The sequence below is a fragment of the Delftia sp. JD2 genome (assembly GCF_001682645.1).
Taxonomy (GTDB): domain Bacteria; phylum Pseudomonadota; class Gammaproteobacteria; order Burkholderiales; family Burkholderiaceae_C; genus Comamonas; species Comamonas acidovorans.
On record NZ_LFJT01000006.1, the window covers coordinates 1 to 56,431 of the forward strand.

The following is a 56,431-nucleotide window of genomic DNA, read 5'->3' on the forward strand; positions in this document are numbered from 1 at the left end:
AGGCCGGCGCCGCAGCCAAGCAGTGCTGCAGGGGCCGCGGACCGGCCGCGCAGACCCGCCATGGCATCGGCCTTCGCCGCAGCACTGTTCGCCGTGGTCGCCGCCGGGTACGGCTGGCACCGCTGGGACAACACCGCCAGCTATGCGGTCGATATCGCCACCGCTCCCGGCGAACTTCGCCGCATCGACCTGCCCGATGGATCGCAGGTGGCGCTCAATGCCAACAGCCGACTTCAGGTGCGCTACTACCCCCGCCGGCGCGAAACCGTACTCGACCAGGGCGAGGCCTTCTTCCAGGTCGCGGCGGATGCCGGCAAGCCCTTCACCGTGGACAGCAGCGGCAGCCAGGTGCGCGTCGTCGGCACCGCATTCAATGTGCGGGCAGGCCCGCCGGAATTCGTGGTGCAGGTGCAGGAAGGGCGCGTCGAGGTGCGCTCAAAGACCCATCCCGAAGCCCCCGTGCTCGCCATGGGCCCGGGTGCGGGTGTGGCCATCGATCCCGCCAGCGGGCGCCGCCGCAGCCTTTCATTGGCAACGCAAGACGTTGCGCAATGGCGGACCGGGCAGATCTACTTCAAGCGCGCCACGCTTCGGCATGTGGCGGATGAACTGTCGCGCTACCTCGGCCAGCCGGTGGAGATAGAGAGCCCTGCGCTCCAGGCCGTGACTGTTTCGGGCCTGCTTGCGCTGGAGGAGCCGGAACGCTTCCTCCTGGCCCTGCCCAGCGTAGCCAGCGTGCGCGTGCAGCGGCGCGCCGAGGGTGGCTGGCTGATCGGTTCTCGTTGAGATACAAATTGTTTCATTCTGTCGGGTTCTCTGGTTTTGCCTTTTCCTGCTTCTTCATGGGTAGGGGCGAGGAATTTCTGCGCCCCGGGGCTGCCAGCCACGGAAATGAGCAATCACCGCTTTCTGATTGATTCCCAGCCAACGGCCGCAAGCAAGCGGCATCCCCGCGCAGTTGGCTGTCCTCTACGCCCCCGCCTGATCTGGCAAGCGGGCGTACCCGCCTTCCTGCCCTGGGCCTGCCGTCGTCGTACGCACAAGGAATCCAGGAGCTACAGGTCATGTACCAAGGTCAGTCGAGGGAACGTTTCGAGAACAACAATGGGAAGCTGGCCGCGCACCGTGCGCGGTCTGTCCGCACACAGGAGTGCGGCCCTGTGCTGCGGCCCAGCCTGGTGGCGGTGCTCGTGTCGGCAGCGGTAGCCGTGATGGCCGTCAGCCCCGGCGAGGCGCTGGCCCAGCCCGCCGCCTCCATGGAAACCCGCCAGCCCTTTCACATCGCGGCCCAGCCCCTGCTCGAAGCCCTCAAGGCATTTGGCCGCCAGACGCAAGCGCAGGTGCTCTTTGATGACGGGCTGGTCGAGGGGCGCCAAGGCGCAGCAGTCAGCGGCAATCTCAGTGCCCGCGAAGCCTTGGCAAGACTGCTGGCTGGAACGGGCTTGGCCGCCGTCAGCACGCAGCCCGGCACCTTCACCATCCAGACAGCAGCGGCTGCTGCTTCCAAGGTGACTTTGGCGGAAGTGAGGGTGACGGCGCAAGCCGATGCCAATGGAGCGACCGAAGGCACCGGCTCCTACACCGCGGACCGGGTGCGCACTGCCACCAAACTGGACCTGTCCATCCGCGAGACGCCGCAATCGGTCAGCGTGGTGACGCAGCAGCAGATGCGCGATGCCAACATGCAGTCGCTCGACGACGTGACCGATGCCCTTGTGGGTGTCACCTACAGCCAGCTGGGCACCGAGCGCTCGTACTTCTATTCCAGAGGCTTCCAGGTCACGGACCTGCAGATCGATGGCCTGTCCACCAGCATGGCCGAGAGCTTTTCGGCCGACGCCATGTCGCTCAACAACATGGCGATCTACGACCGGGTGGAGGTGGTGCGCGGCGCCAACGGCCTGCTCCAGGGCTCGGGCAACCCGTCGGCCGTCATCAACCTGGTGCGCAAGCGGCCGACGCGCGAGTTCCAGATGAGTGCCGAGGTCGGCGCCGGCTCCTGGGCGGACTACCGGGCGCAGTTCGACGTATCCGGCCCGCTCAATGCCCAAGGCACCGTGCGCGGCCGCGCCGTGCTGCTCAACAACCAGTCCAACAGCTTCAGGCAGGGCGCCGAGGCCGACAACCGGATGCTCTACGCCATCGTGGAGACCGACCTGGGCGCCGCCACGACGGCCAGCCTCGGCTTCAGCGCGCAGCGCGACAACCACCAGGGCTACGACTGGGGCGGCTTCAACACGCGGGAAGATGGCTCGTTCTACCCCCTGGACCGCTCGGCCTCGCAAGCAGGTCCCGACGCGCATCTGAACCGGGACAACTACACCGTCTTCGGCGACGTGAAGCACCGCCTGGGCAATGGCTGGAACCTGGCTGCCGCCTTCAACGCGGTGCGTTCCAAGGCCAGCTTCGTTGCCAATTACCCCGCACGGATCTCGGGCGACAGCCATGCCCTGACCTGGGTGGACGCGGAGTACACCGACAAGCAGTTCGCCTTCGACCTGCATGCCACAGGCCCCTACACCCTGTTCGGCCGCCAGCACCAGCTCATGCTGGGCCTGAGCACGCGCAGGGACAACTTCGACTACGACATCTACGCGCCCCGGGGCTCGCAGACGATAGACGTCACCGGCTTCGACTTCTCCTCGATCCGGGCGCCGGGCTTCAGCAGCACGCCCTCCGTCTATGCGCTGGAGCGCAACGAGAAGGGCGCTTCCATCGCCACCCGTCTGCGCGCCACAGAGGCGCTGAGCTTCATCGTCGGCAGCCGGTTGAGCTGGTCGGACTATTCCTCCCGCAGCCCGTACACCACCGCATCGTTCGACTCCGGCCGGCAGTTCATTCCGTATGCGGGCGTGGTCCATGACCTGAGTCCTGCGCATGCGCTCTACGCCAGCTACACCGACATCTATTCGATCCAGCAGTACTACAGCCCGAGCGGCCTGCTCGACCCGGTGAAGGGCAAGAACTACGAAGCCGGAGTGAAGAGCCAGTTCTTCGACGGCCGCCTGCAGACTGCGCTGGCCGTGTTCCAGACCGACCAGCTGAACCTGCCGGTGGCCCTGAGCATGGCCTCGACCTGCGGGCTCAGTGGCGGCGCCCGCTGCTACACAGAGGGCGCCAAGGTACGCAACCGTGGCATCGACCTGGAGGTCACGGGCTCGCCCGCACCAGGCTGGAACGTTGCCGCCGGCTTCACCTTCAGCGACCCGAAGTACGTGGCCGGCCCCAATGCGGGCAAGCACTACAACACCACCTTGCCGCGCAAGGTCTTCAAGCTGTCCACCGACTACCGCCTGCCCGGTGGACGGTGGCGTGTGGGCGGCAGCGTGCAGGCACAGAGCGCCATGTCGCACGACGGTGCCGGGTTTCGCATCCAGCAGGGCGGCTACACGCTGCTGAACCTGCATGCGGGTTACCAGTTCACCAGCCGCCTGCGGCTGCAGGTGAACGTTCGCAACGCACTGGACAAGCACTACTACCAGACCATCCCGACCAACAACAACTACGGTGGCGTCTTCGCCGGCACGCCACGCAGCTTCGCGGTGACCCTGCGCTATGACTACTGACCGGCGGGACGGAAAGCACGACGACATGCGCCGTAACGCCACATCGAGTTGCGAGGCTGCCCGGTGATGCCGCCGCACTCCACGCAGCGCCGGTGGCGGCACGGCGCGGGCAGGCTCGCCCTGGCGATCCTGATTCCGGTGGCCGCTGCCGCGGGTTGGCTCCTGCTGCGGCCGGATTCATCGCCGCGATGGCAGACGGCCACGGTCGGCCGCGGCGACATCGAATCGAGCGTCGCGGCCATCGGCACCTTGCAACCCGTGCGTTCGGTGGACGTGGGCGCCCAGGTATCAGGCCAGATCACCCATATCCACGTGCAGCCGGGCGATACGGTCCGCAAGGGCCAGTTGCTGGCCGAGATCGACGCCAGCGTGCTGGCGGCCACCGTGGAGGCCGGACAGGCCCGGATTGCCAGCCTGCGTGCCCAGCTGGACGATGCACAGGCCCAGGCGGAGCTGGCCGGCCAGCAGTACAGCCGCCAGCAGCAGATGGCGCGTGATGGAGCCACCCGGCTGGAGGACGTGCAGACGGCCGCCGCCATGCGGCGCTCGGCGCGGGCCAAGGTGGCGCAGTACGAGGCCACGATTCGCCAGACGGCTGCCAGTCTGCGCGCCGACGAGGCGCGGCTGGGCTACACGCGCATCTACGCACCCATTGAAGGCGTGGTGACAGGCATCGACGTCAAGGAAGGCCAGACGCTGAACGCCACCTACCAGACGCCCGCGGTGCTGCGCATTGCCGACCTTTCGCGGATGACGGTGTGGACCGAGGTGTCCGAGGCCGATATCCGCCATGTCAAGGTGGGCCAGGCTGCCTACTTCACCACGCTCGGAGGGGACAGGCGCCGATGGAGCGGCAAGGTGCGGCAGGTGCTGCCGGCCCCGCCCGTGCAATCCGGTGCCGGTGCCGCCGGTGGCAGCGGCGCTGCTGCGGCGCCCGCCATGAAGGCCGTGCAGTACACCGTGCTGTTCGACGTGGACAATCCCGACGGCGCCCTGATGCCGCAGATGACGGCCCAAGCTACCGTGGTGGCTGCGGCGGCCCAGGGGGTGCTTGTCGCTCCGCTGGCCGCCTTCAAGACCGCCAGCGACCTGCACACCGACAAGACGCACGAGGTCCGCCTGCTTGCCGAGCGGTCACCCGACCAGGTCGTGGAAGTCCGCCGTGTGCGTCTGGGCGTGAGGGACCGCCTTCAGGCGGAGGTGCTGGAGGGGCTGGCCGAAGGCGACCGGATCATCACCGGTGAGACGGCCCCGGCCGCAGGCCCCAGGAGATTGCGGTGGTGACCCCGCTGATCGAACTGCGGGGCATCCGCAAGCGCTATGGCGGCGCCACCACGGGGCGCCCCGTGGTGGAGGTGCTGCACGGCATCGACCTGGCCATCCATGCCGGGGAATTCGTCGCCATCGTCGGCCAGTCCGGCTCGGGCAAGTCCACGCTGATGAACCTGCTGGGCTGCCTGGACCGGCCGAGTCAAGGCACGTACCGCTTCAACGGCCGTGACGTGGCCGACCTGGTCGCCGACGAGCTGGCCTGGCTTAGACGCGAGGCCTTCGGCTTCGTGTTCCAGGGCTACCACCTGATCGCCACCGACTCCGCGCAGGAGAACGTGGAGATGCCGGCGATCTACGCCGGCAAGACCGGGGCCGAGCGCGCAGAACGTGCAGGCGTGCTGCTGGGACGCCTGGGGCTTGCCGGCAAGCTGCACCTGCGACCCAACCAGCTGTCCGGAGGACAGCAGCAGCGCGTCTCCATCGCCCGGGCGCTGATGAATGGCGGGCGCATCATCCTGGCCGACGAGCCCACGGGCGCGCTGGACAGCCAAAGCGGCGCCGAGGTCATGGCGCTGCTGCACGAGCTGGCGGATGCCGGCCACACCATCATCCTGATCACCCACGACCGCGAGGTGGCGGCACAGGCCCGGCGCGTCGTGGAGATCCGCGACGGGCGCATCGTCGGCGACGTCCGGGAGAGCCGCGCTGCGTCAGGCCAGGCCGCGTCAGGCCGAGCCGCGTCAGACCTCGCGCTCGCGGCCATCCCCGCGCCCGGCGGGGCACGGGCGCGGCTGGAGCCGGGCACGCCGCTGCTGCCGGACCTGCGCGAGGCGCTGCGATCGGCCTGGCGCTCCATGCGCATCCACCGCTCGCGCACCGCACTGACCTTGCTGGGCATCGTCATCGGCGTGGCCTCGGTCATCGTGATGCTGGCCGTGGGCATGGGAGCGCGCGAGGACGTGGTCGCGCGATTGGGCGCGATGGGCTCGACCGTCATGTACATCAACAACCGCCCGCCACCGCAGGGTGGTCCGCAGGGCGTGACGACCCTGGCCGACCTCGAAGAGATAAAGAAGCTGCCGGAAGTGGCGCACGCCATGCCCGTGGCGCGCGACCCGGCCATGCTGCGACATGGCAACTTGGCCTGGCAGGCGGACACCATCGCGGCCACCCATGCATGGCCGTCCATCCATCACTGGCCGGTGGCAGAAGGCCGGTTCTTTACCGAGGCGGAAGACGAACAGCTGGCGCCGGTGGTCGTGATCGGGCAGAAGGTGCGCGAGCGGTTCTTCGAAGATGAATCGCCGCTGGGCAGGCAACTTCTCATCGGCAATACGCCGTTCCAGGTGGTCGGCGTCATGGCGGCCAAGGGCGCTGGCGATGGCGGCAGTTCGCAAGACGACCTGGTGGTGGTGCCCTACCGCTCGGGCATCCTGCGCGTTTTTCCGAACGGTCGCAGCTTCGATCCGCACTACACGGTGGTCCAGGCGCGGGATTCGCCGAGCGTGCTGCCGGCGCAGGCGGCCATCGAGGCGTTGCTGCGCTTGCGCCACGGACGCGAGGATTTTTTCGTCGCCAACGCAGCCGCGCGTTTGCAGGCGCAGGCCCAGGCACAGGATTCGATGACGACGATGCTCAGCCTGATCGCCGCCGTGTCCCTGCTGGTGGGCGGCATCGGCGTGATGAACGTCATGCTCATGGCGGTGAAGGAGCGCACGCGCGAGATTGGCATCCGCATGGCGACCGGGGCGCGCCAAAGGGACATCCAGCGACAGTTCCTCACCGAGGCCGTGCTGGTGACCATGGTCGGCGCAACCGCCGGCGTCGTGGCGGGGGTGGCCATCGGGGCGGGTCTCATCGTCTGGGGCAGCGAACTGGTCTTCTCGGCGAGAGCCATGCTGCTGGCCTTCGGCTGTGCGGTGGCGACGGGCCTGGTGTTCGGCTTCATGCCGGCCCGGCAGGCGGCAAGGCTCGATCCTGTCGTTGCGCTGGCAGGGGAGTAACGAGGCCCGGTGCGGAACTTGCGCAACGGATGCCTGAGCCTCCTCAAGACCCGGGGTGGCTCACAACCCCCGCTGCCGCTGCCTTGAAGTTCTCCATGACTTCATCGATCGGCTGACCCATTTGCGCATGGACGATGGCGCCGTCCGCCACCAGGGTGAGCGCAGCGCCCACGGACACGGGATGGCCACCGAACAGGCGATCCAGCACGGACGACATTTCCTGCTTGTGCCGCCGGACCGTCGCCAGGATCTCAGGGTCGGATGAGCCCAGTTCGGCAGCGGCATTGAGAAAGGCGCAGCCCCGAAAGTCGGGCTGGCCGAACCAGCTCCTGAGGGTGGTGGACAGGGCATCCAACGCGGACGAGCCCCCGGCGGTCGCCTGCGCCAGGCTGGCCTGGAACCAGGAAATCCACCGTTCATGGCGGTAGTCGAGGTACGCCCGGATCAGGTCGTCCTTGCTGGCGTACTGGCGGTAGAAGGTGACTTTGCTGACCGACGACCGCTCGATGATCCGGTCCACGCCCGTGGCCCGGATGCCCTCTGCGTAGAAGAGGCCATGGGCTGCCACCAGGATGCGCTCACGGGGGGGCAATGACTCGAAGGATGGCTCGGGAGTTTTCATGAAGACATTGTAGACAGATCGTTCCACCTCCGTTAGAGTGATGCATGTAGACAGATCGTTCTACATCTCTTCAAAAGGTCACATCATGGAAACTCGCCCACCCCTGCCCCCGTTCTCGCTCGCAAGCGCCGTCCAAAAGGTCCGTCTGGCCGAGGATGGATGGAACACACGCGATGCGGCCAAGGTCGCGATGGCCTATACCCTCGACACGAAATGGCGCAACCGGGCGGAGTTCGCCAACAGCCGTGCCGAGGCCCAGGCCCTTCTTGAGAGGAAGTGGAAGAAGGAGCTTGACTACCGGCTGATCAAGGAGCTTTGGCTGTACGCGGAAAACCGGATCGCGGTCCGCTACGCCTATGAGTGGCACGACGATGCCGGGAACTGGTTCCGGTCGTACGGCAACGAGAACTGGGAGTTCGAGGCCGACGGTCTCATGCGCCGGCGCTTCGCATGCATCAACGACATGCCCATCCAGGAGTCGGAGCGCAAGTTCCACTGGCCGCTGGGCCGTCGCCCCGATGACCACCCCGGTCTGTCCGATCTGGGCCTGTAGGCAGCAAGGCCTCGGGCCACGCCCCAGGTGTCGAATCCCTGCACTGATCCACGGCAAATGCGCCAGGGGCCCGGGCCGATTGGCCACAATGGGGCATCCCGTTCCAGGCTCAGGAGGCCATGCATGTCCGATATCCGCTGCGGCGATTCCATCCACCCACGCGCATCCCTGGGCCACCGCTGCGCGCGCGTAGCCGCTCCCCTGCTGGCGGCGCTGCTGCTGTCGCCGCTGGCCCAGGCCGCGCTTAAGGTGGGCGACAGCGCGCCGCGCTTCACCACGCCGGCAGCGGTGGCGGGCAAGGCCTTCGATTTCGACATGGCCGCCACGCTCAAGAAGGGGCCGGTGGTGCTGTATTTCTTCCCCAAGGCCTTCACCCAGGGCTGCACCATGGAAGCCCACGCCTTTGCCGAGGCCACGCCGCGTTTCGCGGCCATGGGCGCCACGGTGGTGGGCATGTCGCATGACGACATCGATACGCTCAAGCGCTTTTCCACCGAGGCCTGCCGCGACCAGTTCGCCGTGGCATCGGACCCGCAGGCGCAGACCATCCGCGCCTACGACGCCTCGGCCGCCGCCGACCCCCAGCGCGCCGACCGCATCTCCTACGTGATCGGGCAGGACGGCAAGGTCCGCTTCGTGCACATGGGCTCGGACCCGGACGAGCATGTGCGCCAGACCGAGGCCGCGGTCAAGCGGCTGACCGGAAAGTAGCCCGCCGCGCGGCCCCTGTCAGGGGCCGTTGCCCTCGCTGGCCAGGATCTCGTCGTATTCCTCGTCCGTGAACAGCCTGGAGCGTGTGTGGAAGGCCTTGCCCGTGCTGCCCTCCAGCGAGAAGGTGCCGCCCTGGCCCTCGATCACATCGAGGATGAGCTGGGTGTGCTTCCAGTATTCGTACTGCGACTTGCCGATGTAGAAGGGCGCGCCGCCCACCTGGCCCAGCAGCACGTCCTGGGCGCCTATCGTCAGCTCGCCGGGCAGGTAGCAGTTGGCGGCGCTGTTGTCGCAGCAGCCGCCGGACTGGTGGAAGAACACCGGCCCGTGCTGCGCCTGCAGGTCGGCGATCAGCGCCAGCGCGGCGTCGGTGGCAATCACTTTGTCAACCATGGGTTGGTCCTTTCCTGGGCGGCCGGCCGCGCTGTGCGCCGCCGGCCGCATTCACCTGGGAAGAACTTCAGAAGAAGCCCAGCTTGTTCTCGCTGTAGCTGACCAGCAGGTTCTTGGTCTGCTGGTAGTGGTCCAGCATCATTTTGTGGGTCTCGCGGCCGATGCCCGATTCCTTGTAGCCGCCGAAGGCCGCATGCGCCGGGTAGGCGTGGTAGCAGTTGGTCCACACGCGCCCGGCCTTGATGGCGCGGCCCATGCGGTAGGCCACGTTGCCGTTGCGGCTCCACACGCCGGCGCCCAGGCCGTAGAGCGTGTCGTTGGCAATGGCCAGGGCCTCGGCCTCGTCCTTGAAGGTGGTCACGGCCAGCACGGGGCCGAAGATTTCCTCCTGGAAGATGCGCATCTTGTTGTGGCCCTTGAACAGCGTGGGCTGCACGTAGTAGCCGCCTTCCAGGTCGCCGCCCAGGTGGGCCTGGCCGCCGCCGGCCAGCACCTCGGCGCCCTCCTGCTTGCCCAGGTCCAGGTACGACAGGATCTTGGTGAGCTGCTCCTTGGACGCCTGCGCGCCCATCATGCTGTCGGTGTCCAGCGGGTTGGCATGCCGGATGGCGGCCACGCGTTGGAGCACGCGCTCCATGAAGCGGTCGTAGATGCTTTCGTGGATCAGCGCGCGGCTGGGGCAGGTGCAGACCTCGCCCTGGTTGAAGGCGAACAGCACCAGCCCTTCGACGGCCTTGTCGAGGAAGGCATCGTCCTTGTCCATCACATCGGCGAAGAAGATGTTGGGCGACTTGCCGCCCAGCTCCAGCGTGGCCGGGATCAGGTTGTTGGCCGCGGCCTGGGCGATCACGCGGCCCGTGGAGGTGGAGCCCGTGAAGGCGATCTTGGCGATGCGCTTGCTGGTGGCCAGCGGCATGCCGGCCTCGCGGCCGAAGCCGTTGACGATGTTCAGCACGCCGGGCGGCAGCAGGTCGGCAATGAGCTCGGCCAGGATCAGGATGCTGATGGGCGTGGACTCGGCCGGCTTGAGCACCACGCAGTTGCCCGCGCCCAGCGCGGGCGCCAGCTTCCAGGCCGCCATGAGGATGGGGAAGTTCCAGGGAATGATCTGGCCCACCACGCCCAGCGGCTCCTGGATGTGATAGGCCACCGTGGTCTCGTCGATATGGCTGAGCGCGCCTTCCTGGGCGCGCACGCAGCCCGCGAAATAGCGGAAATGGTCCACGGTCAGCGGGATGTCGGCATTCAGCGTCTCGCGGATGGCCTTGCCGTTGTCCACGGTCTCGGCATAGGCGAGCAGCTCCAGGTTGGCCTCGATGCGGTCGGCGATCTTCAGCAGGACGTTCGCACGCTCGGCCGCGCTGGTGCGGCCCCAGGCGTCGCTGGCGGCATGGGCGGCGTCCAGCGCCAGTTCGATGTCTTCGGCCGTGGAGCGCGCGGCGCGGGTGTAGACCTTGCCGCTGATGGGGGTGACCACGTCGAAGTACTGCTCCTTGACCGGAGGTACGAACCTGCCGCCGATGAAGTTGTCGTAGCGGGCCTTGTAGGCGATCTTGGCGCCAGCGGCGCCGGGTGCTGCGTAGACGGTCATGCTGCTTGTCTCCTGAGGATGCTTATGGGTCTGTTGTGATCGGGTGTGGATCGGCATATCCGGCCATGGCCGGACGGCAGACATGATTCAAAAGCCGTGCCAGCCTGCAGGCAGCAGGGCAGGTGCCCGCAAAGGCACGCGGGACGTGGCTGCTGCGGGTATTCCCGTGCGCGTTCGCCCTGTGCCGTGACGTTCCGCAACAGGACAACTGTCCAGAAATGGAACAGTCGGGCGCCTGGCCTGCCACTTGGCTTGCCCGGTGCCCGCCGGCCCCGCATACTGGTCTGCAACGTGGCGCAATGACGCCCGAGCAGGAGACAGCATGCAATCGAGAGCCTCCCTTGTGGCCTTGCGCCAGGCCCGTCACAGCCTGATGGAGTCAGGCCTGTGCCCCAGCGGCCTGGTGGACGAGCGCCTGGCGCGCTCGTGGCAGCGCTGCATCGAGCAGGGACTGCGTCCCACAGGACGGCTGGGCGCCGCCGACAACCTGGAGCAGCACGCGCTGGGCGTGCTGCGCAGCCGCCACCATGCGCTGCTGGCGCATTCACGGCCCGTCATGGAATACCTGTCCGAGCAGGTGCGCGGCAGCCAGAGCGTGGTGGTGCTGGCCGGCCCCTGCGGCACCCTGGTGGATACCTGCGGCGACCCCTTCTTTCTGGGCAAGGCCGAGCGCGTGGCCCTGGCCAGCGGCGCGTCCTGGCATGAGGCGCAGCGCGGCACCAATGCCATCGGCACGGCACTGGCCGAGATGGACTCCATCGAAATCCAGGGCGGCGAGCATTTCCTGGAGCGCAACGGCTTTCTCACCTGCGCGGCGGCGCCCATCCTGTCGGGCACGGGCCAGCTGCTGGGTATCCTGGACATCTCCAGCGAACATGGCCGGGGCAGCCCGCACACGCTGGGCCTGGTCGGCACGGCGGCCCGCATGATCGAAAACCGCCTCATGGCCTGCGACGGCCAGCGCCACATCCGCCTGCACCTGCACGCGCGGCCCGAAGGCATTGGCACGGTGGCCGAAGGCATTGCGCTGATCTCCGCGGACGGATGGCTGGTGGGCGCCAACCGCGCCGCGCTGGCCCTGCTGCGCCTGTCGCGGGGGCAACTGGGCAGCGTGTCGCTGGAGCAGGTGCTGGACGCCGGCCTGGAGGAGCTGCTGTCACGCCAGCACCGCCAGCCCGATGCGGCCCAGCCGCTGCGGCGCCATGACGGCACGGCGCTGTTCGGCCAGCTGGTGCCGGACCGGCGCACGGTCCGGTCCTCGGTCGTGGAGCGGGTTGCAGAACAACAGCAACAGCAACAGGCGCCGCAGCAGCCGGCGCGCGATGCGCTGGCGCGGCTGGACACGGGCGATGCGCGGTGGCGTGCGGCGGCGGACAAGGCCCGGCGCGTGCTGGGCAAGCCGATTGCGCTGCTCATCCAGGGCGAGTCCGGCGTGGGCAAGGAATGGTTTGCGCGCGCGGCCCACGACAGCGGGCCACGCCGCGACGGCCCCTTCGTGGCCATCAACTGCGCGGCCATGCCCGAGTCGCTGATCGAGGCCGAGCTGTTCGGCTACCGCCAGGGCGCCTTCACGGGCGGGCGGCGCGAAGGACAGGCGGGCCTGCTGCGCCAGGCGCACGGCGGCACCCTGTTCCTGGACGAGATCGGCGACATGCCGCTGTCGCTGCAGACCCGGCTGCTGCGCGTGCTGCAGGAGCGGCAGGTGGTGCCGCTGGGCGGTGGCACGCCCGTTGCGGTCGATTTCGCGCTGGTCAGCGCCTCCAACCGCAGGCTGCGCGAGGATGCCGACCAGGGGCGTTTTCGTGCCGACCTGTACTACCGCATCAACGGCCTGGCCGTGGAGCTGCCTCCGCTGCGCGAGCGCGGCGACTTCGAGGCGCTGGCCGCGCGCATGCTGGCCGACATCGAACCCGCGCGCCCGCTGCGCATGGCGCCTGCCCTGCTGGCGCAGCTGGCCGGCCATGGCTGGCCCGGCAATCTGCGCCAGTGCGCCAGCGTGCTGAGAACGGCCTGCGCCATGCTCGACCCCCATGAGGACTGCCTGCAGTGGCAGCATCTGCCCGACGACTTCCAGGCCGAGCTGGCGCAGACCGCCCGCAGCGGCCCCCGGCTCGACGCTGCGCCGCAGAGCCTGGATGAACTCTCGCGCTCGGCCGTGCGGCAGGCGCTGGAGAACTGCCGGGGCAATGTCACCCAGGCCGCGCGCATGCTGGGCATCAGCCGCCAGACGCTGTACCGCAAGCTGGCCCAGGACCGTGCGGCGGACGGCTTGCGACTGCAGTGAGGCGCCTGCCGGTGCTCAGGCCTTGAAGGTGATCCAGGGCCTGAGCTTCACGGCGGCGTGGATCAGGCCGGCCGCCTCCTGCGACTCGATGACCGGGCCGATGGGCTTGTAAGCCTCCGGTGCCTCCTCGATGCGGCGCTCCTCGCGCAGCGTCACGCATTGCCAGCCCTGTTCGGCCGCACGGCCTGCATGTGCCTCGGGGCGCAGTGCGCGCACGGCCTGGCGGCGCATGCGCCGCCCCGCGCCATGGCTGCAGGACCAGAGCCAGTCGGCCGCGCCCAGGCCCGTGACCAGGTAGGAGGCATCGCCCATGGACCCCGGGATCAGCGCGAAGTCGCCCTCGTTGGCCGGCGTGGCGCCCTTGCGGTGGATGTTCATGCCGCCTTGCTGCAGGACCACGTTGTGCGGCACATCGACCACCAGGCGCGAATCCGCTGCGCCCACGATCTGCTCCAGGTCCTTGCGCACCAGCTCGGCCAGCACCACGCGGTTGGCCCAGGCATAGCGCGCCGCCACGCCCATGGCCTGCAGGTACTCGCCGGCCAGCGGACCCGACAGGCCGTACAGGCCGCTGGCCGGGTGCTTCACGCCTTGCGGCCACTCGGCCCGGGCGCGGTCCATCCAGGCCTGGCCCACGTAAAAGCCCAGGTCGCGCGAGCCGCTGTGGATCATCACTACCACGTCGCCCGCGCGCAGTCCGGCGCGGTAGGCCGCGTGGCGGTCCAGCACCTCGTCGACCACCTGCAGTTCCACGAAATGGTTGCCCGATCCCACCGTGCCCAGGCACGGGTCGCGGAACACGGCATGGCGCTCCTGCAGATAGGCATGGGGCGCGTGGCGGGCGCTGCCAGCGAAGCTGTCCAGGCCGATGCAGGCGGCCAGCTCGCGGTGCAGGCGGTCCCTGTCGACATGGCCCCACAGGCCCTGGCCGCTCAGCCGGTCCACAAAGGCGGCCGGCCCGTGGTCGAACAGCGCGCGGAAGGCGGCCGTGGTCACGGGCACGTCGCGCCCGCTGCCCAGCAGGCTGGCGGTCAGCAGTTCCACCAGCCGGCCCTTGTGCGGCGCCAGCTGGTCCAGCCGGGCGCCCGTGGTCAGCAGGCGCACGCTGCAGTTGATGTCCGTGCCGATGGCGGCCGGAATGACGAAGTCCGATGGCGTGGCCACCACGCTGCCCACGGGCGCCACCGTGCCCGGATGGAAGTCGGGCGTGGCGCAGGCGCGGCAGACGGCGCCGTGGCTGCCCTGGCCGTCATGCCGGCGCACAGCCGCAAAGGCCAGCAGCTGGCGCACGGCCTTGTCCTCCAGGGGAAGGCTGTCGGGAAGAAGAATGTGGGCCTCGGCCTGGCCATCGCGCACGTGGTAGATGCCGTCGCGATAGTCGAGAGAGATGCCCGTGCGTGCAAAGGCACGCTGGAGTCGTTGAGGAGTGCTCATGGCTGCAGATCCGCGAGGCCTGGTTGGCGCTCGCCGCGTCCGATGGGTGTACGGACGATGAAAGACACCCGGGCGGCAAAGGCCCGGAAAACGTCTTTCCTGCAGCAGCTCGTTCAAGAAAGAAGGGGCGCAGTATAGCGGGATCCGCGCTGAACGGCAGGCGCTACGCGTTGCGCCGCTCGTACTGGGCGATGGCGTTGAGCAGCAGAGGCGAGAACTTCTTCGCGTAGTCGGCACCGCTCCACTGGCTTGACGATCCGCTCAGGTGCAGGGCGCCCAGCGGCACGCCGTCGGCATCGACCACGGCGGCGGCCAGCGCGACCTCGCCCATGATGAATTCATCGACCACCATGGCGTAGCCGCGCTCGCGCACCTTCTTCAGTTCCGCCTGGACGGCCTTGGCCGTGGTCAGCGTCCGGGGCGTGCTGGCCACCAGGCGGCCGGGGGCCAGCAACTGCTCCACCTGCGCCTCGTCCAGCCGGGCCATCACGGCGCGCCCGCCTGCCGTGCATTGCAGGGGCACGCGCCGGCCCACGAGCGAGGCGTGGTAGTGCTCGGTGCTGGTCTGGTGGCGCAGCACGTGCACCAGCCAGTCGCCGTCGCGCAGCGACAGGCTGATCTTCTGCTCCGTGTCCTTGGACAGCTGCAGCAGCAGGGGGTTGAGCGCCTCGGCCAGCGCATGGGTGCGCAGGAAGTGGAAGGTCAGGTCCAGCACGCCCGGGCCCAGCCGGTAGCGGCGGGTCTGGCTGTTTTGCTGCAGGTAGCCCTCGGCGCTGAGGGTGTAGGCGTAGCGCTGGGCGGCGCTCTTGTCCAGGCCGCTGCGCTCCATGATTTCCGTGAGGCTCAGGTCGCCCGCCGCGCCCTTGAAGCAGTCCAGCACGCGGAACGCTTTGCCCACGGAACCCACATACAACGCGTTTTCGATCATCGTTTTACCTGATTGTGAATCTGAAGTATTAAATAACAATACCAACTATTGAAAAATACGGAGGCAGCGGATGCCACAGCAAGCCATTGTCAGTGCGGACCGGGCGGTCGGCGCGTCGGAGTGGATCAAGGGCCAGCGGGAGAACATGCTTTCGCTGCTGGCGGACATCGTCAACATCGACTCGGGCAGTTTCGACAAGCCTGGCGTGGCGCGCGTGTTCCGGCGCCTGGAGGCCTTCTTCCTGAGCCAGGGGCTGCAGGTCAGCCCGCATTTCGTCGATGGCGTGGAGGCCGCGATCTCGGTCACCGTGAACGCGGGCAGCACCGTGGGCAGGCCCGTGCTGCTGATGGGGCACTGCGACACGGTCTTCCCTGAAGGCGAGGCCGCGCGCAGGCCGTTTCGCATCGAAGGCGGCAGGGCCTACGGCCCGGGCGTGGCCGACATGAAGTCGGGCATCGTCATGAACGCCTTCCTGCTGGCTGCGCTGGCCCACAGCGCGGAGCCTGCGCCCGAGGTCACGGGCCTGTTCACCTGCGACGAGGAAATCGGCTCGCCCCTGAGCAAGTCCGTCATCGAGCCCTTTGCGCGCAAGGCGGGCTTTGTTTTCAATGCGGAGCCGGGCCGGCCTTCGGGCAACGTGGTCACGGGCCGCAAGGGCGGCGTGTTCTTCGGCGTGGAGATCGAGGGCAAGGCGGCGCACTCGGGCGCCAACTTCGCCGAGGGCATCAGCGCCATCTCGGAGCTGGCGCACAAGGTGGTGGCGCTGGACGCGCTCACCGACCTGGACAAGGGCGTCACCGTCAACGTGGGCCTGGTGTCGGGCGGCCTGTCGGTGAATACGTCGGCGCCGTCGGCCAAGGCGGCCATCGACCTGCGCATTTTCGACCTGGACCAGCGCGAGTCCCTGGTGGGCCGCATCCGCTGCATCTGCGACAAGTCCTTCATCCAGGGCACGCGCTCCACGCTGAACATCACCGGCGAGTTCCGCCCCTTCGTTCCCACGCCGCAGTCGCAGCAATTGTTCGAGCTGTACCAGGCCGAGCTGGGCGCGCTGGGCCACAAGGCCGAGGGCGAGTTCAGCGGCGGCTGCGCGGACTCGGGCGTGACCTCCAGCCTGGGCGCCATCACGCTGTGCGGCACCGGCCCCGTGGGCGGCAAGTTCCACACCACCGACGAGTACTGCGAGGTGGACACCATCGTCCCGCGCGGCCTGGCGGTGCTCCACACCATTGCGCGCCTGCCCCACGCCCGGTGGTAGGGCGCGCCTGATTCCCGCCTTCCCCTCAAGCCACTGCCTGGTGCACTTTCATGAATCCACTTGCCTTGCCCACACGCCGCTCGCTCCTGAAAATCGCTGCCGGCCTGCCGCTGGCGCCCCTGCTGCTGCAGCCTGCCGCGGCCTCGGCGCCCGGCCCGGTCAGCCTGATGGTGCCCTACCCGGCAGGCGGGCCCAGTGACGTCAGCGCCCGCATCCTGAGCAAGCCCATAGGCGAGGGACTGGCGGCCAAGGTGATCGTGGAGAACCTGGGCGGCGCCACGGGGACGATTGCCGCATCCAAAGTGCTGGGCGCCAGGGCCGATGGCAGCATGTTCTTCCAGGGCACGCAGAACGAACTCATCCTGCCGCCGCTCACCAACAAGGCCGTGCGCTACCAGCCCGATGCGTTCGAGAACCTGCAGTACATCACCGTCACCCACCTGGTGCTGCTGGTGCGTTCTGGCCTGCCGGCCCGGAACATGCAAGAGTTCCTGGCGCTGGCGCGCTCGCGCAACGAAAGCAATTCGCTGACCTACGGCTCCGTGGGCGTGGGCTCGCTCTACCACCTGATCACCGAGTACATGGGCAAGGTGGTGAAGGTGCCGTTCACGCACGCGCCCTATGCGGGCACGGCACCCGTGATCCAGGACCTGGCCGGCGGCCAGATCGATTTCAGCATCATGCCGTTCCAGGCGTCCATGCTGGAGATGATCCGCACCGGCCGCTTCCGGGCGCTGGCCGTGCTGTCGCGCAACCGGCCTGCCGTGCTGTCGGCCGTGCCCAGCATCACCGAAGTGCCGGCGCTGCGCGATTTCGAGTACGCCAGCCTGGCGGGCTACTTCGTCAAGCGCGGCACGCCGCAGGATGTCAAACAGCGCCTGAACCAGGCCATCGGCCAGGCCCTGCTGGACCCGCAGGTCATCGCCAAGCTGGAGGCCGACGGCCGTGACGTCGCCAAGCCCATGGGCCTGGACGATGCGGCGACCGCCTATGCGCGCGAGATCGCCAAGTACCGCGAAATGATCCGCGTCACGGGCTACGTGCAGGCGGATTGAGAACGAAGGCCGCAACCTACGCGAGTGCGCCCTCCAGCAGCTCGGCCATGCGCGGCAGGTCGGGCTCGGCGCTGGTCACCAGCAAGATGGCGCGCTCATAGGCGGCGCCCGCAATGGGCAGCATGCGGCAGTCGCCCATGAAGCGCTCCAGGCCCGTCCAGTGCGGCACCAGGCCCACGCCCATGCCGTCGGCGGCCAGCATGGCAATGGCCTCCAGCGCGTCCAGGTCGCACAGCACCGCAGGCTCCAGCCCCTGGTCGGCCAGCCAGTCGGCCGCATGGCGGCCTCCCCAGGCATCGGGGTCGTAGCGTATGTAGGGCAGGCTGCGCAGCAGCGTGGCAGGCCGGCCGCGTGCCTGGGGCGGGGCCAGCAGCACCAGCGGCTCGCGGCGCAGCTGCACGCTGCGCAGCGCCTTGGGCAGTTCAAAAGGGGGTGCCACGATGACGGCGGCATCGAGCTCGCCGGCCTGCAGCATCTGGAACAGGGCGCGCGAGGTACCCGGCACGATGACGGGCCGGCACTGCGGCGCCGCCTGCGTGAGCTTGCGCAGCGCGGCCGGCAGCATGCCCGTGAGCGCGGTCGAGATGGCGCCGATGCGCAGCGTGCCGGCCAGCCCATCGGCGCTGGCATCGCTGCCCAGCAGCGCGGCCTCGCGCACCAGGCGCCGCGCGCGCGGCAGCAGGGCCAGGCAGGCCTGGGTGGGGCGGGCCGCATGGCCGCTGCGCGAGAGCAGGGCAAAGCCCAGTTCGCGCTCCAGCGCCTGCACGCGCTGGCCCACGGCGGCGGCGGTCAGGTGCTCGGCGCGCGCCGCATCGGCGATGGAGCCGCTGTCCACCACGGCGATCAGGCTCTTGAGATAGCGGGTCTCCAAAAGATTTCCTTGGGGATTGCAAAGAAATCAACGCTATCACTTTTGAAAAGCCTCTGCTAGGCTCGCGCCACCCACGGCAGGCCACGGCCTGCGAGCCTGCCTGCACCACAAGCACAACCAAAGGATCAGCCATGCGCACCAGCTTCCACCTTGCCTACCATGTCCGCGATCTGGACGAAGCGCGCGCCTTCTACGGCACGCTGCTCGGCTGCCAGGAAGGCCGCAGCACCGAGACCTGGGTGGACTTCGACTTCTTCGGCCACCAGATCTCGCTGCACCTGGGCGAGCCCTTCCCGGTCACGAACACCGGCCGCGTGGGCGACCACATGGTGCCCATGCCCCACCTGGGCCTGGTGATGGCCATGGACGACTGGAAGGCCCTGGCCGCGCGGCTGTCCGGCGGCGTGGTGGATTTCGTGCTGCAGCCCGGCATCCGCTTCGAGGGCGAGCCTGGCGAGCAGGCCACCATGTTCTTCCGCGACCCCAGCGGCAATCCCATCGAGGTCAAGGGCTTCGCCGATCTGGACAAGGTTTTTGCCAAATGAGCGGTTCGCTGTCTCCTCGCGCCTCGCTCCCCCCGCTCCCCCCGCTTCCTTTCGTCTGCGCACTCGGCTACCCGGCCGCCCAAGCCTGGCTGCAGGCCCTGCAGGCCGCCCTGCCAGAGGAGCGCGTGGTGGCGCTCGATACGCTGGATGCGGACCAGCGCGCGGCCTGCGAGGTCGCCATCGTCGCCAACCCCCAGCCTGCCGACCTGCGCACGCTGCCGCGCCTGCAATGGGTGCACAGCGTCTGGGCCGGCGTGGAGCGCCTGGTGGCCGACCTGGGCGATACCGACCTGCGCATCGTCCGCCTGGTGGACCCGCAACTGGCCGACACCATGGCCGAGGCCGTGCTGGCCTGGACCCTGTACCTGCACCGCGACATGCCGCGCTATGCCCTGCAGCAGGCCGCGCGCCAATGGCTGGCGCATGACGGCGTGCGCGCGCAGGACAGGACGGTATCGCTGCTGGGCCTGGGCGCACTGGGCGAAGCCAGCGTGCGGCGGCTGCTGGCGGCAGGCTTCAAGGTGCGCGGCTGGAGCCGCACGCCCAGGCAGATGGAAGGCGTGCAATGCCATGCGGGTGATGCCGAGCTGCCCGCCATGCTGGCGCAGACCGACATCCTCGTATGCCTGCTGCCGCTCACGCCGCAGACGCGCGGCATCGTCGGCGCGCAGGCGCTGGCTGCGCTGCCCGCCCATGCCTCGCTGATCAACTTTGCGCGCGGCCCCATCGTGGACGATGCCGCGCTGCGCGCCGCCCTGGACGGCGGCCGCCTGGCCCATGCCGTGCTGGACGTGTTCGACCAGGAGCCCCTGCCAGAATCGTCCTGGCAATGGGCGCACCCCGCCGTGACCGTGCTGCCCCACATCTCGGCACCCACGGACCGCGCGACGGCATCGGCCATCGTGGCGGGCAACATCCGGCGCTGGCGCGCCAGCGGCGAGCTGCCACAGGCGGTGGACGCGGCACGGGGCTACTGAGGGCGGCTACGGTACGGCTATGGCACGGTCATGGACTGGCTTCTGAGCCAGTCCATGACGGCGCGCACATGGGGACCCGGCTTCCGTTGCTCACCCACGGCCAGATGGTAGGTATGGCCGGTGATCGAGGGGCCGAAGGGCTGCAGCAGGTGGCCGGCCGCAATGTCCTCGGCCACCAGGGCCAGGCTCAACAGGGCAATGCCATGGCCGGCAATGGCCGCCTGGATGGCATGGCCCTCATCGGAAAAGCGCAGTTGCCCCGCCGGTGAATTCCAGGCCAGGCCTGCCTCGTCAAACCAGCGCTCCCAGGTGGGATTGCTGGCGTGCGCCGTCTTCCAGTCAAAGCGGATCAGCGGCAGGCGGGCCAGGTCGGCCGGACCCAGCACGCCCAGCCGGGGATTGGCCACGGGCGCAAAGCGGTCGCTGAACAGGGGCTCGGCCACCAGGCCCGGATAAGGGCCGCGCCCGTAGCGCACGGCGATATCGACGGCATGGGAGCGCAGGTCCACCACATCGTCCGAGGCCTGCAGTTGCAGGTCCACCTCGGGGTGCATCGCGCGGAAGCTGGCCATGCGCGGCACCAGCCATTTCACGGTGAACGCATTGGTGGCCGAGATGCTGACCTGGGCGCGCAGGCGCTTTTGCAGCAGGCGCTCCAGCGTGGCGGCAAAGGCGTCGAAACCATCGCGCAGCACCGGATAGAGCTGGGCGCCGGCCTCGGTCAGCACCACCTTGCGTACCTGGCGATCGAACAGCGCCAGGCCCAGCTGTTCCTCCAGCGCGCGGATCTGGTGGCTGATGGCCGTGGGGGTCACTGCCAGGTCGTCGGCGGCCTGCTTGAAGCTGCCCAGGCGGGCGGCGGCCTCGAAGGCGCGCAGTGCGGAAAGCGGCAGCTGATTGCGTTGCATGAGGGCTGGAGGACGCAAGGGTCGGATGAGCAATGGGGTGAGGAAAACTCATCTTATGCCTGACAAATGAACCTTTGTCGAAATCATCCGGCTTCCCTATCGTCCACCCACGCCCCAAGCGCGATCCTGCCGGGGATGGATGAAGGAAATGAAACCATGCTGCACCGTGTCACCACGCAACCCGACCCCTACGAGCCGTTTTTGCTGTCGCAAGGCATTCGCTTTGGCGAGCTGCTGTTCATCTCCGGCCAGGCCGGCGCCGGAGACGATGGCCGCATCGTGCCGGGTGGCTTCCTGGCACAGGGCCGGCAGGCGTTTGCCAATCTGCGCCGCGCGCTGGAGGCGGGCGGCTCCAGCCTGAAGGACGTGATCAAGGTCACCATCTTCGTCACCGACATGGGCCACTTCGACGAGGTGGTCGCCCTGCGCCGGGAGTTCTTCGGCGCCCCCTATCCGGCCGACACGATTGCCCAGATCCAGGCGCTGTACGACCCGGCGGCCATGATCGAGATCGAGGCCATTGCAGCCGTGCGTAATGGCCAGGCCCGCTGACATGGTTGCGGCCGTTCTGTCCCGATGGCCTGGCCACGGCGTTCATGGCCGACGACTGGAGCCGATGGGGCCGATATCTGATCCCTTCAACCGCCGAGCAGTCCCGAGGTGCTCAGCGGCCCCGGCGACAGCTGCTGTCCCCATGCCTGCGTCAAGGCCTCGATGGCATCGCCCACCACGCGGCAGGCCTGGGTGAGCTTGCCGTGCCGGGGCAGAGCCAGCGTCACATGGCGCACCAGGCCGGGGTTGACCAGGCGGCTGGCCTGCAGCCGGCCCTGGCGCAGTTCGGCATCGATGGAATACGGGCCGATCACCGAGTAGAGGCCGGGCGCGTGGGCCACGAGCTCCTTTTGCACGGTCAGCGAGTCGGCCTCGGCGGCCGCCGCGAGCCGAAAGCCGTGGCTGTGCGCGGCCTCATCGAGCGCATCGCGCCAATGGCTGGGGCGGCGCGGCAGCACCAACTGCAGGCCGTCGAGCGCGGCGAACTCCGTGGTGGGCGCCAGGGTCAAGGGGTCGCCAGGGCGCGACACCAGATAGCTGTGCGCGGTGCTCAGCAGCCGCTCGTCGCCGCCGGCCGGGCGCGCGAAGCGAAAGAGGATGGCCAGGTCCACGGCGCCGCTGTCCAGCAGCGCGTCGAGCTCCGTTCCCTGGGCCTCGGTGATGTTCAGGCGTATGCCGGGGTGCTCGCGCTGCAGCCAGTCGAACACATGCGTCATCAGCGGGTGCGCGGCCGAGGGCACGATGCCCAGCCGCACCTCGCCCCATAGCTGGCCTGCGTCCGCACGCAGTGTTTCCTGCAATTGCTCGGTTTCCTGCAGCCAGCTGCGCAGCCGCAGCGCGGCCCGCGCGCCCAGCGGTGTCAGCGTGACGCCCCGGCCCGTGCGCCGCAGCAAGGGGCCGCCCAGAGACGCTTCGAATTCGCTGATCTGCCGGCTGATGTGCGACTGCACGGTGTGCCGCCGTGCGGCGACCTTGCTGATGCTGCCGGCTTCGGAGACCTCGAGGAAGAGCTTGACGCTGGGCAGGTGCATGGTGGTTACCCGGTTGAGGTATGCCTGATGAGGCAATTCTGAAAGCCTGAAATTCTATCTATCCAGATATCAACGGGATTTCTACAGTGCAGTCATGCCTTGCCAATGGCCTTGCCGTGGCAGGTTTTCCAGACACCGAACCTAAGGAAAATCCGTTGAAACTCGCCAGCTTCATCCATGCCGGACAGCCCCGCTACGGGCAGGTTCTGGCCGAGCGCTTCCTGCAGCCGCCCGCCGACTTTCTCGCCCGCCATCCCGACCTGCTGTCCGTGCTGCGCGCACAGGCGCTGGGCGAGCTGGAGCAGGCCCTGCAGGCCGGCGCCGTGTCCGTCGATGCGGCGCAGACCCAGGCGCTGCCCGTCATCCCCAACCCCGGCAAGCTCATCTGCGTGGGCCTGAACTACAAGACCCATGTGGCCGAGACGCGGCGCGCCGACAGCGAGCACCCGTCGCTGTTCCTGCGCTTCAACGACAGCCTGGCCGCCGATGGCGACGAGCTGCTGCGCCCGGCCTTTTCGGAGCGTTTCGACTGGGAGGGCGAGCTGGCCTTCGTCATCGGCCGGGGCGGGCGCCACATTGCAAAGGAAGATGCCTTCGACCACATCGCCGGCTATGCCTGTTTCAACGATGTGAGCGTGCGCGACTGGCAGCGCCATACGCACCAGTTCACGCCCGGCAAGAACTTTCCCGGCACGGCGCCCTTCGGCCCCTGGCTGGTCACGCGCGACGAGGTGGCCGACGTGCGCAGCCTGGCGCTGCAGACGCGCCTGAACGGCAGCGTGATGCAGCAGGCCAGCCTGGGCGACCTGATCTTCGACATCCCCACCATCGTGGCCTATGTGTCGCGCTTCACGCCGCTGTCGCCTGGCGACGTGATCGCCACGGGCACGCCGGGCGGCGTGGGCGACCGCCGCGAGCCGCCTCTGTACATGAAGCATGGCGATGTGGTCGAGGTCGAGATCACTGGGCTGGGCGTGCTGCGCAACCGTATCGGCACTGATAGCGCTGCCGTCTGACTCCGGAGAAATTCATGGATAACCAACAAGCGATTTCGCAGCGGCCCCGGCTGCGCATTGCCGTCGATATCGGCGGCACCTTCACCGACATGGCGGCGTTCGACGAGGCCAGCGGCCAGCTGCTGTTCGGCAAGGCCCTGTCCACGCATGGCGAGCTGGTCAACGGCATCCAGGCCACGATAGACAGCGCGGGCATCGACTGGCGCGACGGCCATCTGTTCCTGCACGGCTCCACCATTGCCATCAACACGCTGCTGGAGCGCAACGGCGCCCACACCGCGCTGCTGATCACCGAGGGCTTTCGCGACATCTACGAGATCGGCCGCGTGAACCGGCCCGATGCCTACAACCTGTTCTTCAACAAGCACCAGCCGCTGGTGCGGCGCTCGCTGCGCCATGAGGTGTCCGAGCGCCTGCGCGCCGACGGCAGCCTGCACAAGCCGCTGGACGAGGCGGCCGTGCGCGAGCTGGCCCGCGAGCTGGCAGGGCAGGGCGTGGAGGCCGTGGCCGTGCTGCTGCTGCACTCCTACCGCAACCCGGCGCACGAGCAGCGCGTCAAGCAGATCCTGCAGGAAGAGATGCCGGGCGCCTTTGTCTGCGCCTCGCACGAGCTGTCGCAGGAGTACCGCGAGTTCGAGCGCGTGTCCACCGCCGTGGCCAATGCCTATGTGGGGCCGCGCGTGTCGCAGTACCTGGGCCAGCTGGAGAACCACCTGGGCGGCAAGGGCTTCGAGGGCGACTTCTACATCGTGCAGTCCACGGGCGGCCTGTTCCCGGTCGAGCATGCCAAGGTGGGCTGCGTGCGCATGCTCGAATCGGGTCCGGCGGCCGGCGTGATCGGCGCCCAGGCCATCTGTGCGCAATTGGGTATGGGCGACGCCATCGCCTTCGACATGGGCGGCACCACGGCCAAGGCCGGCGTGATCAGCGAAGGCCGGCCGCTGACCACGGGCTCGGCGCTGATCGGCGGCTACGAGCAGGCCCTGCCGATACAGATCCCGATGATGGACATCCACGAAGTGGGCACGGGCGGCGGCTCCATCGCCCGCGTGGAGACGGGCAACGCGCTGCGCGTGGGCCCGCAGAGCGCCGGCTCCATCCCCGGCCCCGTGGCCTATGGCCGTGGCGGGCTGGAGCCCACGGTGACCGACGCCAACCTGGTGCTGGGCCGGCTGGACGCGGAGCATTTCCTGGGCGGCGAGCTGCAGCTGGACATGGATGCCTGCCAGCGCCAGATGGCCGAGCGCGTGGCGACCCCGCTGGGTCTGGAGCCCACCGAGGCGGCCGACGGTATCCTGCGCATCGCCGTGACGCAGATGTCGCATGCCGTCAAGGCCGTGACCACCGAGCGCGGCCTGGATGCGGGCAGCTTCACCATGGTCGTCTACGGCGGCGCGGGTCCGCTGCACGCCTCGGCCATTGCGCGCGAGATCGGCATCCGCAAGGTGCTGATCCCCTATGCGCCCGGCTATTTCTCGGCCTACGGAATGCTGTTCTCCGACCTGCGCTACGACTACGTGCGCTCGGTGTTCCGCAAGCTGGGCGAGGTGTCCTTCGAGGAGATCGAGGCTGCCTACCAGAGCATGGAGGACGAGGGCCGCGCCGCGCTGGCGCAGTCCGGCATCGCGCCGGACGGCATCGTGATCGAGCGCGCCGCCGACATGCGCTACGTGGGCCAGGAGCATGCGGTGACCGTGGACCTGCCCATGGCCTTCTTCGAGGGACGGGACCGCTCGGCCATCAAGCGCCAGTTCGACGAGCTGCACAAGGTGCGCTACGGCACCTCGGCCCCGCAGGAGCCGGCCGACCTCGTGAGCCTGCGCGTCACCGTGCTGGGCACGATGAAGAAACCGCCCAGGCACAGCGTGGAGCGCGGCAGTGCCGAGCCCAGCCGTGCCTCCGTGCGCACGGTCAAGCCCGTCTATTTCCGCTCCAGCGGCTGGGTGGACACGCCGGTGCGTCTGCGCGAGCGCCTGCTGGCGGGCAACGAGATCGCGGGGCCCGCGCTGATCGAGGAACACGCATCCACCACCGTCGTGCAGCCCGGCGACCGGCTGCGCGTGGACGAACTGGGCAATCTGCAAATCGACATCGGGAGCGACCGCACATGAACCACCCCACTGACTCCAGGCCCGTCGATCCGGTCACGGTCGAGATCATCCGCAACGGCCTGTACGCCGTCACGGAGGAGATGAAGACCAACCTGACGCGCACGGCCTACAACCTCATCATCTACGAGGCGCTGGACTTCACGGTCGGCCTGTTCACGCGCGAGGGCGACACGGTGTCCATCGGCCTGGGCCTGCCCATGTTCATTCGCGGCATGTCGGAGACGGTCAAGGCCAAGATCCGCCACTTCGGCTACGAGAACATCCTGCCCGGCGACATCCTGGTCACCAACGATGCCTACACCACCGGCAGCCACCTGAACCACTTCACGTTCACCATGCCGGTGTTCCATGAGGGCCGGCTCGAAGGCTTCACCTGCTGCATGGCCCACTGGCTGGACGTGGGCGGCACGCTGGGCAACGTCACCACGGACATCTTCAGCGAAGGGATACAGATTCCCATCATGAAGTACCAGCGCCAGGGCGAGGTCAACCAGGACCTGATCGACATCATCGCGATGAACGTGCGCCTGGCCGAGCGGGCCCTGGGCGATCTGCGCGCGCAGATCACGGCCATCACCACGGGCGAGCGCCGCTATGTGGAACTGTTGCAGCGCTATGGCGTGGATGCGGTCAACGGCGCCATCGCGCAGATCATGGATTCCAGCGAGGCCGTGGCGCGCAAGAACACGCTGTCGATTCCCGATGGCGTGTACGAGGCCGAGTCCTTCATGGACGACGACGGGCTGGACATCGGCAAGCGCATTCCCATCCGCGTCAAGGTCACGGTGCAGGGCGACGAGATGACGGTGGACCTGTCGGATGTCTCCAAGCAGGTGCGCGGCTTCTACAACTCGGGCTTCACCACGGGCATCGCCTGCGCGCAGGTGGCCTACAAATGCCTCACCACGCCGACCGACTACCCGGTCAACGACGGGAGCTTTCGGCCGCTCAAGGTGATCATGCCCATGGGCACGGTGATCAGCGCCGAGAGGCCCTATCCCATGCGCGTGTGGATGACCTTCCCCATGACGGTGATCGACACCATCTTCAAGGCCCTGGCGCCCGCGATTCCCGACCGCTCCATCGCGGGCCACCATGCGGACCTGGTGTTTCCCAACATCCATGGCATCTCGCCCGAGGACGGGCGGCTGTTCATCGTCGGCATCGGCCCGCTGGGCGGCGGCTGGGGCGCCAAGAGCCGTGAGGATGGCGTGTCCGTGACCGTCTGCATCAATGACGGCGACACCCACAACAGCCCCACCGAGCAGCTCGAGGCCAAGTACCCGGTGCTGGTGGAGAAGTACGAGATCCGCCAGGACTCGGCCGGCGCGGGCCAGTACCGGGGCGGCCTGGGCGCGGAGATGGTGGTGCAGGCGCTGTCGCCCTTCACCGTCACCACGCGCATCGACCGCGTGCACTGCAAGCCCTGGGGCCTGGAGGGCGGCGGCGACGCCATGGGCAACGGCCTGGCCGTGCGCCACAAGGGCGAGTGGAAGACCGACCACGCCAACGCCAAGATCTTCAACGTGCGTCTGGAGCGCGGCGATGCCTACCGCATGCTGTCGGGCGGCGGCGGGGGCTTTGGCGACCCGCTGGCGCGCGAACTGGACAAGGTGGCCGAGGACGTGCGCGAAGGCTATGTGAGCGCCCAGGTGGCCCGCGAGGTCTACCGCGTGGCGCTGGATGGCCAGGGACAGGTGGACCACGAGGGCACGCAGGCGCTGCGCAGCGGCAGGTCTCCGTCGGCCGCAACGGCAACCTCAGCCGTTGCCTGGGACGGGCAGTGAGCACGGCCATGGCCTCCGACCACGCCCTGCAGGCCGGCCGGCTCTGGGACCTGTGGTGCGCCCTGGCGCTGCGCCATGTCGCCCTGGGCGGTGCCTGCGCCTGCGGGGCGGGCGGCATCAGCCTGCGGCTGGAGGACTTCGAGCTGGACATCGTGGACTACCTGCAGGACGGGGGCGAGCGCTGCGAGCAGCCCGAGGTGGCGACCTGGTTCCTTGCCCGGCCCGCAGCCGGGCAGGGCGCGCAGCCGCTGCGCGGCCTGCTCGATGCGCTGGGCTCGGACGAGGTGCCGCAGGCCGTGGCGCAGTGGGCGCTGGCGCGGCTGGAGCGCACGCTGCGCTCGTTCGCCGAGGTGCATGGTGGGGTGGCGTCATGAGCGGGCATTTCTCCAGCCTGCTGGCCCTGCCCGAAGCGGCGGGCCAGCGCATTCCGGTCACCGTGCTCACGGGCTTTCTGGGCAGCGGCAAGACCACGCTGCTCAACCGGCTGCTGGCGCTGCCGGACCTGCACGGGACGGCCGTCATCGTCAACGAGTTCGGTGCGGTCGGCATCGACCAGGACCTGACCAGCCTGGCCTGCGAGGACACGGTGCTGCTGGCCAATGGCTGCCTGTGCTGCAGCGTGCGCGGCGATCTGGTGGAGGCGCTGGAGCGCCTGGCCCTGCGCGAACAGGGCGCGCCGCGCCGCGTGCTGATCGAAACCAGCGGCCTCGCGGACCCGGGGCCGATACTGCGCTCCTTCCTGGGCGAGCCCGCCGTGCGGGCGCGCTATGCGCTGGCCGGCGTGGCCTGCACGGTCGATGCCGTGCTGGGCAGCGCCACGCTGGCAGGCTATCCCGAAGCCGTGCGGCAGCTGGCTGTGGCTGACCTGGTGCTGCTGACCAAGACAGATTTGCTGGGCGGCGCACAGCCCGCTGCGCAACTGCTGACCCAGGTGCAGGCCATCAACGGCGAGGCGCCGCAAGGCATGGACCCCGGCCACCATGTGGCGCTGCTGCAGCGGCTGATGTCGGAAGGCGCGACGGGGCAGCAGGACGCCGCTGCGGGCATGCTCCAGACGCCCGGCTACCGGGCCATGGCTCCGGTGACAGCTCCGGTGACAGCGCCGGCAGGCACGCACCGCGACGGCATCTCGTCCTTTGTGCTGCAGCGCGACGAGCCCCTGCCCGCGCAGGCGTTCGGCGAATGGATGGACTGGGTCACGGCCATGCGCGGCGATGACCTGCTGCGCGTCAAAGGCATCGTGCACCTGCAGGAGCACCCGGACCAGCCCCTGGTCATCCATGGCGTGCAGCACCTGTTCGCCCCGCCGCAGACGCTGCCCCGCTGGCCGGGTGCCGACCGGCGCACGCGCATCGTCTTCATCACGCGGGGGCTGGATGCCCAGGCCCTGGACGACACGCTGAGCGTGCTGGTGCGCAGGCACAGGCGGCGCGCGCCGAATCAGGACCCGGGCTGAGCCACGCAACGGCCGGCCCATTTTCAAAAGAAACAGGAGACAAAGCATGAAAACTCTGACACGGCTGAAGGGGCCGGTGCTGGGCGCCTTACTGGGTGCGCTGGCTGCCTTGCCCATCGCCAGCATGGCCTCGTCCAGTGCGCCCGCCGCCTTTCCCGAGCCGGGCAAGATGGTCAAGGTCATCGTCCCGTTCGTGGCGGGCGGCGGCGTGGACAGCGCCGCGCGCCTGTTTGCCGAGCAGTTGCGCAAGCAGCTGGGCACGACGGTCATCGTCGAGAACCGCGTGGGCGGCAGCGGCGTGGTGGGCGGCCGTGCAGTGCTGGCGGCTGCCCCGGATGGCTACACCCTGCTGTTCTCGGCCGCCACGCATGTGCTGGCCAAGCAGGTGCTGGCCCATCCGCCCTATGACCCGCAGACCGACTTTGTCCCCGTGGCGCGCGTGGGCGAGGCCCCGCTGATGCTGGTGATTTCGCCGCAGCTGCCCCACAGCAAGCTGGGCGAGGTGCTGGCCGCAGGCGCCAAGAGCACGTGGACGGCGGCCATTCCCGCCGTGGGCGCACCCAGCCACCTGGCCACGCTGCTGCTGGCCCAGCAGGGCCGCATGCGCCTCGAGTACGTGCCCTACAAGGGCACGCAACCCGCGTTGGTGGATGTGGGCGGCGGCCATGTGGACCTGCTGCTCGACTCCATGGTCTCCGTGCTGCCGTTGGCCAAGGCCGGCAAGGTGCGGCCGATTGCCATCACCTCCGGCAAGCGCAGCCCGCTGGCGCCCGAGGTGCCCACCATGCAGGAAAGTGGCCTGCCGCGGTTTGCCTACACGTCCTGGTACGGACTGTGGGCGCCCAAGGACACGCCTGCCGACCGGGTGCAGCGGCTGAACCAGGCCTCCAACGCGGCGGTGGCCGAGCTGGCCAGGTCCGGCGCCTTCGCGAGCCTGGGCATCGACACGGTTTCGGAGAGCACCGAGCAGTTCAAGCGCTTCATCGCCGCTGATGTGGCGCAGAGCGCCGCGCTGCTCAAAGGCGCGGGCTTCAAGCCCGAGTAGCCGGGCAGACCCCGGCACACGCCCGAGAAAAACAAAGAGCAAAGAGCAAAGCAAAGCAAAAAACCACAAGGAGACAACATGCAGGTTTTCATACGCCAGGCCCTGGCCGCCTCGCTGGGGCTGGCCGCCGCGCATGCGGGCGCGCAGTCCTCGGTATCGATCTCGGGCACCGTCGATGTGAGCGTCAGGCAGGTGCGCAACCAGGGCCTGGGAACGGTCACCTCGCAGGCCAGCGGCGCCAACTCCACCAGCAAGCTGGTATTGCGGGGGCAGGAGGACCTGGGCGACGGCCTGAGCGCGGGCTTCTACCTGGACGGCAGCCTGCTGGCCGACACCGGCGCCATGGGTGCCAGCGGCCCGTTCTGGGACCGGCGCTCCACGGTCAGCCTGGCCTCGCGGCAATGGGGCGAGCTGCGGCTGGGGCGGGACTGGGTACCCACGCACCTGGTGTGGAGCGGCTTCGATCCGTTTGCCACGCTGGGCATCGGCAGCGCCAATGGCTTTCGCTCGTTCACGGCTTCCCGCGCGCTGGGCCAGGCCTTCGGCACGGCGCCGGAGTCGCAGGCTGCCAATCCCACGCTGCGCGTGAGCAATGCGGTGGAGTATTTCCTGCCGGCCGGCCTGGGCGGGCTGCAGGGCGTGTCCGGCAGCCTGATCGCCACCCTGGGCGAGAAGGGCGCCACCGCGGCAGGCCAGACGCGCGGCAACGGCTTTCGGCTGGGCTGGGCGGGCGCGGGCTGGAACGTGGCGGGCGCGCAGTTCACCACGCGCAACACCCTGAGCGGCATCCATTTCAAGGACCAGAGCTACGGTGTCTCCTACGACTTCGGCTGGCTCAAGGCCAGCCTGGCCCAGCGCCGCTGGGTCCATGGCGTGGACCGCACGGTCAACACCCTGGTGGGCATGAGCGTTCCCGTGGGCAGCGGCGTGGTCAAGCTCAGCTACGTCAAGGCCGACCAGACGGGCGCAACGGCGGCGCAAAGCGCCAGCGATGCCGACCTGTGGGCGCTGGGCTATGTGCACTCGCTGTCGCGGCGCACGGCGCTGTACGCGCATGCGGCCCGCATGTCCAACCGCAATGGGGCGGCCTTCGCCATTGCCGGGGGTGCGGCAGTCAGCGGCAATCCGGCCGCGGCCAATTACTTTGGCGGGCGCGCCTCCACGGCCTTCGAGCTGGGCCTCCGGCACGACTTCTGACGGGCAGCGTGGGCTGCGTGCGCGCTGGCTCGTGGTCATTGCTGCACCCCATGCAGCAGTGAACTGCACGGCGGCCTATTGCTGCCGTCAATCGCTTCTTCTACGCTGCACTCATTTCACGGAGCAGCGAGATGAATCCATTGATCAAGGTCCGCATGGACGCCGCAGGCACCCCCGACGCCATGCGCCTGGAGCCGGTCGAGGTGCAGGCGCCCGGCCCCGGCCAGGTCTGGCTGGAGCAGACGGCCATCGGCGTGAACCCGCTGGACGTGAGCCAGCGCAAGGGCGCTGTCGCCATCGCCTTTCCCTCGGGCCTGGGGCTGGAGGGCGCGGGGCGGGTGGCCGCCGTGGGCGAGGGCGTGACGAATGTGGCCGTGGGCGAGCGCGTGGGCTACGCCACGGGGCCGCTGGGCGCCTATGCCAGCGCCCGCCTGTATCCGGCCGAGCGCCTGGTGAAGCTGCCCGATGCGCTGCCTGACGACGCGGCGGCGGCCGTGCTGTTCAAGGGCATCACGGCGCAGTACCTGCTCAAGACCACCCATGCCGTGGGCCCCGGCAGCCGCATCGTGATCTATGGCGCCGCCGGTGCGCTGGGCCAGTTGATGTGCGCCTGGGCCAGGCACCTGGGCGCCCTGGTGATCGGCGTGGTGTCCAAGGCAGCCAGCGTGGAGCGCGCGCGGGCGGCCGGCTGCGACGAGGTCTTCGTGTTCGATGCGGCCACGCTGCCGGGCCAGGTGCTGCAGGCCACCGGGGGCCTGAAGGCCGACGTGGTCTACGACCCCATCGGCCGCACGACGCTGGGCGCCTCGCTGGACTGCCTGCGCCCGCGCGGCCTGCTGGTGTCCTTCGGCGCGACCTCCGGCCTGCCCGATCCCATCTCGGTGGCCACGCTCAATGCCAAGGGCTCGCTGTTCCTCACGCGCCCCTCGCTGGCCGCGCACACGGCCACGGCGGCCGAGTACCAGGAGCGCGCACGGGACGTGCTGGCCGCCGTGGCGGCCGGCATCATCGTGCCCGGCGTCTGGCGCCGGTATGCGCTGGCGGAGGTGGCGCAGGCGCATGGCGATCTGGAGCAGGGACGCTCCCAAGGTGCGATCATCCTGACCTCATGAACCTTCTGGACAGCCAGCACGCCGATGAACTGGCGGCCCTGGTGGCGCTGCATGAACAAGGCTCCTTCGCTGCTGCGGGGCGGGCCTTGCTGCGCCATCCGTCCGTGCTGTCCAAACGCCTGAACGCGCTGGAGACCCGGCTGGGCGTGCGGCTGGCGGAGCGCAGCACACGCCATCTGCACCTGACCGACGAGGGCCTGCGCCTGGTGGACAAGGTGCGCCAGGCGGCCGGCCTGATTGCCGATGCCCAGAAGGAGGCCGCCCAGGGCGCCTCGCAGGCGCGGGGCCGGCTGCGGTTGTCGCTGCCGGCAGCGATGGGGCGGCGCTGGCTCAGCCCGCTGCTGGCGGAGTTTGCGCTGGCGCATCCGCAGATCGTGCTGGAGGTGGAGTATGCGGACCGCTTCGTGGACATCGTGGGCGAGCGCTTCGACGCGGCGGTGCGCATAGGCCGGCTGGCGGACAGCCGGCTCGTGGCCCTGCGGCTGGGCGGGCACCAGCGCATCCTGGGCGCCGCTCCCGCCTACCTGCAGGCCCACGGCACGCCGGCGCACCCCGAGGACCTGGCGGCGCACCGCTGCCTGGGCTTCACGGGGCTGCAATCGTTTCCGCAATGGGAGCTGGTGCACGGTGGCGCATCGGGCGATGTGCCGCAGGGCCAGGCCCGGCACACGGTGCTGGTGCGCGGCCCCATGGTCAGCAATGACAGCGAGGCCTTGCTCACGGCCGCCGTCATGGGCGTGGGCATTCTGGCCGGCGGCGACTGGCTGATGAGCGAGCACATGGCCGCAGGCCGGCTGGTGCGGGTGCTGCCGCAATGGCGCCTGGATGGCGCCTCGGGCATCTACTTCGTTCGGCCCTCGGCGGCGTTCAGCAGCGCGGCCATGACGGCGCTGCGCGACTGCCTGGTGCGGTGGTTTGCCACGCGCAGCCCCTGGCGCACGGGGCATGACACACTGGCGCCGCCCCAACCCCTGCCGCCGCCCTTTTCCGCATCCGCTCCATGACCCAAAAACCCTCGCCGCCCGCCATGGCGGCCGCCTTGCTTCCCTGGCTGTTCGTGCTGCTGTGGAGCACGGGCTTCATCGGCGCCAAGTTCGGCCTGCCCTATGTGGAGCCGCTGACCTTTCTGACGCTGCGCTATGCCATCGTCCTGGTGCTGATGGCGGCGGTGGCCCTGGTGCTGCGCGCGCCCTGGCCACGGTCGGCACGCCAGTGGCTGCACATTGGCGTGTCAGGGCTGTTCGTGCATGGCGTGTACCTGGCCGGCGTGTTCACGGCCATCGCCCACGGCCTGCCTTCGGGCGTGACGGCCCTGGTGGTGGGGCTGCAGCCCTTGATCACTGCGCTGGTGGCCGGCACCTTGCTGGGCGAGTCCGTGCGGCCCCGGCAGTGGGCCGGGCTGGCGCTGGGCTTCACGGGCGTGGCCCTGGTGGTGGCGGGCAAGATCGCCTCGGTGCCGGTCCATGCCCTGCTGGCCATGCTGGTGCCGGCCGTGGTGGCGCTGGCCGGCATCACGGCCGGCACGCTGTACCAGAAGCGGTTCTGTCCATCGTTTGATCTGCGCACGGGCTCGGTCATCCAGTACCTGCCCTGCCTGGTGGCGACGGGGGCGCTGGCCCTGGCCACGGAAACCATGCAGGTGCGCTGGAGCGGCGAGTTCCTGTTCGCGCTGGGCTGGCTGGTGCTGGTGCTGTCCGTGGGCGCGGTCAGCCTGCTCAACCTGCTGATACGCCGCGGCGGCGCCGTGCACGTGGCCAGCCTGTTCTACCTGACGCCGCCGGCCACGGCCCTGATCGCCTGGGCCATGTTCGGCGAGACGCTGGGCGGCCTGGCGCTGGCGGGCATGGCCTTGACGGCAGCCGGCGTGTGGCTGGCGCGCCAGGGGCGCTAGCTTGCCCCGCAAGCCGCGGGCAGGGCATGCGCAAAGGCGGGATACTGCGGCACTGTCAGCCCACGAATACCGGATTTCTGCACCATGCCCATCAATGAACTGCGCGCCATCGCCACCTTTGCCAAGGCGGTCGAGCTGGGCAGCCTGCGCCAGGCGGCGCTGTCCCAGGGCGTGAGCCCCCAGGCCGCCAGCCAGGCGGTGGCCCATCTGGAGCAGCACCTGGGCGTGCGCCTGCTGCACCGGACCACGCGCAGCCTGGCGCTGACCGAGGAGGGCCAGCGTTTCCTGCAGGACACCCAGCCGGCGCTGGCCGCGCTGGACCGCGCACTGAACCTGGCACGCGACAGCCGCGAGGGCATTGCGGGGCCGTTGCGCATCGTGGGCCCCAAGTCCTGCTTTGCGCCCGTGCTGATGCCGCTGCTCGATGAGTTCTGCCGCCTGCACCCGGGCATCGTCCCCGATGTGCGGCTGGACGACGGCATAGGCAACTGGGTGCTGGACCGGGTCGATGCGGGGTTTCGCATCGGCGCCTCGCCCGATGAAAGCGTGATCGGGCGGCGGCTGTTTCCCGTGCAGCTCATCGTCTGTGCGGCGCCGCAGTACCTGCAGCGCCATGGCGTGCCCCGGTCGCTGGACGAGCTGGCCGCGCACCGCTGCAGCATGTTCCGCCATGCGGCCACGGACACGGTGATGCCCTGGTACCTGCCGGTCGATGGCGAGCTCACGCACCGCTACCTGCAGCCGGCCCTGTCCACCAACGATGCCGAGCTGGAGCTGCATGCCGTGCTGGCCGGCCAGGTGCTGGGCCAGCTGTCCAACATCTGCGCGGCCGCGCACATCCGCGCGGGGCGCCTGGTGCCCGTGCTGCTGGAGCATGTCAGCGAGCACATCGGCCTGCATGTCTACTACGGCAGCCGCGACGCGCTGCCCCGGCGCGTGCGTGCCTTCATCGACCTGGCCGTGCAGCGGCTGCAGGACTGCCCGGACTATGTGCTGACCATGGAAGAACTGGAAAGGGCGGCGGCCACAGGTGCCGCCGCCCTTTCCGGGGGCTGACCGGGATCAGGTCCGGTCGTTCAGGCCAGCTCGATCACTCCAGCGCGATCACGCCAGATCGATCACGCCAGGTCGAACGGCAGCTTGCGCACGGGCTTGCCCGTGAGCTGCGCCACGGCGTTGGCGAAGGCCGGTGCCAGCGGCGGCAGGCCGGGCTCGCCCATGCCCGTCGGCGGCTCGGCGCTGGGCACGACGTGGACGGCGATCTCGGGCATGTCGGTGATGCGCGGCACGGCGAAGTCGCCGAAGTTGCTCTGCTCCACCACACCGTCCTTGAGCGTGATCGCCGCGCCGGGCAGGCACATGGACAGGCCCATCAGCGCCGCGCCCTGCACCTGCGCCTCGATGGTGCGCGGGTTCACGGCCAGGTTGCAGTGCACGCCGGCCGTGGCCTTGTGCAGCACCGGGCGGCCGTCCTTGACCGAGGCCTCCACCACATAGGCCACCACCGTGTCGAAGGACTCGTGCACGGCCACGCCCCAGGCGCGGCCCGCGCGCAGCTGGCGCTTGCCGTAGCCGCTCTTGTCCACGGCCAGCTGCAGGGCCAGGCGATGGCGCGGGTGCTTGTCGCCGAACATCTGCATGCGGTAGGCCACGGGGTCCTGGCGGCTGCTGCGCGCGATCTCGTCGATCAGCGTTTCCATGACGAAGGCCGTGTGGGTCGATCCCACGCTGCGCCACCACAGCACGGGCACGTTGACCTTGGGGTGGTGCACGGTCAGGCGCATGGGCAGCGGATAGGGCTCGCGCATGCCCTCCACGGCCGTGGCGTCGATGCCGTTCTTGATCATGCCGCCCTCGAACATGGTGCCCGCCGTGATGGACTGGCCCACGATGGCGTGGTCCCAGGCCAGCACCTTGCCGCGTTCGTCGAAGCCGATCTTCGCGCGGTGCAGGTGCATGGGGCGGTAGTAGCCGCCCTTGATGTCGTCCTCGCGGCTCCAGACCATGCGCACGGGAGCGTTCAGGCCGGCGCGGCGCGCGGCCAGCGCCACCTGGCAGGCCTCGACCACATAGTCGCTGGTGCCCACGCCCCGGCGGCCAAAGCCGCCGCCGGCCATCTGCACGTGCACGCGCACCTGCTCGGGCTTGAGGCCCAGCACGCGCGCGGCGGCCATGCCGTCCACGCCCGCGAACTGCGTGCCCAGGTAGAGGTCGGCACCCGCCTCGCCGGTCTCGCCCATCTGCACCGTGCAGTTGAGCGGCTCCATGGGCGCATGGGCCAGGTAGGGGAAGCTGAACTCGGCCTCGATATGGCGCGGCGCCTTGTCCAGCGCCGAGATGTCGGCGTCGAAGTGGCGCGCGCCGGGCTGCGCGGCCAGCTCGCGGTACTGGGCCAGCTGGCGTTCGCTGTCCACCTTCTCCACGGCGTCGGTGTTCCATTGCGCCTTCAGCGCCTCGCGGCCCTTGCGCGCAGGCCAGTAGCCGGTGGCGATCACGGCCACGCCTTCGCCGCCACCGTCCACGGGCACGCGCAGCACGGCCTTGACGCCGGGCACGGCACGCGCCGCAGCGTCGTCCAGCGAGGCCAGCTGTGCCTTGAACACGGGCGGGTGTGCAATCACCGCCGTCAGCTGGCCCGGCAGGTGCATGTCGATGCCGAAGCTCTGCTGGCCGCTGCTCTTGGCCCGGGCGTCGATGCGGCCCGTGGGCTTGCCGATCAGCCGGAAGTCCTTGGGATTCTTCAGCACGACGGTGGCCGGCACGGGCTGGGCCATGGCGGCCTGGGCCAGCTCGCCATACGACAGCTTCTTGCCGTTGGGGCCGAGCACGAAGCCCTCGCGCGTGCGCAGCGTGGCGGCGTCCACCTTCCACTGCGCGGCGGCGGCGGCCACCAGCATGGCGCGCGCACGGGCGCCCAGCTCGCGGTACTGGGTGTAGCTGTGCTTGAGGGCGGTGGAGCCGCCCGTCATCTGGATGCCGTAGCGCGGATCGGCATAGGCCGCATCGTTGCCGCCCAGGCGGGCGCGGACCTTGCTCCAGTCGGCGTCCAGCTCCTCGGCCAGCACCAGGGGCAGGGCGGTGTGCACGCCCTGGCCGAATTCCAGGCGGTTGATGGCCACGGTGACTTCGCCGCTGGGCGAGATCTCCACGAAGGAGGCGGGCTGCTCGGTGGGCTTGAGGCCGGCGGCCTCGCCCTTGCCCGGCGCCTGCGCCATGGCGGGAAACACGCCCAGGGCCAGCGAACCGGCACCGGCGATCTTGAGGAAGCTGCGGCGGGGGATCTGTGCAAGGGCTGGCGCGTCGGCGATGGCAGCAGCGGCCTCGCCACGGTCCAGGATGTGCTGCAGGGCGCGCGGCAGTTCGGCGGGGTTGAAGGTGGTCAGCATGCGGCGTTCTCCGTTCAGCCCAGGGTGCGCGCGGCATCGGCCACGGCCGTGCGGATGCGCGCATAGGTTCCACAGCGGCAGATGTTGCCGGCCATGGCCGCGTCTATCTCCTCGCCGCTGGGCTTCTTGCCCTTGGGCAGCGACTTGAGAAAGGCCGTGGCGCTCATGATCTGCCCGCTCTGGCAGTAGCCGCACTGGGCCACGTCGTGGCGCACCCAGGCATCGCGCACGGCGGTGCCCACGCGGTCGGAGCCCGAGGTCATGGCTTCGATGGTGGTGATCTTCTGGCCCGCGGCCGCCGAGATCGGCGTCACGCAGGAACGTATGGCCTGGCCATTCATGTGCACCGTGCAGGCGCCGCACAGCGCCGCGCCGCAGCCGAACTTGGTGCCGGTCATCTCCAGTGTGTCGCGCAGGGCCCACAGAATGGGCGTCTCGGGGTCCAGGTCCATGGAAACGGTCTTGCCGTTGATGGTGAGATCGGTCATCGCAGTCTCTCCTTGTTGTGGGTCAGTCAGGCAGGGGTGGGGTCCCCGCAGTAGTGTCGTGCGCAGCTGCGGCCCATGGAAGCCGGGCGCCGTCGAGGCGCGAATATAGAAAGAGGTCTTGCTTGCAACTAGTCCTGATTTGATTGATGCATTGGCAAGTGCAAGTTGCGAATGGGGCGGAGCGGTTGAGTCTCTGGAGTGTTTGGTACTGACGATGTATATACTTTGTTGGTATCTTCACAGGAGTGGATCATGCCCAAGGAAGCCGTTTTCACCATGAAACTGGAAGCCGAGCTGCGCGAAGACTTCATGGCCGAAGCCGCAGGCGAGGACCGGCCCGCATCCCAGGTCATGCGGGAGTTGATGCGCGACTACATTGAGCAGCGCCGCAAGGCGCGCGAATATGACGGCTATCTGCAGCGCAAAGTCGAGGAGGGACGCGCCTCCATGCGCGCTGGACTTGGCCGCTCGAATGAGGAAGTCGAGGCCGAGTTCGCTGCCCGGCGCAGTCAGGTTGCGGCAGACCGTGCGTGAAAGTCATCTGGACGCCGCAGGCGCAGCAGGATCGCGCCGATATCTGGGACTACATCGCAGCTGACAATCCTCGCGCAGCCTTGCGCATGGACCTTCTTTTCAGCGACGCAGCGGCCCGGTTGGCCGCGTATCCCAAGATGGGCAAAGCGGGCAGGATTGCCGGCACGCGCGAGCTGATCCCCCATGAAAGCTATCGCCTTGTCTATGAGATCGATGGCACGACGGTCTGGGTGCTGGCCCTGGTGCACACCGCGCGCCAGTGGCCGCCGTTGGAGGATTGACGAGGCGGTACAAGGTCTTGGCTGTTGAACGTATGATTTGAGAATAATTCTCATTCATAGATTTGCAACGTGTTCCAGTGGAATTCCAGATTCGACAACCAGCTGTGCCTGGCGGCCGGCTGCCGCATGACGCAGGAGTCTGTGGAGGTTCGCGCGCCGGTGTTCCAGGGCCTGCAGATCATCGTGGCCCTCAACAGCAAGGTGCAGGCCGGGGTCAACGGCCGTCTGATGGAGGTGTCCGATGCCGGGGTCTACCTGGTGCTGGCCACGGGCCTGCATGAGGGACTGGACCGCTATGAATCCCACAGCCTTCAGCGCTATGTGCGCATAGGCTTTGACGCCGAGGCGGCGGAGCGCCAGGGCTTCGGGCTCGATCTCATAGCGCGCAGTGGCCACCACTGCTTCAACGACAACGATCTGCTGGTATTGCGCCAGGGGCTGTCGGCCACGGCGCGTGCGCTGGCCACACAGATTCTGGTCTGCCCCTATCAGGGGCCCATGCGTGATCTGTTCCTCAATGCCAAGAGCCTGGAACTGTCGGCTGCCGTGCTCCAGCAGTGCCTGCCGGCGGCGGGCGCGCAGGGAGCAGGCGCCGAGCTGTCACGCGCCGATGTGGAGCGGCTTTGGCATGCGCGCGAGGTGGCCACGGCGCACGCTCGCAGTCCCCTGTCGCTGGCCGAGCTGGCGCGCGAGGCCGGCATCAACGAGCGCAAGCTCACGGCCGGCTTTCGCCAGCTGTTCGGCATGAGCGTGTTCGAGCACCTGCAGCAGCACAGGCTGGAGCAGGCCTACGGCCTGCTGACTTCGGGCGGCTGCTCGGTCACGCAGGTGGCGCTGGAGGTGGGCTACAGCATTGCGCATTTCTCGACGGCCTTTCGCAAGCGCTTCGGCATCGTGCCCAGCGAGTTGTTGCGCTGAGCCGTCTCCGGCTAGCGAAAGCCAAACTCCGGCCAGCGAAAGCGGCGAGCCTTCCTCTTGCCTACAGTCGAATGCAATTGATTTTCATTTGCTTCGAGAGGGTTGAATGTCGCTGCCAGATTCTGCGGACCGGGATGCCGGCCCGCCCCGTTTTTCCATCACATCGATCGCGCTGGCCGTCTGCGTCCTGGGCCCGTGCGCCCTGGCCCGGGCGGCCGAGGAAAGGCTGCCCGAGGTGCAGGTCACGGGCCAGGCGGTCAAGGACCGGCCCACCGAGCTGACGGGTGGCTACGCGGCCCCGGGCGTCTCGGTGGGAACCAAGCTGCCTGCCACGCTCAGAGAGACGCCGCATTCGGTCTCCGTCATCACGCGCCAGCAGATCGAGGACCAGAACCTGCACACGCTGGACGAGATCATGGCGCAGACCCCCGGCGTGACTGTGGACCTGTCGGGCACGGGCGTCATTCCGGCCTTCTATGCGCGCGGCTATCCCATCGAGTACTTCCAGTACGACGGCCTTCCCGTGCAGACAGGCGGCGCTTCCTGGAGCCAGCCTGACATGGTGATGTTCGACCATGTGGAGACGCTGCGCGGCGCTGCGGGCCTGTTCAATGGCGCGGGCCAGCCCGGCGGCGTGATCAATCTGGTGCGCAAGCGTCCCACGGGCGACCGGCGCTTCACGGGCTCGCTGGGCCTGGGCTCCTGGAATGCGGCCCGTGCCGAGATCGACTACAGCACCTCGCTGAACGCCGATGGGTCGGTGCGTGCCCGCCTGGCGGCCGCGCACGACCAGCGCGACTCCCATGTGCGCTATGCCAGCAGCCGGCGCGATTCGCTGTACGGCATCGTCGAGGCCGACCTGGGATCGGCCACCACCGTCTCCTTGGGCGCCGGCCACCAGACGCGCGACTGGGTGCCGCCCATGATGGGCGTGCCGCGCTACGCCGACGGCGGCGACCTGGGGCTGGCACGCAGCACCTTCCGGAGCACGCCCTGGACGCACTGGGACTTCGAGACCACCCAGGTCTTCGCCGACCTCAGCCATTCCATCAATGCCGACTGGCAGCTCAAGCTGGCGGCGGTCTCCGACCGCGAGTCCAGCGCGCTCAAGTACGCCTATGTCTCGGGCGCGGTGGACCGCGCCACGGGCCTGGGTCCCCGCCTGATGGGTGGCGCCAATGACTACGACAACGAACAGCTGTCGCTGGACGCCATGCTCAGCGGGGCCTGGCAGGCCTGGGGCCGGCGCCATGAGGTGGTGCTGGGCGCCAACTGGTACGACCGCGACGCGCGCTCGCAAGGCGGCAGCCTCCCGGGCTTTGGCGGCATTCCCGTCAATGTGTTCGACTTCGACCCGGCCGCCTACGCCGATCCGGGCGCCGTGCAGTGGACATCGGACTCGCGATCGCGCACGCGCCAGTACGGCATCTATGGCGCCGCGCGGCTGAAGCTGGCCGATCCGCTGACCCTGCTGCTGGGGGGGCGCTGGAGCTGGTGGCGCACCGACTCCGTCAACCAGCGCACGGGCGCGCAGACGGCGGACTACCGGCAGGACGGCCGCTTCACGCCCTACGCGGGCCTGGTCTTCGATCTGGACTCCCGCTGGTCGCTCTACACCAGCTATGCCGACATCTTCCGCGTGCAGAGCAACTACCGGGGCGAGGATGGCGGCGGACTGCCGCCCGTGGTCGGCGCCAACTACGAGGCCGGCATCAAGGGCTCGCTCAACGATGGCCGGCTGCAGGTGGCGCTGGCGGCCTTCCGCATCGTGGAGAGCAACCGCGCCGTGGCCGTGTCGCCCGTCATCGTGGACAGCTGCTGCTACGCCGCGCAGGGCAAGGTGCAGAGCCAGGGCTTCGACGCCGAGCTGGCGGGACAGATCGCCCCGGGCTGGCAGGCCATGGCCGGCTACACCTACAACACCAGCGAATACAAGCGCGATCCCAGCTATCAGGGCCAGTCCTTCAGGACCTTCAGCCCCCGGCATCTGCTGCGGCTGTGGACCACATACCGGCTGCCGGGCGCGCTCAACGCCTGGGATGTGGGCGGCGGCATCAACGTCCAAAGCGGCACCTACAGCGAGGGCGGCAAGCCCCTTGTTCGAGCCACCCAGGGCGGCTACGCCACGGCCAGCCTGCGCGTGGGCTACCGCATCAGCCCGCAGTGGAGTGCGGCGCTGAACGTCAGCAATCTGTTCGATCGCAGCTACTACACGCGCCTGGGCAGCGGCGGATTCGGGCCGGCCAACTTCGGCAATGTCTATGGCGAGCCGCGCAATGTGCAGGTGAGCTTGCGCGGCCGGTTTTGACCCCCTGAGCCGCTTTGCGGCGTCCCCCTGAGGGGGCGGCAGCCCCGCTGCGGGGCGTTGCGGCCGGCTCAGGCTCTTGCTTGCTGTCCCAGGCTTTGGGGCGCGCCGGTTGCATTGGATGTGCCGATAACGACTGAGAGAAGAAAACAGATGCAAATACAGACAGGAATGCGGCGCGGGTTGCGCGCTGCGGTGGCGGCGCTGGCGCTTTGGAGTGGGCTGGCCCAGGCCTTGACCGTGACGGACATGGCGGGGCGCAGCGTGCAGGTGCCGGACCGCGTGCAGCGCGTGCTGTTGGGCGAGGGGCGCATGGTCTACACCATGGCCCTGCTGGAAGGCCGGCAGGCGGTGGAGCGCGTGGCGGGTTGGCAGGGGGATTTCCGCCTGCTCTATACCCAGGGCTATGCGGCTTTCTCCAAGGCCTTTCCTGCCATGGAGAAACTGCCGCTGGTAGGCGGCGCCACGCCCGAAAGTTTCAACGTGGAACAGGCCCTGGCCGTGCGTCCCGACGTGGCCTTCATGGCCGTCTCGGGCGGTCACGGGCCCGCGCCCGACAGCGAGGCCGTGCGCCAGCTGCAGGCGGCGGGCGTGCCTGTGGTCTTTGTGGATTTCAGCCAGCATCCGCTGACCCATACCGTGCCCAGCCTGCGCCTGATGGGCCAGGTGCTGGGCCGCCAGCAGCGCGCCGAGGACTTCATCGCCTTCTACGAGCAGCGCATCGAGCGCGTGCGCCAGCGTGTCGCGGCGGCGCGCAGGAAGGACGGATTCCAGCGGCCCGCCATCTTCATCGACATGCTGGCCGGTCTGCGCGACTGCTGCGGCTCGCCGGGCAAGGGCAATTTCGGGGAAATGGTGGAGCTGGCCGGTGGCGACAACATCGGCGCCGGCCGCATTCCCGGTCCCATCGGTACGCTGAACCTCGAATATGTGCTGTCGCGCGATCCTGCCGTCTATGTGGCCACGGGCGTCTTCGCCAGTGGCCAGGGCGGCGTGACGCTGGGCTACCAGGCCACGCCTGCCCAGGCGCAGGCCAGCCTGGCGACGGTGGCGCAGCGTGCCCAAACGCGCGAGCTGTCCGCCGTCCGAAAGGGGCGCGTGCACGGCCTGTGGCACATCTTCTACGACTCGCCAGAGCATGTGATTGCCGTCGAGGCGCTGGCCAAGTGGCTGCATCCCGAACTCTTTGCCGACATCGACCCGCTGCGCACGCGGCGTGAGCTGTACGAGCGCTTCATGCCGATTCCGATGACCGGCGTGCTGCTGACCGACCTGCCTTCCGGGGCCGGCCGATGAGCGCGGCCATGGAGGCCAGTGCCGTGGCGGCAGAGACGGGCGCTGCGGCGGCCGGTGCCGCGCAGCGCTACCGCCGCCGCCATGCCCGCCACGGGCTGGTGCTGGCGCTGCTGGCCCTGGCGCTGCTGGCCAGCCTGGCACTGGACGTGGCCACCGGCCCGTCGGGCATGGGGCTGGCACGGCTGTGGCAGGTGCTGGGCGATCCGGGCAGCGTGTCGCGCGTGGAGGCCGTCATCGTCTGGAACGTGCGCCTGCCCTATGCGCTGATGGCCGTGCTGGTGGGTGCGGCGCTGGCGCTGGCTGGCGCGGAGATGCAGACCGTGCTGGCCAATGCGCTGGCCAGCCCGTTCACGCTGGGCGTGTCGGCGGCCGCCGCCTTTGGCGCGGCCCTGGCCATCGTGCTGGGACTGGGCGTGCCGGGCGTGCCGGCGCAGTACGTGGTGTCTCTCAACGCCTTCCTCTTCGCGCTGCTGTCGGTGGGCCTGCTGTACGGGCTGGCCATGTGGCGCGGATTTGGCGTGCAAAGCCTGGTGCTGTTCGGCATCGCCCTGGTGTTCAGCTTCAACGCCCTGGTGGCACTGCTGCAGTTCGTGGCCGACCAGAACACCTTGCAGCAGCTGGTCTTCTGGACCCTGGGCAGCCTGGCACGCGCCTCCTGGGACCGGATTGCCGTCATGGCCGCCGTGCTGGCGCTGTGCCTGCCCTGGTCCTGGAGCCAGAGCTGGTCGCTGACCGCGCTCACGCTGGGCGAGGACCGCGCGCGCAGCCTGGGCGTGCCGGTCACGGCGCTGAGAGGCTGGGCGCTGCTGCGCATCAGCCTGCTGTCGGGCGTGGCCGTCTCCTTCGTGGGCACCATAGGATTCGTGGGGCTGATCGCACCGCACATCGCGCGCATGCTGGTGGGCGACGACCACCGCGTGCTGCTGCCGGCCTCGGCGCTGGCGGGGGCACTGATCCTGTCCATGGCCTCGGTGGCCAGCAAGACGCTGATCGAGGGCGTGCTGGTGCCCGTGGGCATCGTGACCTCGCTGGTGGGCATTCCCTTTTTCATGGCCATCGTTGCCCGCACGGGCCGGCAGGAGCGCTGAGCATGCCATTCCGCAACGCGCTGCATGTCAGCGATGTGCACATGGGCTATGGCGCAGCTCCCGTGCTGCGCGGTGCCACTCTGGGGCCCTTGGCTGCGGGTTCGGTCAACGCGCTGGTGGGGCCCAATGGCGCAGGCAAATCCACGCTGCTGCGCGGCATTGCAGGCTTGCAGCGCATGCGCGGCGAGGTGCGCCTGGGCACGGCGCTGCTGTCTTCCCAGCCGCCGTTGCAGCCCGCGCGCCAGGTGGTCTATGTGCCCCAAAGCCTGCCCGAACGCTCGCGACTGGCGGTGTTCGAGTCCGTGCTCAGCGCGGCCATGGCCGGCGAGCCCGCACAGGCGGCCCGTGGTTGGCCGTTGGTCGGCACGCATGAGGCCGAGACCGCCGTGGAGCAGGTGCTGCAGCGCCTGGAGCTGACGGCCCTGGCCGACCGGCCGCTGGCTGCGCTGTCGGGTGGCCAGCGCCAGATGGTGGGTCTGGCCCAGGCCCTGGTGCGCCGTCCGCGCCTGCTGCTGCTCGACGAGCCGACCAGCGCCCTGGACCTCTACCACCAGCACCGCGTGCTGGACGTGGTGACCGAGATCGCACACGAGCGGCAACTGGTGGTGCTGGCCGTGCTGCACGACATCAACCTGGCCATGGGCTGGGCAGACCGGATCATGGTGCTGGACCAGGGCCGCGTGGTGCGTGCCGGCAGCCCCGTCGAGGTGGTGGACAGCGCCCTGCTGCACGAGGTCTACCGCGTGCAGGCTGTCGTGGAAACGGTCAACGGCCGGCGTCTGGTCGCCGTGAGGCACGCGCTGGGCGGCCGTGGGCAGGAGCCGTCATGAGCACCTCGCTGGAACGTTGGATGGTGTCGCGCTCGCGCGCGCAGCTGGCGGCCACGGTGGCCTGCGGGCTGCTGGCCCAGGCCATGCTGGTGGTGCACGCGCTGTGCCTTGCTCGACTGCTGGCCCAGGCCATGGAGGGGGCGTCGCTGCATCCCTGGCTGGCGATCGGTCTGGCGGCCCTGGTGCTGCGCGGCGTCCTGGTGTGGCTGGAAGAGTGGTGGGCGCAGCAGGTGGGCATGCGCACGCGCGCCGTGCTGCGCGAACGCCTGCTGGCCCGGTTGATGCGCCTGGGGCCGGCCTGGGCTGCGGCCCGCCCCACGGGCGAGCTGCAGGCCACGCTGGTTGCGGCTGTCGATGCCGTGCAGGTCCATGCCAGCCGCCATGTTCCCAGCCTGCTGGGAGCCGTGCTCGGCTGCGCGCTGGCGCTGGGCGCCCTGGCCTGGGTGGACGCGGGCTGCGCGCTGCTGCTGGCCGTGTTCGTGCTGGGCCAGCCGCTGCTGGACCGGCTGTGGCTGCGCCGGCACATGCCCGGGGCCAGCGGCGTCATGGCGGCCCTGGCTGCCTTTGGGGCGCAGCTGCTGGACAGCCTGCGCGGCATGGAGACCCTTTGGGCCTTTGGCGCCTCGGCGCGTTGGCGCATGCGTCTGGCCGAACAGGCCGCCCGCCTGCGTGCCGAGTCCATGCACACGCTGCGCGCCACCTTGCTGCGCACCGGCCTGACGCGGTTCGTTGGCCTGGCCGGCATGGCCAGTGTCCTGGGGTGGGGCAGCTGGCAACTGGGCCAGGGCCGGCTGGATGCGGCATCGCTGCTGGCCGTGCTGCTGCTGTCGCGTGAGGCCTTCAGGCCGCTGGAGCGGCTGGAGAAAGCCTTTCATGCGGCCTGGGCCGCGCGCGACGGCCTGCATGCCATCGACGCGCTGCTGCACGCGCCGCTGCCCGTGCCTGAGCCGCAGCGGCCCGGGCCTGCTCCTGCAGACGGCCGCATCTCGCTGAGTGGGGTGTGCTTTGCCCATGACCAGGGGCAGGAGCCGGGGCGGCCCGAGGTGCTGCGCGGGCTGGACCTGGATATCGCCGATGGTGAATGGGTGGCGCTGGTGGGGCCTTCGGGCGTCGGCAAGTCCACGCTGCTGTCGCTGCTGTGGCGCGCCGCCGATCCCCGGCGCGGCATGGTCTGCCTGGGCGGCCGGGACCTGCGGGAGCTGAGCCTGGCGCAGTTGCGCTCCAGGGTCGCCCTGGTCGCCCAGGACACGCTGCTGTTCAGCGGCAGCCTGGAGGACAACCTGCGCATGGCCAGCCCCCAGGCCTGCCTCCGCGACATCGAGGCTGTCCTGCGTGATGTGCAACTGGCCGATCTGGTGGACAGCCTGCCCCAAGGCCTGCAGACCGAGGTGGGCGAATTCGGCGCGCACCTGTCGGGCGGGCAGCGCCAGCGGCTGGCCCTGGCGCGTGCGTTGCTGAGGCGTGCGCCCGTGCTGCTGCTGGACGAGCCCACATCCAGCGCAGATCCACGCACGGAGCAGGCCTTGCTGCAGGTGTTGCGGCCATTGCGGGGCCGCCGCACTCTCGTCATGGCCGCGCACCGCCTGGAGACGGCGCGCGAGGCGGACCGCATCGTGGTATTGGAAAACGGCCGGGTGGCCGAACAGGGCACGCACGATGATCTGCTGCGCCGCGGCGGCCGCTATGCACGGCTCTGGGCGGCGTCGCAGGCCAAGAGGACGACGGAGGAGGCCGCATGATCCGCGATGAATCCCGCAGCTGGGCCGGCCTGCTGGCGCCGGTGGCGTCGCACAAGCGCCTGCTGGCAGCGGCGTTGCTGGCCGCCGCACTGGCGCAGGCTACCGTGGTCGGCGCCTGGGTGCTGGCTGCCTGGATTGCCGGACAGGCCGCCATGGGCGCGCCGTGGACTGCGCTGCAACCGGCACTGGGCGCATTGGCCTTGACGGCGCTGGTGGCCGCGCTCAGCCAATGGTGGCAGACCCATGCCTCCCATGCGCTGGCGTTTGCGTTGATAGAAACACTGCAGCTGGGCATCTACGACGGGCTGGAGCGGGGCGCAGGCCATGCGGCCGGCCCGCAGCGCAGCGGCGACATCGCCGCCACGGCCACGGCCGATGCCGAGCTGATGGAGCACTTCTACGCCCACATGCTGGGCGAGCTGTCCGGCGCCCTGTGCGTGCCGCTGGCGGCGCTGGGCCTGCTGGCCTGGCTGCATCCGCTGCTCGCCCTGGCCTGGCTGCCCTTTGTTGCCTTGCCGGTGCTGCTGTCCTGGTGGCTGGCCGGCAAGGCGCAGCGGCAGGCCAGGACGCTGGCAGCGGCCCAGGGCGAACTCAATGCCGATGTGGTGGAAGGCCTGCGCGGACTGCGTGAACTGGCGCTGCTGGAGGCCGGCCCGCGCTGGCTGGCACGCATGCGTGCCAAGGCTGCCGCTCTGTCCCCGCAGGTGCGCAGGCATGCGTCGCTTGCTGCGGGCCAACTGGCCACCGCGGACCCGTTGCCGGCCGTGTCGGCCCTGGCAATGGCTGCCGTGGCCGCTTGGCTGCTGGACCAGGGAAACATCGACGCCGCTTGGCTGCCCGCCGTGGTGGTACTGGCCGGCATGGCGCTGGCGCCGCTGGCCGAAGTGGCGCAGGCCGCGCGCAGGCTGGGCGATGTGAAGGCTGGTGCCGACCGCATCGTGCAACTGCTGCGCCAGCCCCGGCGCATTGCGGACAGCGGAACCCGTGAGGCGCCGGCCACGGCGTCGCTGGACTTCTGCGGTGTGCATTGGCAGCGTGGCGGCGTACCCGTGCTGCGCGGACTGGACCTGTCCCTGCGGTCTGGCGAAATGGTGGCCCTGGCCGGTGCGTCCGGCGCCGGCAAAAGCAGCTGTGTGCAGCTGTTGCAACGCCTGGGCGAGCCCGACGCCGGCAGCCTGCGAATGGGCGGCATGGACATCCGTGAATTGCCGCTGGCCGTGCTGCGGCAGCAACTTGCCGTGGTCCGCCAGGAGGCGCATTTGTTCGACATCTCCATCGCCGACAACATCCGCCTGGGCCGGCCTGACGCCAGCGATGACGAGGTACAGCAGGCCGCCATGCTGGCGCAGGCCCATGGCTTCATCAGCGGGCTGCCGCAAGGCCATGCCACGCGCTGTGGCGAACAAGGCATGCGCCTTTCGGGTGGCCAGCGCCAGCGCATCGCCCTGGCGCGCGCGCTGCTGACCGGTGCCCCCGTGCTGGTGCTGGACGAGGCTTCCTCCCATCTCGACAGCGAAAGCGAACAAGCCCTGCTGCGTGCGCTGGACGCCTTGCGCGAGCACCGTACCGTGCTGCTCATCGCCCACCGGCCCGCCATGCTGGCCCGCGCGGACCGCGTGGTCCTGCTGGAGGGCGGCCGCATCGTGGAGCAGGGCACCCACCGGGAGTTGCTCGCGCTCCAGGGCGCCTATGCCAGCCTGATGGCGGCGGATGGCTGATCCCTCAGTGCACAAACCCACCTTTGATGAACCGCACGGGCTCGGCATCCATGCGAGCGATCAGGGCCCCGAGGCCATCGGACGGGCCGGCGGTTGCCGCAGCGGCCGTCGTCGCCTCGACCGTCGTCCTCGCGGGCGCGTCCGTGCGGCAGACCAGGTCGTCCTCCGACCAGCCCTGGGCGCCCGGACGCGATAGCGCGCGCAGCCAGCCGCTGCGGTCGCCCAGCCATTGCATGCCCTGCAGCTGCTCCGAGCCGCTGAGCAGGGCCATGGCCTGCCAGGCGCGCGGGTCGTTGACGGTGCAGTCCAGTGCGCTGGCGGTGCGGTTGCCGCCATCGGGCGACAGCTGCAGGCTGACCAGGCGCGGGTCTTCCTGCACCGGGCCGCTGCCTGCCACCACCCTCAGCCGCTGCTGGCGGCTTTGCCAGGTGCTCAGGCGGCGTGCGGGCTGGCCTGCGCACTGCACGGCCATGTCGGGAAGGCCTACGGGATAGGGCCAGTTGCCGGCGATCTGCAGCATCTGGCCTGCGGCGCGGGCCTTCATGAAGTCGATCAGGGCCCAGGCGTCGTCGCTGGACAGCCGGTCGGCCTGGCCGTGTGTCCGTGCGCCGTCGCCAGACTTCACGGGGCGGCGGTCATGAAGAATGGCCCAGAGCAATTCCCCATCGGCGCGGCGCCACAGCAGCGGGCTGGTGAAGTTGGGGGGCCAGACCGGCTGGCTGGCGGCCAGCGGGCCGTGGCCCCGGCCATCGGCACCGTGGCAGGCCGTGCAGTGCTGGGCATAGACCGCGCTGCCGCGCGCAATGCTCTCCACGCTGAAGCCCGTGGGCGAGGCATGGAAGCTGGTGGCATGCGCGGGCACCAGGATCAGGTCGGCACGCGGCCAGGGGGCCAGCAGCAGGGAGAGCGCGGCCAGCGCGGTCAGCACCAGGGCCGGCAAGCGGATGCGGCGCAGAACCAGGACCAGCGCCAGGGCCAGCACCAGCAAAACGATGGCGGTGGCCACGGCCGCCAGCGACCACAGCAGGCTCCGGGCCTGGCCCAGGTCGATCAGCAGGTTTTCGCCGGACAGGCGCAGGGCCCAGGGCCAGACGGGCTGGCCGTCCACCGTGCCGGCCAGGCCCAGGCCGTGCAGCAGCTGCAGCAGGCCGACCTGGGCCTGCTGCATGGCGCCGATCAAGGGGTTGAGCCAGTCGGGGGAGTCGCTGCGTTGCATCGGAGGCGGGCGCTACCAGGTCTGGTCCAGGCCCAGGTGGCGCAGGGCCTCGTGGCGCAGCTCGGACAGGCGGGCGTGGCCGCGCTGGCGCGGGTAGGGCAGGTCCACATCGATCTCGGCCACGATGCGGGCGGGCCGCTGGCTGAAGACCAGCACGCGGTGGGCCAGGAAGAGGGCCTCTTCCACATCGTGGGTGACCAGCAGCACGGAAAAGCCTGCGCGCTGCCAGATCTTGAGGATCTCGCTTTGCATGGCCAGCCGTGTCAGCGAGTCGAGCTTGCCCAGCGGCTCGTCCAGGATCAGCAGACGCGGGTCGTTGACCAGGGCGCGCGCCAGGGCCGCGCGCTGGGCCATGCCGCCCGACAGCTGGTGGGGATGGCTGTCCGCGAAATCCTCCAGCCCCACCAGGCGCAGGGCCTCGTCGATGCGGTGGGCCTGGCTGTCCAGCAGGCCGCGTGCCTGCAGGCCCAGGGCCACGTTGCCGCGCACCGTGCGCCAGGGAAACAGCGTGGGGTCCTGGAAGACGACGATGCGCGAGGGATCGGGCTCGGTGATGGCCGTGCCGTCCTGCGCCACGGCGCCGGCCGTGGGCGCGTCCAGCCCGGCCACCAGGCGCAGCAGCGTGGACTTGCCGCAGCCGCTGGGGCCCAGCAGGGCCACGAACTCGCCAGGCCGCACCTGCAGGCTGACCTCGTCGAGCACCTGCAGCGCGCCCTCCCCCTGGCCGAACCAGTGGCTGACGGCCTGCACATCGATGGCCGCGCCGGCTAGGGCCGCCCCTGCGATGGCGGGCGTGGCTGCGGCGTTGGCGGCGTGTTCTGCGGCAATCACCATTTGACGGTTCCCTTCTGCCACGACAGCGTGCGGTCGCGCACGGTGAACAGCAGCGTGATCAGGCCCGAGCACAGCACGGCCATGACCAGCAGCGCCGTGTACATGTTGGCGTAGGCTGCCCAGCCCTGGGCCCACTGCAGATACCAGCCCAGGCCGGCCTTCACGCCCATCATCTCGGCCGTGATCAGCACTGAGAACGAGGCGCCCAGCCCCATGAACAGGCCCACGAAGACCTGGGGCAGGGCGGCCGGGATGGCCACGCGCAGCACCAGGAACCAGGGCGATGCGCCCAGCGTGCGCGCCACGTCGTAGTAGCTCTTGCTGACCGATGCCACGCCCGACCAGGTCAGCACGGCCACCGGAAAGAACGTGGCCAGCGCCACCAGGAACACGGCTGCCGAGTAGCTGGACGGCGCGAAGAAAAAGGCCAGCGGCAGCAGGGCCGAGGCCGGCACCGGCCCCAGGAAGCGCAGCAGCGGATGCACCCAGTAGCCCGCGATGCGCGACCAGCCTATCCACACGCCCGTGAGAAACCCGATCACCGCGCCGAACACGATGCCGTTGAGCAGCAGCCGCAGCGAATACAGCGTGGACAGGCCCAGGCGCTGCCAGTCCTCGTGCACCACGTCGATCAGGCTTTGCGGCGGTGCGAAGAACGGCGGCGGCAGCGCGCCGAGCTTGGCCGTCAGCGTCTCCCACAGCGCCAGCAGCAGCGGCGCGGCCACCAGCCAGGCACCGGCCGGGCGCAGCCACCGATCAACCCGCCGTACGTGCCGTACAGGCAGCGCAGCCGATGCCAGCAGCAAAAGGGCCACGACCAGGGCGGCAATGCCGAACTCCTGCGTGAATGCCCATTCGCTGAAGCCGATCTCCTTGTTGGGCCACAGCAGGGTCAGCATGCCCAGGCCGGCCCAGGCGGCGGCGGCCAGCAGGCCGGTGCGCCAGGGGCCTGCCTTGCGCGTGCCCTGCGCCTGTTCCCGTTCCAGGCCGGGTGCGGCATCCGTGGCGCCCAGGCGCCAGCGTGGTCTTGCGGTGCTCATGCGAGGACGTCCAGCGTGATGTGGCTGGCAAAGCGGCCAGGGTCGGTCTGCTTCTTGAGCACGCCGGCCGTGCGGAAGTCGGCCGCAAAGGCCTGGACCTCGTCGCGCAGCGGCTTGCCGTGCGGATGGTGCTTGAAGGTCAGCTCGGCCAGCAGGCGCTGCAGGTCCTCGACAGGCACCTTGGGCGAGTACTTGGCAAAGATCTTCGCCGTTTCGTTGGGGTTCTCGGCGATGTAGTCCGAGGCCTGGGTCAGCGCGCGCACCACGCTGGCCGCAGCGGGCTTGTTGGCCCGGGCGAACTTTGCGCCTGCGCCGATCACGCAGCAAATGCTTTCGGCGTACTCGTTCTTGGCGCTGTTGCCCAGTTCGAGGAAGGTGCCGGGGTTGCGTTTCTCGATCAGGTAGAGATTCGGGTCGCCGTCGGCAATGGCCTGGATCTCGCCCTTCTTGGCGGCCACATCCAGCAGGTCGGCCGGGTAGACGCGCCATTCGATGTCCTTGTCCACATCCAGGCCGCGCTTGGCCAGGTGGATGGAATAGAACTGCTTGGCCGGGCTGTTGAGATCGGCCACGCCGATGGTCTTGCCCTTGAGCGTGCTGGGGTCCAGCGTGACGCCGGCCGACTTCAGGCCCACCAGGCGCAGGCAGCCGCCGTGCACGCTGCCGATGAGCTTGACATCCAGCCCCGCCTCCAGCGGCTTGATCCAGCGGTGGATCAGGCCCGCGCCTGCATCGGCCTTGCCCGTGGCCAGCGCCTCCAGCAACTGGTCGGCCGAGCCGCCCCAGTTCAGCAGTTCCACGTCCAGGCCGTTGCGCTCGAAGAAGCCGCGCTCCAGCGCCACGGGAATGGGCGAATGGCAGAAGCTGGCCTGGCTCCAGGCAAAGGTGATCTTCTGGCGCGGCTGCGCCCCGGCGCGGCCGCTGAACCAGGCGGCCGAGCCCAGCGCGCCGGCTACGGCGCCGGCGCGGATCAGGGTGCGGCGCGAGAGCGAGGGCTCGGTCGCCTCGGGAGCATCGAGCGCCCCGAAAGCACCGCAATCTGCGCCATGGGCGCAGCGGCTGTCCTGGGTCCTGTCGATCTCGGTCTGGGTCTTGCGGGTCATGGAACTCCCTCCAAAGCAGTTTCGGGACTGCCGATGCTGTCCGCTGAGTGCCGTGTTTCCAACGACGCAAAACGCGCATCCATATGTGCGTGGCAACTAGGAAGGGCGCGGCCCGGCGACATGCGCAAACCGAATAAGCGAACGCGTTTTTCTTCGTAGTGCGCAGGGCGCGGGCTTCGAATAATGGGCTGCATCGACCACTCATACGGAGTCCATGCATGACCTCAGCGACCGGCAACGAGTCCGCCCCGCACGACGCAGCCAGCGATGCGCTGTGGCAGCAGGACACCCAGGCCCTGCACGCAGGCTACCGGGGGCGAGAGCAGCAGCGCAGCGCGGCCGTGCCCATCTACCAGAGCACCTCCTTCGTGTTCGACAGCGCCCAGCACGGCGCCAACCTGTTCGGCCTGGTGGAGGAGGGCGATGTGTACTCGCGCACGGCCAACCCCACGCTGGCGGTGCTGGAGCAGCGCATTGCGGCTCTCGAAGGCGGCGTGGCCGCGCTGGCCCTGGCCTCGGGCATGGCCGCCATCGATGTGGCGCTGGCCACGCTGGCCAGTGCGGGCGACCATGTGGTCGTGGCCTCGCAGCTGTATGGCGGCACGCACAACTTCATCGCCCATGTGCTGGCCTCGCGCGGCGTGCAGAGCACGGCCGTGGCCAAGGATGATTTCCAGGCGTTGCGCCGGGCGATAGGGCCGCGCACCAAGGCCGTGTTCGTGGAGTCCGTGGGCAATCCATCGGGCGGCATTGCCGACCTGCGCCAGCTGGCCGATATCAGCCATGCGGCGGGCGTGGCGCTGGTGGTGGACAACACCGTGGCTTCGCCGCTGCTGCTGCGGCCCTTCGACTGGGGCGCCGACATCGTCGTGCACTCGGCCACCAAGGCCATCGGCGGACACGGCAATGTGCTGGGCGGGCTGATCGTGGACAGCGGCCGCTTCGACTGGGTGGCGCACGCGGGGCGCTACCCGCAGTTCAGCGCGCCCGAGCCGGCCTACCAGGGCTTTGTCTTCACCGAGAAATTTCCCGACCGCGCCTTCATCGCGCGGGCCCGTGCCGTGCTGCTGCGCAACTGCGGCGCGGCGCTGGCGCCGCACAGCGCCTTCCTGCTGCTGCAGGGCCTGGAGACGCTGGGCCTGCGCCAGGAGCGCGCCAGCCGCAACACGCTGGCCGTGATCGATTTCCTGCAGGCTCATCCTCTGGTGGAGCGCATACACCACGCCAGCCAGAGCGGCCACGCCGACCACGCGCTGGCCCTGCGCCAGCTGCGCGGCGGGCATGTGCCGGCGCTGCTGGGCTTCGAGCTGCGCGGCGGCCGGCCGGCGGCGCGCGCCTTCTATGACGCGCTGCGCCTGTTCCTGCGCCTGGTCAACATCGGCGACAGCAAGTCGCTGGCCGCCATTCCTGCCGAGACCACGCACAGCCTGCTCAGCGACGAGGAGCTGGCGCGCGTGGGCATTGCGCCCGGGCTGGTGCGCCTGTCCATCGGCATAGAGCATCCGCAGGACCTGCTGGCCGACCTGGCGCAGGCGCTGGAGCAGGCGCAGGGCCATGCGGTGTTGGCTGCCGATCGCGAACAAGACCGCGAACAAAACCGCGAGCAAGACCGCGATCAGCGCCTGGCGGCCTGAGCGCCCCTTCCTTCCCACTTTCCTGGCAGCACAGCATGAGCACCTTGACAGCATCCACTCTCGACGCGCCCGCCGCCACAGCGGCAACCCCGGCCCTGCCCGTCATCGATCTGCAGGCCCTGCGCGACCCGGCCACGCAGGCCCAGGCGCTGCGCCAGCTGGCGCGCACGGCGCGCGACACCGGCTTCTTCTACCTGGAAGGGCACGGCATAGGCCGGGACGCATGGCAGGGCATACAGCGGCGCGCGCGCGAATTCTTTGCGCAGCCGCTGGCCGACAAGCAGGCGCTGGCCATTGCCAACACGCGGCACTTCCGGGGCTATACGGCCGTGGGCATGGAGATCACGCGCCAGCGGCCCGACCAGCGCGAGCAGATCGACCTGGGCGAGGAGTCGCCCGAGATTCCCGCAGGCCCCGGCGTGCCGGACTGGAAGGGGCTGCAAGGCCCCAACCAGTGGCCGCAGGCCTTGCCCGGGTTCCGTGAGGAGGTGCTGGCCTGGCAGGCGGCAGCGCATGGTGTGGCGCTGGAGCTGCTGCGCCACTTCGTGGCCGCGCTGCAGCTGCCCGAGGGCGCGCTGGACGCCCTGGTCAGCGGCCTGCCTGCGCACCGCATCAAGATCATCCACTACCCGGGCAGCGAGCTGGGCGCGGCCGGCCAGGGCGTGGGCGCGCACAAGGACGGTGGCCTCCTGACCCTGCTGCTGCAGGACGAGGTGGGCGGGCTGCAGGTGGAGACGCCGGCCGGCTGGGTCGATGTGCCGCCGCGCGACGGGGCCTTCGTCATCAACATCGGCGAGATGCTGGAGCTGGCCACCAACGGCTATCTGCGCGCCAACGTGCATCGCGTGCTGGTGCCGCGCGCGGGCGTGCAGCGCTACTCCATCGCCTACTTCCTGGCGCCGCGCCTGGACCTGGGCCAGGTCCCGCTGCTGACCCTGCCGCCCGAGCTGGCCGTGCTGGCCACGGGGCCGCAGAGCGACCCGGACAACCCGCTGTTCAGCCATGTGGGCGAGAACGCGCTCAAGGGCCGCGTGCGCTCCCACCTGGATGTGGCCCAGCGTTTCTATCCCGAGCATTTCGCCCGCCTGCAGGCCCAGGCCCGCGCGGCCGGCCGTGAGTTGCACCCTGGTGCCTATTGATCGATTGCTGTTGATCGGTGCCTGTTGATTCTTGAAAGGACTGTGCGATGGACAAGCGAGTATTTCTGCGGGGACTGGCGGCGGGGGCCTCGGCGGCGGCGATGTCAGGCGCCATTCGGGCCGCGCAGGCCGGCCCGCTGCGCGTGGGCGTGCGCGGCGGCGTGGACGAGGAAATCTGGGAGGTGGTGACCCGCGTGGCGCGCGAGCAGGGGCTGCAGGTCAAGCCCGTGGTCATCAGCGGCGCGGCCAGCCCCAACGAGGCGCTGAACAACGGCGACATCGAGGCCAACTCCTTCCAGCATGTGCCGTTCCTGCGCGACCAGAACCAGCAGCGCGGCTACCGGCTGGTGGCGGCCGGCGACACCTACATCTCGCCCATCGCCTTCTATTCGAAAAAGCACAAACGCCTGGCCGACCTGCCCGCTGGCGCGCGCCTGGGCATTCCCAACGATCCCAGCAACCAGACGCGTGCGCTGGTGGTGCTGCAGGACCAGGGCATCCTGAAGCTGCGCGAGGGCTTCGACCCCTTCAAGGGCACGGCGGGACTGGCCGACATCGCCAGCTACCAGAAGAAGGTGCAGCTGGTGGAGGCGGCCTCGGTGGTGCTGGCGCGCTCGCTGGACGATCTCGATGCCTCGGCCATCGTCAACAGCTTTGCCTACCAGGCGGGGCTGATCGCCACGCGCGATGGCATTGCCGTCGAAAGGCGCGAG

49 protein-coding genes (1 of these 49 cut by a window edge) are annotated in these 56,431 nt (G+C 69.4%); 35 read left to right on the forward strand and 14 right to left on the reverse strand.

What is annotated here, in order from left to right; all coding sequences use genetic code 11:
• Positions 1 to 60 precede the first annotated feature (60 nt).
• From ACM14_RS04800 to ACM14_RS04815, 4 genes are all read left to right on the forward strand, one after another.
• Positions 61 to 786 carry a FecR family protein gene (locus ACM14_RS04800; protein ID WP_065345495.1) on the forward strand — a complete coding sequence of 242 codons (726 nt, stop codon included), beginning with the start codon at positions 61 to 63 and terminating at the stop codon, positions 784 to 786.
• Positions 787 to 1,160: 374 nt separating this feature from the next.
• Positions 1,161 to 3,566, forward strand: coding sequence for a TonB-dependent siderophore receptor (locus ACM14_RS04805; protein WP_254662001.1), 2,406 nt, complete (start codon positions 1,161 to 1,163; stop codon positions 3,564 to 3,566).
• A gap of 66 nt (positions 3,567 to 3,632) precedes the next feature.
• Complete coding sequence (locus ACM14_RS04810) at positions 3,633 to 4,850, forward strand: efflux RND transporter periplasmic adaptor subunit (RefSeq protein WP_065345497.1); 1,218 nt, start codon at positions 3,633 to 3,635, stop codon at positions 4,848 to 4,850.
• A complete protein-coding gene (locus tag ACM14_RS04815) occupies positions 4,847 to 6,841 on the forward strand; it encodes an ABC transporter permease (RefSeq protein WP_249320406.1) in 1,995 nt (664 codons plus the stop codon). Before ACM14_RS04810 ends, ACM14_RS04815 begins: the two co-directional genes overlap by 4 nt.
• Positions 6,842 to 6,884: 43 nt before the next feature.
• On the opposite strand, the gene ACM14_RS04820 is transcribed toward ACM14_RS04815, so the two are convergent.
• A complete protein-coding gene (locus ACM14_RS04820) occupies positions 6,885 to 7,463 on the reverse strand; it encodes a TetR/AcrR family transcriptional regulator (RefSeq protein ID WP_065345579.1) in 579 nt (192 codons plus the stop codon).
• A gap of 85 nt (positions 7,464 to 7,548) precedes the next feature.
• Here ACM14_RS04820 and ACM14_RS04825 point away from each other — a divergent pair, with 85 nt between their 5' ends.
• Together ACM14_RS04825 and ACM14_RS04830 are read left to right on the forward strand one after the other, a co-directional pair.
• The gene (locus ACM14_RS04825; RefSeq protein WP_046240238.1) at positions 7,549 to 8,016 is read left to right on the forward strand and encodes a nuclear transport factor 2 family protein; all 468 of its coding nucleotides are present in this window, start codon (positions 7,549 to 7,551) and stop codon (positions 8,014 to 8,016) included.
• Positions 8,017 to 8,139: 123 nt separating this feature from the next.
• Positions 8,140 to 8,727: a peroxiredoxin gene (locus tag ACM14_RS04830; RefSeq protein WP_065345499.1), complete on the forward strand. Its 588-nt coding sequence runs from the start codon at positions 8,140 to 8,142 to the stop codon at positions 8,725 to 8,727.
• Positions 8,728 to 8,745: 18 nt separating this feature from the next.
• Here ACM14_RS04830 and ACM14_RS04835 read toward each other — a convergent pair whose 3' ends face one another.
• The gene (locus ACM14_RS04835; protein WP_065345500.1) at positions 8,746 to 9,120 is read right to left on the reverse strand and encodes a DUF779 domain-containing protein; all 375 of its coding nucleotides are present in this window, start codon (positions 9,118 to 9,120) and stop codon (positions 8,746 to 8,748) included.
• Between the two features lie 67 nt (positions 9,121 to 9,187).
• Positions 9,188 to 10,711, reverse strand: coding sequence for an aldehyde dehydrogenase family protein (locus tag ACM14_RS04840; RefSeq protein WP_012207447.1), 1,524 nt, complete (start codon positions 10,709 to 10,711; stop codon positions 9,188 to 9,190).
• A 322-nt stretch (positions 10,712 to 11,033) separates the two neighbouring features.
• Between ACM14_RS04840 and ACM14_RS04845 the strand changes: the two genes are divergently transcribed.
• Positions 11,034 to 12,995, forward strand: coding sequence for a sigma-54-dependent Fis family transcriptional regulator (locus ACM14_RS04845; protein ID WP_065345501.1), 1,962 nt, complete (start codon positions 11,034 to 11,036; stop codon positions 12,993 to 12,995).
• A gap of 15 nt (positions 12,996 to 13,010) precedes the next feature.
• Here the strand turns inward: ACM14_RS04845 and ACM14_RS04850 are convergent, their stop codons facing one another.
• Entirely contained in the window at positions 13,011 to 14,429 is a 1,419-nt protein-coding gene (locus ACM14_RS04850; protein WP_065345502.1) for an RtcB family protein, read from the reverse strand.
• A gap of 163 nt (positions 14,430 to 14,592) precedes the next feature.
• Positions 14,593 to 15,327, reverse strand: a complete 735-nt coding sequence (locus ACM14_RS04855; RefSeq protein ID WP_254662002.1) for an IclR family transcriptional regulator — start codon at positions 15,325 to 15,327, stop codon at positions 14,593 to 14,595.
• Between the two features lie 100 nt (positions 15,328 to 15,427).
• Here ACM14_RS04855 and ACM14_RS04860 point away from each other — a divergent pair, with 100 nt between their 5' ends.
• A complete protein-coding gene (locus tag ACM14_RS04860; protein ID WP_043822119.1) occupies positions 15,428 to 16,615 on the forward strand; it encodes a M20 family metallopeptidase in 1,188 nt (395 codons plus the stop codon).
• A 50-nt stretch (positions 16,616 to 16,665) separates the two neighbouring features.
• Positions 16,666 to 17,670 carry a tripartite tricarboxylate transporter substrate binding protein gene (locus ACM14_RS04865; RefSeq protein WP_065345503.1) on the forward strand — a complete coding sequence of 335 codons (1,005 nt, stop codon included), beginning with the start codon at positions 16,666 to 16,668 and terminating at the stop codon, positions 17,668 to 17,670.
• A gap of 16 nt (positions 17,671 to 17,686) precedes the next feature.
• Here the strand turns inward: ACM14_RS04865 and ACM14_RS04870 are convergent, their stop codons facing one another.
• Positions 17,687 to 18,541, reverse strand: a complete 855-nt coding sequence (locus tag ACM14_RS04870; RefSeq protein ID WP_063328323.1) for a LysR substrate-binding domain-containing protein — start codon at positions 18,539 to 18,541, stop codon at positions 17,687 to 17,689.
• Between the two features lie 131 nt (positions 18,542 to 18,672).
• Here ACM14_RS04870 and ACM14_RS04875 point away from each other — a divergent pair, with 131 nt between their 5' ends.
• Positions 18,673 to 19,086 carry a VOC family protein gene (locus tag ACM14_RS04875; protein WP_012207434.1) on the forward strand — a complete coding sequence of 138 codons (414 nt, stop codon included), beginning with the start codon at positions 18,673 to 18,675 and terminating at the stop codon, positions 19,084 to 19,086.
• Positions 19,083 to 20,063 carry a glyoxylate/hydroxypyruvate reductase A gene (locus ACM14_RS04880; protein WP_065345504.1) on the forward strand — a complete coding sequence of 327 codons (981 nt, stop codon included), beginning with the start codon at positions 19,083 to 19,085 and terminating at the stop codon, positions 20,061 to 20,063. The genes ACM14_RS04875 and ACM14_RS04880 overlap by 4 nt, the downstream gene beginning before the upstream one ends.
• 17 nt (positions 20,064 to 20,080) lie before the next feature.
• On the opposite strand, the gene ACM14_RS04885 is transcribed toward ACM14_RS04880, so the two are convergent.
• Complete coding sequence (locus ACM14_RS04885; RefSeq protein WP_065345505.1) at positions 20,081 to 20,971, reverse strand: LysR substrate-binding domain-containing protein; 891 nt, start codon at positions 20,969 to 20,971, stop codon at positions 20,081 to 20,083.
• Positions 20,972 to 21,127: 156 nt separating this feature from the next.
• Here ACM14_RS04885 and ACM14_RS04890 point away from each other — a divergent pair, with 156 nt between their 5' ends.
• Positions 21,128 to 21,523, forward strand: a complete 396-nt coding sequence (locus ACM14_RS04890) for a RidA family protein (protein ID WP_065345580.1) — start codon at positions 21,128 to 21,130, stop codon at positions 21,521 to 21,523.
• A gap of 86 nt (positions 21,524 to 21,609) precedes the next feature.
• Here ACM14_RS04890 and ACM14_RS04895 read toward each other — a convergent pair whose 3' ends face one another.
• Complete coding sequence (locus ACM14_RS04895; RefSeq protein WP_013800697.1) at positions 21,610 to 22,554, reverse strand: LysR family transcriptional regulator; 945 nt, start codon at positions 22,552 to 22,554, stop codon at positions 21,610 to 21,612.
• Between the two features lie 155 nt (positions 22,555 to 22,709).
• Here ACM14_RS04895 and ACM14_RS04900 point away from each other — a divergent pair, with 155 nt between their 5' ends.
• The 11 genes from ACM14_RS04900 to ACM14_RS04950 all read left to right on the forward strand — a co-directional run bounded on the left by ACM14_RS04900 (position 22,710) and on the right by ACM14_RS04950 (position 35,225).
• On the forward strand, positions 22,710 to 23,570 hold the full coding sequence (locus tag ACM14_RS04900; RefSeq protein WP_065345506.1) for a fumarylacetoacetate hydrolase family protein: 861 nt from the start codon (positions 22,710 to 22,712) through the stop codon (positions 23,568 to 23,570).
• 14 nt (positions 23,571 to 23,584) lie between these two features.
• Entirely contained in the window at positions 23,585 to 25,681 is a 2,097-nt protein-coding gene (locus ACM14_RS04905; protein WP_065345507.1) for a hydantoinase/oxoprolinase family protein, read from the forward strand.
• Complete coding sequence (locus ACM14_RS04910; protein ID WP_043822131.1) at positions 25,678 to 27,468, forward strand: hydantoinase B/oxoprolinase family protein; 1,791 nt, start codon at positions 25,678 to 25,680, stop codon at positions 27,466 to 27,468. The genes ACM14_RS04905 and ACM14_RS04910 overlap by 4 nt, the downstream gene beginning before the upstream one ends.
• Positions 27,469 to 27,476: 8 nt before the next feature.
• Positions 27,477 to 27,842, forward strand: coding sequence for a hypothetical protein (locus ACM14_RS04915; protein WP_065345581.1), 366 nt, complete (start codon positions 27,477 to 27,479; stop codon positions 27,840 to 27,842).
• Positions 27,839 to 28,924 carry a GTP-binding protein gene (locus tag ACM14_RS04920; RefSeq protein WP_065345508.1) on the forward strand — a complete coding sequence of 362 codons (1,086 nt, stop codon included), beginning with the start codon at positions 27,839 to 27,841 and terminating at the stop codon, positions 28,922 to 28,924. The genes ACM14_RS04915 and ACM14_RS04920 overlap by 4 nt, the downstream gene beginning before the upstream one ends.
• A 46-nt stretch (positions 28,925 to 28,970) precedes the next feature.
• The gene (locus ACM14_RS04925; RefSeq protein WP_012207426.1) at positions 28,971 to 29,969 is read left to right on the forward strand and encodes a tripartite tricarboxylate transporter substrate binding protein; all 999 of its coding nucleotides are present in this window, start codon (positions 28,971 to 28,973) and stop codon (positions 29,967 to 29,969) included.
• Between the two features lie 78 nt (positions 29,970 to 30,047).
• The gene (locus ACM14_RS04930; RefSeq protein WP_017405827.1) at positions 30,048 to 31,166 is read left to right on the forward strand and encodes a porin; all 1,119 of its coding nucleotides are present in this window, start codon (positions 30,048 to 30,050) and stop codon (positions 31,164 to 31,166) included.
• A 131-nt stretch (positions 31,167 to 31,297) separates the two neighbouring features.
• Complete coding sequence (locus ACM14_RS04935) at positions 31,298 to 32,278, forward strand: quinone oxidoreductase (protein WP_065345509.1); 981 nt, start codon at positions 31,298 to 31,300, stop codon at positions 32,276 to 32,278.
• Positions 32,275 to 33,282 carry a LysR family transcriptional regulator gene (locus tag ACM14_RS04940; protein WP_065345510.1) on the forward strand — a complete coding sequence of 336 codons (1,008 nt, stop codon included), beginning with the start codon at positions 32,275 to 32,277 and terminating at the stop codon, positions 33,280 to 33,282. The genes ACM14_RS04935 and ACM14_RS04940 overlap by 4 nt, the downstream gene beginning before the upstream one ends.
• On the forward strand, positions 33,279 to 34,169 hold the full coding sequence (locus tag ACM14_RS04945; RefSeq protein ID WP_065345511.1) for a DMT family transporter: 891 nt from the start codon (positions 33,279 to 33,281) through the stop codon (positions 34,167 to 34,169). The genes ACM14_RS04940 and ACM14_RS04945 overlap by 4 nt, the downstream gene beginning before the upstream one ends.
• Positions 34,170 to 34,253: 84 nt before the next feature.
• The gene (locus tag ACM14_RS04950; protein ID WP_065345512.1) at positions 34,254 to 35,225 is read left to right on the forward strand and encodes a LysR family transcriptional regulator; all 972 of its coding nucleotides are present in this window, start codon (positions 34,254 to 34,256) and stop codon (positions 35,223 to 35,225) included.
• 62 nt (positions 35,226 to 35,287) lie between these two features.
• Here the strand turns inward: ACM14_RS04950 and ACM14_RS04955 are convergent, their stop codons facing one another.
• Together ACM14_RS04955 and ACM14_RS04960 are read right to left on the reverse strand one after the other, a co-directional pair.
• Positions 35,288 to 37,555, reverse strand: a complete 2,268-nt coding sequence (locus tag ACM14_RS04955; protein ID WP_065345513.1) for a xanthine dehydrogenase family protein molybdopterin-binding subunit — start codon at positions 37,553 to 37,555, stop codon at positions 35,288 to 35,290.
• Between the two features lie 14 nt (positions 37,556 to 37,569).
• Complete coding sequence (locus tag ACM14_RS04960) at positions 37,570 to 38,043, reverse strand: (2Fe-2S)-binding protein (RefSeq protein ID WP_012207419.1); 474 nt, start codon at positions 38,041 to 38,043, stop codon at positions 37,570 to 37,572.
• Positions 38,044 to 38,295: 252 nt separating this feature from the next.
• On the opposite strand from ACM14_RS04960, the gene ACM14_RS04965 reads away from it, so the two are divergent.
• The 9 genes from ACM14_RS04965 (at position 38,296) to ACM14_RS05005 (ending at position 48,752) form a co-directional block, all read left to right on the forward strand.
• Positions 38,296 to 38,577 (forward strand): CopG family ribbon-helix-helix protein, encoded by a 282-nt coding sequence (locus tag ACM14_RS04965; protein ID WP_065345514.1) that lies wholly within the window; start codon positions 38,296 to 38,298, stop codon positions 38,575 to 38,577.
• Entirely contained in the window at positions 38,574 to 38,858 is a 285-nt protein-coding gene (locus ACM14_RS04970; RefSeq protein WP_043822145.1) for a type II toxin-antitoxin system mRNA interferase toxin, RelE/StbE family, read from the forward strand. Before ACM14_RS04965 ends, ACM14_RS04970 begins: the two co-directional genes overlap by 4 nt.
• Positions 38,859 to 38,927: 69 nt before the next feature.
• A complete protein-coding gene (locus tag ACM14_RS04975; RefSeq protein WP_065345515.1) occupies positions 38,928 to 39,776 on the forward strand; it encodes an AraC family transcriptional regulator in 849 nt (282 codons plus the stop codon).
• A 106-nt stretch (positions 39,777 to 39,882) separates the two neighbouring features.
• Complete coding sequence (locus tag ACM14_RS04980) at positions 39,883 to 42,084, forward strand: TonB-dependent siderophore receptor (protein WP_065345516.1); 2,202 nt, start codon at positions 39,883 to 39,885, stop codon at positions 42,082 to 42,084.
• 150 nt (positions 42,085 to 42,234) lie between these two features.
• Positions 42,235 to 43,377 (forward strand): ABC transporter substrate-binding protein, encoded by a 1,143-nt coding sequence (locus ACM14_RS04985; protein ID WP_065345517.1) that lies wholly within the window; start codon positions 42,235 to 42,237, stop codon positions 43,375 to 43,377.
• 8 nt (positions 43,378 to 43,385) lie between these two features.
• Positions 43,386 to 44,465, forward strand: coding sequence for an iron ABC transporter permease (locus tag ACM14_RS04990; RefSeq protein WP_065345582.1), 1,080 nt, complete (start codon positions 43,386 to 43,388; stop codon positions 44,463 to 44,465).
• Between the two features lie 2 nt (positions 44,466 to 44,467).
• Positions 44,468 to 45,295, forward strand: a complete 828-nt coding sequence (locus ACM14_RS04995) for an ABC transporter ATP-binding protein (protein WP_065345518.1) — start codon at positions 44,468 to 44,470, stop codon at positions 45,293 to 45,295.
• Positions 45,292 to 47,034: an ABC transporter ATP-binding protein gene (locus ACM14_RS05000; RefSeq protein WP_065345519.1), complete on the forward strand. Its 1,743-nt coding sequence runs from the start codon at positions 45,292 to 45,294 to the stop codon at positions 47,032 to 47,034. The genes ACM14_RS04995 and ACM14_RS05000 overlap by 4 nt, the downstream gene beginning before the upstream one ends.
• Positions 47,031 to 48,752, forward strand: a complete 1,722-nt coding sequence (locus tag ACM14_RS05005; protein WP_065345520.1) for an ABC transporter ATP-binding protein — start codon at positions 47,031 to 47,033, stop codon at positions 48,750 to 48,752. The genes ACM14_RS05000 and ACM14_RS05005 overlap by 4 nt, the downstream gene beginning before the upstream one ends.
• A gap of 4 nt (positions 48,753 to 48,756) precedes the next feature.
• On the opposite strand, the gene ACM14_RS05010 is transcribed toward ACM14_RS05005, so the two are convergent.
• The 4 genes from ACM14_RS05010 to ACM14_RS05025 are packed head-to-tail and all read right to left on the reverse strand — an operon-like array spanning position 48,757 to position 52,945.
• Positions 48,757 to 49,968: a cytochrome c gene (locus tag ACM14_RS05010; RefSeq protein ID WP_065345521.1), complete on the reverse strand. Its 1,212-nt coding sequence runs from the start codon at positions 49,966 to 49,968 to the stop codon at positions 48,757 to 48,759.
• Positions 49,969 to 49,980: 12 nt separating this feature from the next.
• Positions 49,981 to 50,802 (reverse strand): ABC transporter ATP-binding protein, encoded by an 822-nt coding sequence (locus ACM14_RS05015; RefSeq protein WP_065345522.1) that lies wholly within the window; start codon positions 50,800 to 50,802, stop codon positions 49,981 to 49,983.
• Positions 50,796 to 51,842: an ABC transporter permease gene (locus tag ACM14_RS05020; RefSeq protein ID WP_065345523.1), complete on the reverse strand. Its 1,047-nt coding sequence runs from the start codon at positions 51,840 to 51,842 to the stop codon at positions 50,796 to 50,798. Before ACM14_RS05020 ends, ACM14_RS05015 begins: the two co-directional genes overlap by 7 nt.
• Entirely contained in the window at positions 51,839 to 52,945 is a 1,107-nt protein-coding gene (locus ACM14_RS05025; RefSeq protein WP_065345524.1) for an ABC transporter substrate-binding protein, read from the reverse strand. Before ACM14_RS05025 ends, ACM14_RS05020 begins: the two co-directional genes overlap by 4 nt.
• 218 nt (positions 52,946 to 53,163) lie before the next feature.
• Between ACM14_RS05025 and ACM14_RS05030 the strand changes: the two genes are divergently transcribed.
• The 3 genes in view from ACM14_RS05030 to ACM14_RS05040 are tightly spaced (at most 47 nt apart) and all read left to right on the forward strand, a layout consistent with a single transcriptional unit that may run on beyond the window.
• Positions 53,164 to 54,579 carry an O-acetylhomoserine aminocarboxypropyltransferase/cysteine synthase family protein gene (locus ACM14_RS05030; protein WP_065345525.1) on the forward strand — a complete coding sequence of 472 codons (1,416 nt, stop codon included), beginning with the start codon at positions 53,164 to 53,166 and terminating at the stop codon, positions 54,577 to 54,579.
• A gap of 35 nt (positions 54,580 to 54,614) precedes the next feature.
• Positions 54,615 to 55,718, forward strand: a complete 1,104-nt coding sequence (locus tag ACM14_RS05035; RefSeq protein ID WP_047326487.1) for an isopenicillin N synthase family oxygenase — start codon at positions 54,615 to 54,617, stop codon at positions 55,716 to 55,718.
• Between the two features lie 47 nt (positions 55,719 to 55,765).
• Positions 55,766 to 56,431, forward strand: partial view of a MetQ/NlpA family ABC transporter substrate-binding protein gene (locus tag ACM14_RS05040; protein ID WP_063328302.1) — the 5' portion only. 147 nt of this gene lie beyond the right edge of the window; 666 of the gene's 813 nt are visible here — the first part of the coding sequence; it begins with the start codon at positions 55,766 to 55,768; its stop codon lies beyond the right edge, outside the window.

Bases quoted from the DNA above. Each gene is read 5' to 3' on its own strand.
- ACM14_RS04800 (WP_065345495.1), top strand. From the start codon at position 61: ATGGCATCGGCCTTCGCCGCAGCACTGTTCGCCGTGGTCGCCGCCGGG.
- ACM14_RS04810 (WP_065345497.1), top strand. From the start codon at position 3,633: ATGCCGCCGCACTCCACGCAGCGCCGGTGGCGGCACGGCGCGGGCAGG.
- ACM14_RS04820 (WP_065345579.1), bottom strand. From the start codon at position 7,463: ATGAAAACTCCCGAGCCATCCTTCGAGTCATTGCCCCCCCGTGAGCGC.
- ACM14_RS04825 (WP_046240238.1), top strand. From the start codon at position 7,549: ATGGAAACTCGCCCACCCCTGCCCCCGTTCTCGCTCGCAAGCGCCGTC.
- ACM14_RS04830 (WP_065345499.1), top strand. From the start codon at position 8,140: ATGTCCGATATCCGCTGCGGCGATTCCATCCACCCACGCGCATCCCTG.
- ACM14_RS04835 (WP_065345500.1), bottom strand. From the start codon at position 9,120: ATGGTTGACAAAGTGATTGCCACCGACGCCGCGCTGGCGCTGATCGCC.
- ACM14_RS04840 (WP_012207447.1), bottom strand. From the start codon at position 10,711: ATGACCGTCTACGCAGCACCCGGCGCCGCTGGCGCCAAGATCGCCTAC.
- ACM14_RS04845 (WP_065345501.1), top strand. From the start codon at position 11,034: ATGCAATCGAGAGCCTCCCTTGTGGCCTTGCGCCAGGCCCGTCACAGC.
- ACM14_RS04850 (WP_065345502.1), bottom strand. From the start codon at position 14,429: ATGAGCACTCCTCAACGACTCCAGCGTGCCTTTGCACGCACGGGCATC.
- ACM14_RS04860 (WP_043822119.1), top strand. From the start codon at position 15,428: ATGCCACAGCAAGCCATTGTCAGTGCGGACCGGGCGGTCGGCGCGTCG.
- ACM14_RS04865 (WP_065345503.1), top strand. From the start codon at position 16,666: ATGAATCCACTTGCCTTGCCCACACGCCGCTCGCTCCTGAAAATCGCT.
- ACM14_RS04875 (WP_012207434.1), top strand. From the start codon at position 18,673: ATGCGCACCAGCTTCCACCTTGCCTACCATGTCCGCGATCTGGACGAA.
- ACM14_RS04880 (WP_065345504.1), top strand. From the start codon at position 19,083: ATGAGCGGTTCGCTGTCTCCTCGCGCCTCGCTCCCCCCGCTCCCCCCG.
- ACM14_RS04885 (WP_065345505.1), bottom strand. From the start codon at position 20,971: ATGCAACGCAATCAGCTGCCGCTTTCCGCACTGCGCGCCTTCGAGGCC.
- ACM14_RS04890 (WP_065345580.1), top strand. From the start codon at position 21,128: ATGCTGCACCGTGTCACCACGCAACCCGACCCCTACGAGCCGTTTTTG.
- ACM14_RS04895 (WP_013800697.1), bottom strand. From the start codon at position 22,554: ATGCACCTGCCCAGCGTCAAGCTCTTCCTCGAGGTCTCCGAAGCCGGC.
- ACM14_RS04905 (WP_065345507.1), top strand. From the start codon at position 23,585: ATGGATAACCAACAAGCGATTTCGCAGCGGCCCCGGCTGCGCATTGCC.
- ACM14_RS04910 (WP_043822131.1), top strand. From the start codon at position 25,678: ATGAACCACCCCACTGACTCCAGGCCCGTCGATCCGGTCACGGTCGAG.
- ACM14_RS04915 (WP_065345581.1), top strand. From the start codon at position 27,477: ATGGCCTCCGACCACGCCCTGCAGGCCGGCCGGCTCTGGGACCTGTGG.
- ACM14_RS04920 (WP_065345508.1), top strand. From the start codon at position 27,839: ATGAGCGGGCATTTCTCCAGCCTGCTGGCCCTGCCCGAAGCGGCGGGC.
- ACM14_RS04925 (WP_012207426.1), top strand. From the start codon at position 28,971: ATGAAAACTCTGACACGGCTGAAGGGGCCGGTGCTGGGCGCCTTACTG.
- ACM14_RS04930 (WP_017405827.1), top strand. From the start codon at position 30,048: ATGCAGGTTTTCATACGCCAGGCCCTGGCCGCCTCGCTGGGGCTGGCC.
- ACM14_RS04935 (WP_065345509.1), top strand. From the start codon at position 31,298: ATGAATCCATTGATCAAGGTCCGCATGGACGCCGCAGGCACCCCCGAC.
- ACM14_RS04940 (WP_065345510.1), top strand. From the start codon at position 32,275: ATGAACCTTCTGGACAGCCAGCACGCCGATGAACTGGCGGCCCTGGTG.
- ACM14_RS04945 (WP_065345511.1), top strand. From the start codon at position 33,279: ATGACCCAAAAACCCTCGCCGCCCGCCATGGCGGCCGCCTTGCTTCCC.
- ACM14_RS04950 (WP_065345512.1), top strand. From the start codon at position 34,254: ATGCCCATCAATGAACTGCGCGCCATCGCCACCTTTGCCAAGGCGGTC.
- ACM14_RS04955 (WP_065345513.1), bottom strand. From the start codon at position 37,555: ATGCTGACCACCTTCAACCCCGCCGAACTGCCGCGCGCCCTGCAGCAC.
- ACM14_RS04960 (WP_012207419.1), bottom strand. From the start codon at position 38,043: ATGACCGATCTCACCATCAACGGCAAGACCGTTTCCATGGACCTGGAC.
- ACM14_RS04965 (WP_065345514.1), top strand. From the start codon at position 38,296: ATGCCCAAGGAAGCCGTTTTCACCATGAAACTGGAAGCCGAGCTGCGC.
- ACM14_RS04980 (WP_065345516.1), top strand. From the start codon at position 39,883: ATGTCGCTGCCAGATTCTGCGGACCGGGATGCCGGCCCGCCCCGTTTT.
- ACM14_RS04985 (WP_065345517.1), top strand. From the start codon at position 42,235: ATGCAAATACAGACAGGAATGCGGCGCGGGTTGCGCGCTGCGGTGGCG.
- ACM14_RS04990 (WP_065345582.1), top strand. From the start codon at position 43,386: ATGGAGGCCAGTGCCGTGGCGGCAGAGACGGGCGCTGCGGCGGCCGGT.
- ACM14_RS04995 (WP_065345518.1), top strand. From the start codon at position 44,468: ATGCCATTCCGCAACGCGCTGCATGTCAGCGATGTGCACATGGGCTAT.
- ACM14_RS05000 (WP_065345519.1), top strand. From the start codon at position 45,292: ATGAGCACCTCGCTGGAACGTTGGATGGTGTCGCGCTCGCGCGCGCAG.
- ACM14_RS05005 (WP_065345520.1), top strand. From the start codon at position 47,031: ATGATCCGCGATGAATCCCGCAGCTGGGCCGGCCTGCTGGCGCCGGTG.
- ACM14_RS05010 (WP_065345521.1), bottom strand. From the start codon at position 49,968: ATGCAACGCAGCGACTCCCCCGACTGGCTCAACCCCTTGATCGGCGCC.
- ACM14_RS05015 (WP_065345522.1), bottom strand. From the start codon at position 50,802: ATGGTGATTGCCGCAGAACACGCCGCCAACGCCGCAGCCACGCCCGCC.
- ACM14_RS05020 (WP_065345523.1), bottom strand. From the start codon at position 51,842: ATGAGCACCGCAAGACCACGCTGGCGCCTGGGCGCCACGGATGCCGCA.
- ACM14_RS05025 (WP_065345524.1), bottom strand. From the start codon at position 52,945: ATGACCCGCAAGACCCAGACCGAGATCGACAGGACCCAGGACAGCCGC.
- ACM14_RS05030 (WP_065345525.1), top strand. From the start codon at position 53,164: ATGACCTCAGCGACCGGCAACGAGTCCGCCCCGCACGACGCAGCCAGC.
- ACM14_RS05035 (WP_047326487.1), top strand. From the start codon at position 54,615: ATGAGCACCTTGACAGCATCCACTCTCGACGCGCCCGCCGCCACAGCG.